Source organism: Fervidobacterium sp. 2310opik-2 (assembly GCF_011057735.1).
GTDB classification, from domain to species: Bacteria; Thermotogota; Thermotogae; order Thermotogales; family Fervidobacteriaceae; genus Fervidobacterium; species Fervidobacterium nodosum.
In genome coordinates this window covers 115,343-160,795 of record NZ_LNGG01000001.1, presented here as the reverse complement: position 1 = coordinate 160,795, position 45,453 = coordinate 115,343, and the positions used below count along the sequence as shown (strand labels likewise).

Below are 45,453 nucleotides of genomic sequence, written 5' to 3'. Positions count from 1 at the left end.
ATGATTATCTTTTATAATTGTTTTTGCCATCGAATCAAGTGTCTCCAAAAAGTTGTATCCTGTTCCATACAATTTGAGGAAGGTTTACTATCTTGTGATTAGTTTTATTTGCTCGGCGTTGCTCCATACATTTTCGCAAAGTCTATTCCTATCAATTCTTTCATCATTAGTTGGACTTCTTGCCACAGTTTTTCTATACAAATCAGAATTCTCAAAAGTGTTTTCAGTTAGCGTTGATTTAATCAAGGGAATAATTCATAAAATATGATATTTTAATTTATTTTCACTTGTCACAGCTGTAGACAAAAATTCGACTATAGTCACATGGTCACAAAGTAATTTGCAAGGCTTTATAATCCTAAAAGCATGAATTTATGAGAAAAATCCTATCCCGATGGGGAAATTGGGATAGGATTTTTCATAAGATTATTTAAGATATCTGTGATATCTGTGATATCTGTGATATCTGTTCTTCTTTTTCTTCTTGCCTTAATTTTTGTATTAATCTACCTATGATTTGTTTCCAATCACCGACGATGGCAAGGTCGGCTATTTTCATTATTGGGGCTTCCGGGTCTTTGTTTATGGCTATTATGTATTCGCTTTCTTGCATTCCAGCAAGGTGCTGGATTGCTCCAGAGATACCAACTGCGATGTACAGTTTTGGTCTTACCACTTTCCCTGTTTGACCTACTTGTCTGTCTTTTTCTATCCAGCCGTTGTCCACAGCTGCTCTTGAGCCTGCCACTTCTCCGCCAAGTAAATCTGCTAGTTCTTTCAACTGTTCAAATCCTTCTTTGGAGCCTATCCCTCGGCCGCCCGCGACGATTATCTTTGCTTCGGTTATGTCCCTTCCTTTTCTAACTTTCTTAACAATTTCCTCGATTGTTATTTTGAATTCTTTACCTTCTAAATTTGGGATAAATTCTATAATTTCCCCTTTTCTGTTTACATCTGCGTTTTTGAGTGGAAATACACCTGGTCGCACTGTCGCCATTTGCGGTCTGTTGTTTGGGCAGATTATTGTTGCCATTAAATTGCCACCGAATGCGGGTCTTGTCATGAGGAGTAATTTTGTTTCTTTGTCTATTTCAAGTTGTGTGCAATCCGCCGTTAAGCCTGTTTTTAACCTTGCCGCAAGGCTTGGTCCGATTTCTCTGCCAAGTTGCGTTGCACCAAGTAGGAGTATTTCTGGTTTTTCTTTTTCGATGATTTGGTAAAGTGCTTCCGTGTATTTTTCAACTGTGTAATTTTTGAGTTCTTTGTGTCTTACAAGGATAACTCTATCGGCTCCGTGTTGGATAAGTATCGGAGCTAAGTGGGATATGTCAACTCCAGGAATAACCGCTGTGACTTGCGTTTCTAAATCTTGTGCAAGTTCACGCGCCTTACCAAGTAACTCAAGACCGACTTTGTGAAGTTCGCCATCTTCCTGCTGGCAAAGAACCATTATCATTATACTCACCTCTCAAACGTTTCGTATTTTACTAATTTTTTATTTTCCAAGCACGGGTATAGCTTCGATGATTTTTTGAACGGCTTCGTCTATGTCTCCTTGGAAGAGTACACCTTCGCCTTTTGGTCCTTTTGTAAAAGTTTTTCTTACTTTTGTAGGTGAACCTACAAGCCCAACTTCGTTTTTGTCGAATTTTAAAACGCTGTTATTTAGTATTTTTATCTCTTTAGAATACGCTTCAAAGATGTAAGGTACTCTCATGTACCTTGGTTTGTTGATGTCTTTTGAACAGGTTATAACGCATGGGAGAGGAGTTGATAGGATTTCTATTCTGTCATCGAGTTCCCTTTTAACTATTACTCTATCTTCTTTTATCTCAACACCAATTGCGTAAGCTATTACGGGAATGCCCAAGTGCTGAGCGATTTCTATTCCCACTTGCGCTGTGTCACCGTCTATGGCTTGTCTGCCTGTGAGTATTAGGTTAAAACCGATAAGCTGAGCAGCTCTCGCAAGTATCATACTTGTAACCCATGTATCCGCTCCAGCGTACAGTGGGTCGGTTATGAGTATCGCTTCATCGGCGCCCATTGCATAACTTTCCCTGAGTATGGCTTCAGCCATAGGTGGCCCCATGGTTATGACCGTTACTTTCGCACCAAATTTGTCCTTTAATCTCAACGCTTCTTCTAACGCGTTTTTGTCCTCTGGGTTCATAATCGACCTGACACCGTCTCTGATGAGTGTACCCTTAACTGGGTCAACTTTAACTTCCGTTGTATCGGGTACTTGCTTTGCGAATACGATTATTCTCATGCTCATATTTTAGCCTCCCTGTACAATTGTACAATTAGCTTACAATTAACTTATTTGATGTACTGCGCGGCAATGACCATTTTCTGCACTTCGTTTGTTCCTTCGTATATCTGCGTTATCTTCGCGTCTCTCATCATTCGTTCGACTGGATAATCTCTTGTGTAACCGTAACCGCCGAATATTTGGACAGCTTGGGTTGTTACTTCCATCGCAACATCTGAGGCGTATTTCTTTGCCATAGCCGCGTCAGCACTTGTGAGTATCCCTTTGTCTTTTTTTATCGCCGCGTCGTAAACTAATAATTTTGCTGCGCGTGTTTTTGTTATCATATCGGCTATATACCATTGGATTCCTTGGAATGAACCAATGGATTTTCCAAATTGTTTTCTTTCTTTAACGTATCTAAGCACTTCATCTATTGCGCCTTCGGCAATGCCAAGTGCTTGCGCGCCAACGCCTATTCTTCCACCATCTAACGTTTGAAGAGCGATCTTAAATCCCATACCTTCGCTACCAAGCAAGTTTTCCTTGGGGACTTTGCAATCTTCGAATATTAACTCTGTTGTCGATGAACCTCTTATTCCCATCTTCTTTTCAGGCTTGCCTATCTTGAAACCTTCAAAGGATTTCTCAACGATAAACGCACTGATGCCTTTTGTGCCCTTCGATTTATCTGTCATAGCAAAGACGATGAAGACATCTGCAACACCGCCGTTGGTTATAAATATCTTGGAGCCGTTGAGGATGTAGTAATCGCCAACAAGTTTCGCGGTTGTCTGTTGATTACCCGCATCACTGCCTGCATTTGGTTCTGTAAGCGCGAAGGCACCAATCATTTCACCTTTCAACAGTGGTCTCAAATATTTTTCTTTTTGCTGTTGCGTGCCGAAATTAAAGATAGGCCAGCAGCAAAGCGAAGTGTGAGCTGAGAGGATTATCGATGTAGTCGCACAAACTTTTGCTAATTCCTCAACGGCTATAATGTACGTTAAATAATCGCCACCCGCTCCTCCAATTTCTTTGGGGAAAGGTATGCCCATCATACCTATTTCCGCCATTTTTTTGACTGTTTCCATTGGAAAGTATTCTTCTTCATCCACTTTCTGAGCTAACGGTTTAACCTCTTTTTCCGCGAATTCTCTGAATAATTCTCTCGCAAGTAGTTGCTCTTTCGTGAGTAAGTAATCCATATAATCCCTCCTGTCGGGTGTGTATTTTGATTTCATATAATCTGAATAATTATTCATTACAAACATTTGGGAATATTCTTTTATATTCTGTGAATATTTTCACATTTTCAATTATATTTTATACCTTTTTCCGATTGTCTATGTTATATCGTGAATAATATCACGTTAAATTTTCGTAAAATAAATGATTTTAGTTTCGGAATTTTGTAAGACTCTGTAAGGCTGTAAAATTTCGCGTTTTAGGGTATAATTTATTTGATTGACAAATTTATGAATGCAAAGGAGTGATTTTGTTGAGTTATCCAATTTATCCAACTTATCCAACGCCTTACTGGGCCTTCGAGAGTGTTGTGTACGAAATTTTTCCAGATAGATTCGCTATTGGTAAAGGAAAGAGCATTAAAGATAAAGCTCATTTATACAAAGATGGCATTTTAAAAGATTGGGATGAACCACCTGTAAGTACTGGTGATGGGAGGCAGAATAGGTGGTTTTACGGTGGAGATTTGTGGGGAATTGCGGAGAAAGTTGGTTATTTAAAAGAGTTGGGTATTAATGCAGTTTATTTAACTCCCATATTTAAATCTCCATCTAATCACAAGTACGACGCTGTTGATTATTTTAAAGTCGACAGTCAATTCGGTGGGATGAACGCGCTTAAAAGTTTGTTGAAGAGTTTGAAAAGTAATAATATAAGGCTAATTTTGGATGGTGTTTTCAACCATGTGAGTTCTCAGCACCCGTGGTTTTTGAAAGCGAAAAGGTGGATGAGAGATTACGTAAGTAGGTTTTCTATATACGAAGATGGACATAGGGGATGGTGGGGAATCAGGTCTTTACCGGAATTTCACCTTGAGGAAAATGTGGTGCGTGAATATATCGCAAGTGTTGTGGAGCATTATTTAAAGATTGGGATAGATGGTTGGAGGCTTGATTGTGGCCAGGATCTTGGACCTGCCAATAACGCTTTTATATCATCGGTTGTGAAATCTGTTTCCGTTGATAAGTACGTTGTTAGTGAGCTTTGGACTTATCCAGATAGGTGGGACATGATCGATGGGATTATGAATTACAATCTCAGAGAGGTTGTGTTTAGTTATTTAAATGGTGAATTAAAAGAACCGGGGAATGCGCTGGAAGGGGTTTTCAAAAGCACAAGAAATATATACGGATGTTGGAATATGCTAGATAGCCACGATACGGAAAGACTTGCAAATTCGATACCAGATAAAGCTTTAAGAAAATTAGCTATCGTCTTGCAATTTACGTTCCCAGGTGTGCCAGTTGTTTATTATGGCACGGAGATAGGTTTAGATGGGGGCAAGGATCCGGAGTGTCGAAAAACGATGGTATGGGATAGGAGTAAATGGGATTTAGATATGTTTGAGTTTTACAAAAAGTTAATAGCGCTCAGAAAGAGTGAAATCGCGTTTAAAGTTGGAAGTTTCGAAGTGCTTAACAATGAGCCTTTGGTGTTTTTAAGGAAGGCACCATACGTGCTGGATGATGTAATCGTTGCGGTCAATCCAGGTGAAGAAAGAAAGGTCGCAGTTTCGGTAAAGGATGGTAGGTTGCTTGACAGGACTGTCTTTGTTGATTTATTCACCCAAGAGCAATTTAAACTCACAAGCGGTGTTCTGAGATTTGAGATAGCCGAAAAGTCTTTTAGGATTTTGAAGCCTTTGAATGAAATCGTTAAAGGGTACAATCAGTACAAAAGAATATATTAATATATTAAATCAAATAATTAAACAATCAAAGCACGCCAGTAGACTTGTGGCGTGCTTTGATTTTTTTAGTTTTTTGTTATCTCAAATTTTTAAACTTTCCAAAGCTTTCAATGCGGCGGTGTTCAAGAAATTCCATGGTTTGTTGAAGTATGGTTGGAAGAAGAAATCGGAGAACGCAAGGTCTGTTATGGTCATTTTGTTTTGTATCGCCAAAGAAAGTGTGTTTGCACTCTCGGTGACATCCGCTCTCGACATGATTTGTCCACCAACGATTTGGCCATTGTCGGTTCGATAGACGATTTTTATGTAGACTGGCTCGTACTCTGGCATGAATTCGGGTCTGTTATTTTCGATAGTGAAGATACTTTTAACAGCGATGCCTTTTTCTTTTGCCCAATTTTCAGTGAGTCCTGTTGCTGCGACGTTGTAGGAATAGACTTTTACACCGGATGTACCTTGCGTTCCTTTGTATTCTATCTTGTTTTCAAATAGATTGTATGCTATTATCGTTCCCATTCTCACAGCGTTTGTCGCAAGTGGGATGTATTCGTATGTGCCCGATGGGCTAAACCATACAGCTGTGCTATCGCCCGCTGCGAAGACGTCTGGATTGGAAGTGTGCAAATATCTATCAACTATTATTGCGCCGTTTGGTAGCATATCGATTTTTCCTTTTAGCAAATCCGTGTTAGGTCTGAAGCCAACGGCTAGGATTACCATATCCGTTTCGTAGGTGCCTTTGTCTGTGATTACTCTTTTGACCTTTCCGTTTTCGCCTTCGAATGCGGTAACTTTCTCACCAGTGACAACGTTTATTCCGTGTTCTTTCATTTCTTTCTCAAGTATTTGTGTAAATTCGCTATCGAGGTACTTTGCAAGTATTCTATCGGCTATATCGATTATCGTTACTTCTTTTCCATTTTCTTTAAATGCTTCGGCGAGTTCAACACCGATGTATCCCGCACCTACTATAGTTATCTTCTTTGCGTTTTTTGAATAGTTCACGATATCTTTCGCGTGATAAAAGTTCTTTGAGAGTTTTATTCCCTCAAGCTCAACACCTGGAATGTTTGGAATAATGGGCCAAGAACCGGATGTGACAACAAGTTTGTCGAAGGATTCTTTGAAGGTCTCCCCAGTCTCAAGATTTTTCACCAAAAGATATTTTTCACTTAAATCGACATCCACGACTTCATGTCTCATTTTCATATCTGCACCAAGTTCGGCTAACGTTTTGGGCGAGGAATAGAAAAGTTTCATTGGGTCTTTGACAACACCACCAACATGGAGGGCTATACCACACGACAGGAATGATACTGTGTCATTTCTCTCAAAGACAGATATATCAACATTCTCTCCGTAAAGTTTCTTCGCCGTGGTGATAAACGCAGTCCCTGCGTGTGTACAACCTATAACTGCCACTTTGACTTTATTTGTGTTTTGCATATATACTTACCTCCATTCTCAAGTTTTTTAACTTTTTAGCTCTCCTGAAAGTTATTTTTTTCACTTTTACTTACACTATTATTATACTAAGTATAAACTAATTTGTCAAGAGAGAAATTTAAAATTAAAAAATTAAAGTGCCCTTTCTGTTTTAAGAAAGGGCACTTGTTTTTTGAGATTGATTTTTTGCTTTTGAAATTTATAATGATATTTCGTAGACTTTTGAGTATTTTTCTTTGATGTAGTTCATGAATGGTTCAACACTTGGAGGATTGCCAGTCACCAATGTCATTAGTTCTTCTGGTTCGTAAATTCTTCCTTTTGAGTATATTTTTTCAGTTAGCCATTGTTTTATTGGCTCGAAGTTGCCTTCTTCTAAGAGTTTTTCGAATTCTATTTCTTCTCTCAATCTTTGGTATATCTGCGCGGCGTATATGTTGCCAAGTGAGTATGTTGGGAAGTAACCAAATGAACCACCGTACCAATGTGGGTCTTGCATGCAACCTATTGTGTTTGATTCTACTTTTAAGCCTATGTATTTTTCGAATAGTTCGTTCCAGATGTCTGGTAGATCTTTTACTTGGAGTTGACCGTTTATTAACGCGCGTTCTATTTCGAATCTCAAGATTATGTGCAAGTTGTAAGTGATTTCATCAGCTTCCGTTCTGATGTATGACCTTTTAACTTCGTTAACCCAGCGCCAGATGTCTTCAACGGTGTGTTCTTTGAGTTCTGGAAGGATATCGATTATTCCATTTTTGTATATGCCTTTCCAAAATGCAAGGCTACGTCCAAGGACGTTTTCCCAAAATCTCGATTGGCTTTCGTCAAAACCGTACGAGGCACTTGAACCTATCGGTAAACTGTAAAATTCTTCTGGGATAGAGAGCGCGTAAAGCGCATGACCGAATTCATGTATTGTTGAGTAAATTGAATCTTTCACATCGTCTTCTATATACCTTGTCGTAATTCTCACATCGTTTAAACCTATCGGATTGGTAAATGGGTGAGCGGATACATCAAGTCGTCCTTTGTTTAAATCGTATTTTAAATATTTTATAAGTTCCTCGCTGAATTTTTTCTGTTTTTCTACGGCAATTTTTGGGTTCACCAACGGTGGATTTTTCCCTTCTTTTTCTATCTTCTCCAGTGTTTGTATAGTGAATTCTCTCAATGGTGTGAATATCTTCTCTATTTTCTTTGCTTTCATACCGGGTTCGAATTGGTCTAGAAGTGCGTCGTATGGTTCGTCCTCATAGCCGAGTATGTCTGCGATTTTTCTGTTCAATTCAACTAATTTTTCAAGGTTAGCTTTGACTTTTGAAAAATCACCCGTTGGTTTTGCGTATTGCCACTCTTGTTCGGATATCGTCGCTGTTCTCATCGTTTCCTCGAATAACTCCGGTGGGATTTTTTTGTATTTTTCGTAATCTTTTTTACCAACTTTTATTATAGCTCTGTCTATGTCATTTTCAGGGTTTGCCTCGTTTAGCATTTTTCCAAGAACATCGTCGATGGACATTTTGAAAGCATATGAGCTAATCTCGGATATGACCTGCGCTCTGTAAGGTCCTGCGTGTGGTGGCATGTACGTTTGCATGTCCCAGTACAATAACGAAGATGCGCTTGAGTATTTCGCGATTTTTCGATAGTAATTCTTAAGTTCTTCCATAACTATATCCCCCTTTTTTGTTCTTCAAATGATGAATTCCGTTATATTATCGTTTAACCTGTATTGTAAAGCCTCGCTGATGCATTGTATATCTATTAGTTCTTTACCGTTTAGATCTGCGATTGTTTGGCTAACTTTTAGGATTTTGTCTATAGCTCTGCCGGAGAGTTTGTATTTTTGCGCGTACGCTTTGAGTAAGCTTTCGGCATCATCTGAGAGCCTGACATATTTTTCTATCATTTTGTGTGTCATCTTTGCGTTTAATTTTATTCTCTCATCTTTGTACCTTCGTTTTTGTATTTCCCTTGCTTTTATTACCCGTTCTCTGATGTCTTTACTTTTTTCTCCTTCGTCTTTGCTTCTCATTTCGTCAAAGCTGACTCTTGGGACTTGGATTTGTATGTCTATTCTGTCTAAGATGGGACCTGATATGTTTTTCCAGTATCGTTTTATCTCATGCGGTGAACATTTGCAGGCGATTTCTTTGTCACCGTAATATCCACAAGGGCACGGGTTCATCGCAGCGATAAGTTGAAAACTCGCAGGAAATTCGTGGTTGCCCTTTACACGCGATACTGTGACTATCCCGTCTTCAAGTGGTTCCCTGAGCGCTTCAAGGACATCTCTTCTGAATTCGGGAAGTTCATCTAAGAATAGTACCCCGTTGTGTGCCAACGTTATTTCACCAGGCTTTACATTTGTCCCACCACCGATAATAGCCGCTGTGCTCGATGTGTGGTGTGGGCTTCTAAAAGGTCTTTTGGTGATTAAAGATGAATTGAGTAAACCTACCGCGCTGTATATTTTGGAAGTTTCTATTATTTCTTTTTCATCCATCGGCGGGAGTATCGTTGGAAATCTTCGAGCGAACATCGTTTTGCCTGTTCCAGGAGGTCCAACCATGAGTAAATTGTGGCCTCCCGCCGCGGCAACTTCAAATGCCCTTTTCGCTAAAATGTGACCTTTTATATCCGAAAAGTCTTCTTCAATTTGATGTTCTATATGTGTTATTATTTCATTTTTAGTTTGGTAAGGTTCGTATTTACCATCTTTTAAGTTAGTAACAATTTGAGAAAGTGAAGAGGCTAATATGAAGTTTGATTTTGTAGCTGAAGCTTCATGGAGGTTTTCTTGGGGGATGATAAAGATTGTGTTTTTGTCTTGAAATTCAAGGAGTATCGGTAGTACGCCACGTACCTTCCTAACTGCGCCATCTAAACCGAGTTCGCCTATTATTATTCCATCGAATTTAGGAATTGTTCCGGATGCACCTAATATGCCTAGTGCTATCGCTAAATCTAAGAATGTGCCTTCTTTTTTCACATCGCCTGGTGCGAGGTTTATCGTTATCATTCCATTAGGAAGGGATATATTTGAATTTTTCAGTGCGCTTATTATCCTTTGCTTACTTTCTTTCACCGCTACATCCGGCAATCCAACAATGTTTATATCCCTTTTCACTGCCCTCGTGTTTATGTCAACTTCAACCGTAACTAATAGTGGTGTTATCCCCACTATAACCGCGGATTTAGTGCTATAGAACAAACCCTATCCCCCCTGGATACATTTATTTATAATTTATTTGATACAATCTCCCATGTGCGATGAGCTATTCGTGCTGTTATCCCCCAGATTATGTAATCTTCCCATTTGTAAAACATAACTTCGTAAGTTCCGCGTTTCCACGGATAGTTCCGACCACCTGGTATAAGTTCGTACGGGAAATCTTCATTTGGAGATAGTATAACGTCTACATTTGCTGTTTTGTAAGGCTTTGAAAAGTGTTCGATAGGCACCAAAAATGTCTCTAAAACTTCAAAGTTATTTATTTTTAGTTTGGAAATATCCACCTCGACAGCATAGGAAAAGATGACGCTGTTAAATGGTGTGACTATTGGTTCTATGTCGAATAATTTTCTTACAACATCAACGCCTATTTCTTCACGCAGTTCCCTAACAGCCGCTTCGTATGGCATTTCTCCTTCTTCTATTTTTCCACCGGGAAATGATATTTCAAGTGGTTGAGCTATGTACTGTGACCTAACTTCAAATATGAGTTGATTTTTGTAAATGGGAACGCATACAGCATAGTAATTGAATTGGCCTAAGAGTTTCATTAAGATATCACCTAAATTCACCAAATTAACTATTACTTATTACTTAACAGCCGAGTTCCAATTGAGCGGATTCGCGTACAAGCTGTTCCATAAACCTGATGGGTTATCTTTGACGTAGTAACATCTAACTTCATTGCCAAAGACGTACAAATAGTTGTTACTTAACGAAACGTACTTTCCTCCCGGTATTGTGTCTGTAAAGACGATTTTTTTCGTATCCCTGCCGATAACGTACAATTTTTTACTGGAACTTATCGCATATATGTATTCTTTACCAAGGACAGCATCAACGATAACATCATTCACTGTTATGAATATGGATTTGCCTTTAATTATCTGTGTAGAATTTTCAAGTGGTACAAAACTGAAGGTAATACCTAATTCATCGATAAGTGTAAATCCAAGCTCATGAGAAGTGTAGTAATTTTCATATGCTATAGGAAGGTTCTTTACTTTCCCGATAAATCCTAAAGTTGATTTGTCTCGCCAGAGATTTCCAAGGGCGTCCACAACAAATATTTTCCCTGCCAAAGATATGGATGGTGGAATAATCGGATAAGAGGATGTTTTATAATTACTTGTTATCTTCGCACTTTTTACGTCATCTTTGATGATGTAAACAGTACCGTTGTCAGTAACAACGTATAGATTGTAACCATCCCAAGCGGGACCTTGTGAGATATCGCTATCTAATTTCAATTTCCAATTTAATGTGCCCCTATCGTTAAGTGCATAAACTGTATCGTCCCATGAAACAGCGTAAATGTTGTTGCCAATGGTGATATGACCCAGAATGACAAATCCTGTTCTGTAAGTCCATTCTATCTTACCGTTGGATATTTTAATAACCGAGCCTTTTAATGTTGGAATGTATAGTTCGTCAACTTTAACAGCGGGTTTCCCAGAAATTTCGTCGTTTAACATTACCTTCCAAATCAGATCAAATAGCTTTGGAGTTTTAGGGGTTTCTTTTGCTTCAGTTGGTTTGACAACGTTTTCTTCTTCCTGTTGTGGTTTTGCTTGAGCTTCAGAAGCAGTTTGCGGCGTTTTTTGTTCCTCTTGCTCTTTAGTTTGAGCAGTTGAAATTGTTGGAGTTGTTTCTTTCGTTTCACTTTGCGCAGTTGTTGGGAAAGCTGCTAAAGATTTAACTGATATTTTTAAATCTTTTTGGAACATATTAGATGTTATCATGAGATTTCCAGAGTATAGATTCTCACCATCTGAGAATAGTGGACCTCTGTATGAGAATGTTGTACTTAACCTTGAAGCTCCTTTGTATATGTAGATTTTTGTTCCATCACTAAACGCGTGGTACTCAAAAAAGTACGCGTAATCTCTGTAAGCAGGGTAAATACGCTCAAATTTTAGGTACTGAGGATTGCTTATGTTAAACAACATCGTCTGACTTCCAAACGCGGCAAGGTAATTTCCGCTAACTTTAAAGTCTTTGAAAGACCCACTCATCGACCAAACAACTTTGCCTTGGTAATAACAAACAATCTGTCCTTTATCAAGACCAATGATGTATCCATCTTTAACGTATATGTTTTTTAAATTGGAGGGAACTGTATCGATAGCTAAAGCATTACCATTTTCGATTTTGTACAATTTCGATGATGATACAACGTAATTCGTGCCTACTTTCTGCGCACCTTTAATATCTATTTTTGTGCGTCCGTCGAGTGTATAAATGCCATCTTGAAGAATGTAATACACATTCTTCCCATCGAAAAGAATGTCAGCATAGCTACCACTTTTGAGCTGATTGCCCGCTTCGTCAAATATTCCATTCGAAGTAAGAACCAACGCTCCTGAGAATAATAAGCTGTAAAGACTTAGAAAAATGGAAGTGAGAAAAAGCCAGATTTTTATTTTCTTCATTATTCTCTTCCCCCTATGTGATTTATTTAATCAAAATTTATTGGGATTTAATGTTTGAAACTTGTAAAATCAGAAATTTCAGGTACATCGTTTCAAGGATGTTGTAAACCTGAGGATGGTCTATTGGTTGACCACCTCGGTAGAGCAATCTGAGTATTACCTTCGCGTCTATACCCGCGTCAACGATAATATCTTCGAATTCTTTTTGGGAAACTACTTGCGTACAAGAAGCAGTTGCGAGTATACCATTGTTTTTGAGAATTTTCATGCTTCGGTAATTTATCTCTTTGTATCCTTTAAACGCAGCATCTCTGCTCGAAGCACTCTTGGCAAACGATGGTGGGTCAAGTACAACTATATCATATAGATGCGCATTTTCGAATTCTTCTTTTAGAAAATCAAAGGCGTTTGCAACTATAAATGTGCAATTTTGGAAGTTATTCAATTTCGCAATTTCTTTTGCTACGTCTATGGCCCTTTCTGAATAATCAACGAATGTGACATGTTTTGCCCCACCCTTTAGCAAGTGCATTCCGAAATTACCGGTGTATGAGAAACAATCTAAACATTCTTTGCCTTCGGCAAATTCCATGAGCTTTTTAGCGTTTTCCCTCTGGTCCAAAAACGCACCTGTTTTTTGACCTTTTGTATCTGCTAAGAATTTTAACCCATTGATTTCAAATGGTATCAACTCTGGTCCGTTGCCGTATATCCATTCCGTTTTTTCTTCCAATCCCTCTTTTTTTACGGCGCTTCCTTCCGTTCTCTCAAATATGCCTTTCGGATTGAAAGTTTCTAAAAGCACATCGATTATATGATTTTTGAGTTTGTTTATACCAAGTGTATTGAATTGTACCGAAAGATAATCTCCAAATTTATCTACGATTAATCCAGGTAATCCATCCGCTTCGCCAAACACAACCCTGTATGCGTCTTCTTTGACGATATTGTATCTATTTTTAAGTGCATCATTAATCCGTGATTTGATGAATTCTTTGCTTATTTCTATCGGCTTTCTTGATAGTATTCGCACGGTGATTTTGGAGTTTGTGTTTATATATCCAACACCGAGAAATTGATTTGCAAAAGTAAAGATGTGCACTATATCACCATTTTCAAAATCGCCTTCTATTTTTTCTATCTCGTTGTCGTATATCCATGGATGACCATTAAGAATCCTTCTTTTTATATCTTTTTTTAACATTACCTTCGCATGTTGCATCTAATCACTCCCTATTTGTATTATCAGTTACCATTATAACACAAAACAATGGATTTTTTAAGTTTTTGACGATGATTATTGTTCTTTTATAATAACAAATAAATTTGGAATTTTGTCGCAAGGATGGTGGAGAAGTATAATTTAATTGTTAGAAATTCGTACAAATATTTTTTCAATTTATTTTCGGGGAGGGGGATTAATGCAAAGTGGTCGCATCACTCAGCATCCTATTATAAGTATCACAGAACCTGAAAGTCAAAAGCACATCACATTCTACTTCGAGGGTCAACCTATCTGCGCATTTCCAGACGATACCATCGCAAGCGCGCTTATCGCAAATGGTATTGATATATTCGGCTTCACGGAACACAAAAATCCCCGTGGGTTTTTCTGCGCAATTGGTAAGTGTTCTGCCTGCCTTGTTGAGGTGAACGGTATCCCAAATGTAAGAGCGTGTATAACCCCCGTAAGTGAAGGAATACATGTAAGAAGGCAAGTTGGAAGGGGGAAACCTGTATGGTAAAATCTCCAAAAAAGTTGAAAGCGATAATAGTCGGTGCAGGACCTGCAGGTCTAACCGGAGCGATAGCTATTGCAGAGAGTATTGGTAGTGGTGAAGGAATATTAATCGTCGATGAAGGTATTGAGGCAGGTGGTCAACTTCCAAAACAGACGCACAAATTCTTCGGACACGAGGGATTTTTCGCTTCAGTAAGGGGATTTGAAATTGGAAAAAGGCTTGTAAATAAAGTAAATCAATTGGGTGTGCAAATCAAACTCCAGACGACGGTAACGGGTATATACGAAAATGGAATTGTCTTATACGATAGAGTGAATAACATCGTTGAGCATTACCAAGCCGATTATATACTTCTTGCCACAGGCGCAACGGAGAAATTTTTAGCCTTTAAAAACAACACATTACCCGGTGTTTACGGCGCGGGCGCCGTTCAAACGTTGATGAATCAATACAAAGTCCTCCCTGGAAGTTCATTCCTTATCGTTGGTGCGGGTAACATAGGGCTTATAGTCGCATATCAGTTAATCCAAGCTGGAGCAAAGGTAAAGGCTATCGTTGAGGCCTCGTCAAAAGTTGGCGGATATATGGTTCATGCAAATAAAGTAAAGAGGCTCGGTGTACCGATTTATCTCAATCATACAATCTTAGAAGCCATTGGACATGATAGAGTTGAAGGAGCTGTTATCGCACAAGTAAATGAAAAATTCCAACCGATACCTGGTACCGAAAAGGAATTCGTTGTCGATGCTATATGCTTGGCTGTTGGGTTACAGCCAAATATTGAACTTGCGGCGCAAACAGGCGCAAAGATTGTCTATATGCCAGAATTAGGTGGGTATGTTCCTTTGAGAGATGAAAATATGAAAACAACAGTCGATAATGTGTACATCGCCGGTGATTTGTCGAGTATAGAGGAAGCAACTACAGCGATGATAGAAGGATACATCGCCGGTTACAATATCGCGCAAAAACTCTCAGGAAAAGATTTATCAGAGAAAATTAATCAAATGAAATCTGAATTAGCCGAATTCAGAAAAGGACCTTTCTCGGCAAAAGTCAGAAGTGGGCTTGAGAAGTTCAATATTCACTTCCCAGCTGGAGGTTACAGGGAAAAAGTGCAGGAAAGTTTTGGACCTAAGGGCAAATTGAGAGCAATTATAGAATGCCCACAAGCAATACCTTGTAATCCTTGTGAGACTTCGTGCCCAAGTGGTGCTATAAACGTTGGGGGGAATATAAATGGTATACCTGAGATAGATTACGAAAAATGTACTGGGTGTGGCGTTTGTGTTATGAAATGCCCAGGTTTGGCAATCTTTTTGGTCCAGGAAAAAGAAGATTATTCGATAGTTGGTATACCTTACGAATTACTACCAATCCCTGAAAAAGGACAAGAAGTTGAATTGTTGGATAGAGATGGCAAAGTTGTTGGAAGAGGACAAATCGAGAATGTGATCTTAAATAAACGAGATAAAACACACGTTGTGTTTTTAAAAGTACCAACAGGTATGGAAAATGTTGTTAGGAGTTTTACGTTACCAAAAGAAGATAAAGAGTACGTATGCAGATGCGAGGAAATAACAAAAGAAGATATAGAAAGGGTAATTGACTTAGGAATTACAGATTACGAAGAGTTAAGAAGGGTTCTGAGGATAGGTATGGGACCTTGCGGTGGTAAAACGTGCCGCGCGCTTACACTCCAAATACTCTCGCAAAAAACAGGACGCGCCATTTCTGATATAGAATTGGGGATGTTTAGACCTCCGGTAATACCTACACCTTTTGAGGCTATCGTTAAATACCACGAAAAAAAGGGAGTGGAATGCGATGAGTAATATAATAAACGTCAATAGTAATAATAATAATCAATACAACGTTTGTATAATCGGTGGAGGAATAACGGGCACAGCGTTAGCGTATTTCTTGTGTAAATTGGGTGAAAGGTCTGTTGCTGTCTTTGAAAAATCATACCTATCATCTGGTTCAACGGGAAGATGCGCTGGTGGAATTAGACAGCAATGGTCTACAAGACCCAATGTTAGACTCGCGATGAGGAGTGTTAAACTATTTGAAAGATTTAAAGAAGATGTTGGAATGGATATCGAATACTTCCAAGGTGGATACCTTGTGCTATCCTACGATGAAGAAGAAGCTGCCCAATTTGAGAAAAATGTCCAGATGCAAAGAGAAGAAGGATTAAACGTAGAAATCTTATCTCCAAGGCAAGTTAAGGAAAGATATCCTTACATTAACACAGATGGTCTTTTGATGGCAACGTTCTGCCAAACGGATGGGCATGCCAATCCTCATAAAGCTGTTATCGGATACGCGCAAGCGGTAAGACGTATGGGTGGGCATATATACACTCACACGGAAGTCAAGGGAATCGATGTTCAGGCAGGTAAAGTAATAGGTGTAGAGACCTCAAATGGATACTTTAAATGTAATGTTGTTGTCAATGCCGCTGGTCCGTGGTCGAGGGAGACTTCCGAAATGGTAGGTGTTGATCTTCCAACTGAGAGTTACAGACACCAAATAATTGTAACGGAAGCTCTTGAAAATTTCTTCCCCATGATGGCAATAAGCTTCTCTGGTAATTTCTACATGAGACAAACCCAACACGGTCAATTCGTCCTTGGTCAAGGTGACAAAGACGAAAAACCGGGAATAAATTACAACGTAACGTTCAGATTTGAAGAAGAGCTCATCTCAAAAATGGTTAGGACATTCCCGTTTTTGAAAAATGTCAGGATGATGAGACATTGGAGTGGTATGTACAACATGTCACCTGACGCTCAACCTATCATTGGACAGAGCGATAAAGTTAAGGGATATTACTATGCCGTTGGGTACTCAGGACATGGTTTCATGGTCGCACCAGCTGTCGGAGAAGCTCTAGCGGAATTGATTCTCTTTGGAAAGTCACTACATACTGACATAAGCTACTTGGATGTGAAAAGATTTGAAAATATGACTGTGGAAAAAGAAAAGAATGTGGTATAATTTTTGTGAATTGTATTTACAGATAGTTAATTCAATGGGATAATTCAGGGGGAATGCTCTTGAAAAAGATATTGATAGTTGACGATAGCAAATTTTGGAGGTTTGTGTTGGAGAATATTTTCAAAAGTCATGGCTATGAAGTTATCGTAACGGAAGATGCGACAAAGGCTATAGAAATTGCTTTGAAAGAATATCCTGATGTTATCATAAGCGATTACAATATGCCTGGTATTTCTGGTTTGCAGCTTTGCCTTTACTTAAGGTCAATCCCTGCATTTGAAAATGCAGGGATTGCTGTCTTAACAGGTTCAGATGATGTCATAAACCAATTTTGGGCGGAGCATAGTGGGGCAAATAAATTTATATCAAAATTACTCACGAAAGACGAACTCGAAAGAGTTTTGTTGGAATTTGTCAATGGTGATTTTCGAGCAAATAAAAATGAGAAGAGTATGGTTGTAAATAATATATACGATGTGCTCGAGCAAAAGATGAGAAAAGAGATACTAAACAGGGAAGTTTTGTCGTTAATTCAATTTGCACGCGATGAATACTTTGTAATAAAAGAATTAAAAGAGTTTTTGAAAAATTTTTCTTCTTTTGACTCTATCGCTTTTTTACTTATCTCACCAGTTGCCGGTCGTGTGTATAACTTCGGTTTTAATCTGCAAAGGGAATTTTTGAAAAATTACCTTGTTAGGATTTTGGAAAAACCGACAGAACCAGCTAATTGGAATTATGTTGGTGAATTCGGCGCCGAAATCTTCGTAAAGGAAGAAATTACGCACTTCGTTATGAAATACGGCGAAAATGAGTTGGGAATAATCGCCGCATCGAATGTTTCTGACAGAAGAAATTTGTCAAAGGTGATTTACGATGCAAACGAAAGCGTCTCACTTTTGTTTAATACTCTTAATACGTTCACAGAATTTAAAGTTGCCTCAACCGTTGATGGTTTGACAGGTCTTTTCAACAAGAAAGAGTTATTGAGATTTTTGGAAGAGACACACAATTTGTCCAAGTATAACAAAAAGCCTTATTACGTTGCGATGTTTGATTTAGATAATTTCAAAAAAATAAACGACACATACGGACATTTAGTTGGGGATGAGGTACTTAAAATTTTAGGAAAAATATTGAAAGAGGCTGTTGGAGATAAAGGTATAGCTGGAAGATACGGAGGAGAAGAGTTCACGTTGATTTTAACTAAAATCGGAAGAGACGAAGTTGTGAATTTTATTGAAGAAATATTGCAGAAAGTAAGGACCGCCGAGTTTCCACACAGAAAATGCACGGTCTCATGTGGTGTTGTAAGTTCTGAAAACTATCAATCACCTACTGAGGTACTGAAAGCAGCAGACGAACTTTTGTACATCGCTAAGAAATCTGGGAAGGATAGAGCGATGCATATGTTTTTACCAACGGATAAAGAAATAAAAGAGATAATAGGTATTACCCAAGCAGAACATCAAGCGCAGACATAATAAAAAATCCGAAGATTAAAAAGTACGTTGCCAACCGTTCATTGCCTCTAACGTGTGTTTCAGGTATAACTTCATCACTTACAACGAATATCATTGCCCCTGCGGCAAACGCAAGCATGTAAGGTAATAACCCCTTACTGATTAATATCAATCCAGCTCCAAATACACCGCCGATTATTTCAACAACCCCCGTTAGAAACGTTACCCAAAGGGACGTCTTTACAGAGTATCCAGCGTTCATAAGCGAAATCATTGTCGCAGTTCCTTCAGGGATGTTCTGAGCGCCTATCGCCACCGCTACTCCCAAAGCCTGCGGCGTAAATCCACTTATTCCAACCGCCATTCCTTCAGGAAAATTATGTATAGTTATCGCTATCACAAATAGCCATATCTTCGCAAGCCGTTTTGCACTGATTCCTTCATGCCCTTTCAAAAAGTGTTCGTGCGGTGAGAATTTATCCATCAAATCTATGGTAACAGCACCGAGTATAAAACCTATCAAAAACCTTAATACTCCACCGGATTCGAGAGACGGCATAACAAGACTAAAGGCGCTGGCTGCGAGCATAATTCCCGCAGCCATGCCAAGCATAGCATCTATGAGCTTTTCACCTAAGTGTTTGTGTATTAGCAACATCGGAATTGCACCGAAAACCGTCGCAAGACCTGCTAAAGTACTGTACAAAATCCCTTTCTCAAAACCGTTCAATACCTTCCCCCCCAAATTCTAAACTTAACCTTTTAATCCACAAGAAATTATACCATAATTATACATTCGATGAAACTGTTGAAGTATTTGGCAAGTTTGATGGCACGTATGCCTCTTCGGGAGCTTTTAAAAGAAATATCAACACAACAATCATAGATATTACATTAATCGCCAAGAAAAACCAAAATGGGTCTATTTTATCTATTAGAAATCCATAGAGTGCGGAAGAGATAGGCACTGTTCCCATCGCAATCGTGTTAAGCACGGAAAAGACTCTCGACCTTAGTTCAGACGGTGTAAGAATTTGCAAATTAGCGTTAATAGGTACATTTATTATGATGTTGAACAATCCAACAAGGAAAAAGCCAACTCCAAATAACATGTACAATAATGACTTTGAAAATCCAAAATATGGCATGATTAATATGGAAAGAGCGATTAAAACCACACCCTGGGCGATAAGCCCTAACCAAATCATCTGCTTTGAACTCGATTTTCTAAAAATTGATACTAATAGGATATTTCCCAACAGTGCACCAACTGTAGCGAAAACCTCTAATGTACCAAATTGCGTCGATGAAAATCCGATTTTTACCCTCATTATGTATGGCAATACAACGCTCAGCAAAGGACTGGTTAAAAAATTTATAACTATCGCAAATGTAAACAAAAACTTCAATCCCTTGTTCTGCACAACAAATCTTACGCCTTCGCCAAGTTCTTTAAAAAATTCTAATTTTTCACTCTTCGATAGTTGGAATTTGTAAATTATAAAAAGTTCGCTGATACCTGAAAGTATGTACAATACAGCTGTCATGAATATAACGTTTTTGAATCCATACACACCGTAAAGTACACCACCTAATATCGGGCCTATAATATTAGAAACCGCTCCAGCCATAGAGTTGAGTGAAGTGGCTGTTTTCATGTTCTCTTTTCTTACAACATCACCAAACATAGCCGCGGTTGGTCCATCAAACAAACCATCCATAACCGACAAGAGAGCTCTAAAAAGAAGTAAATTTACTATACTTAATTTATTCATCAACGCAAGCCAACCCATGAAAATAAGTAATAATCCGCGGAGCTCATCAAGACCAACCATTATCCATTTTCGATTTATTCTGTCGCCTAAGACCCCGCCTATTGGGTTTGTAATGAGCCTTGGCAATATTCCAAGCATACTGAAAATACCCATTATCGTTCCAGAACCTGTCAAATCCAAAACATATAACGGCATAGCAATCATCAACGCAGAAGCACCTATAAGCGATTCAAACCTTCCGCTGATTATTAACGCCAAGTTCCGCTTCTCGTGTTTGTAAATGCTCTCTGAAACCATTCCTATCCCTCCTTCCCATATTTTGTTTATCAACCAAAAATATTTTATCAAATTCAAAATTTTTTGTCAATACATAAAAAATTTTTTGGTGATAAAATATACTTCGATATACGAATTAATTTATGGTATAATTCTTTATGCGATAATTTTTTAAAATGGAGGGGTTATCATGGATACTAACGTTATGAATGAACTGATTGAGCTTTGCTCAGTGCCTGGTGTGTCAGGAAGAGAGGAGAAGGTTAGGGAAAAAATTATTTATATGCTTGAGAAGAATAATTTTGGAGAGAAACAAAAGAGTTTGCCAGATTTGTCGGTAAACAAAATAGGGAATTTGATTGGCAAAGTTCCAAGTAGAAATAATCCGGAAAGTTCAAAGAATGTGATTGTAATGGCGCATATGGATGAGATTGGTTTTTACATAACAAGTTTGAGAGATGATGGAAAGCTTGAAGTGAGAAATGTCGGAGGAATCATCGAAGATGCTATTCAAGGCTCGTTTGTTGAAGTTGTTACTTGTAATGGCATTGTAGATGGTGTTATAGGCACGGTACCACCACATTTGAAATCTGATGGTGTCGTTTTTGAAAAGGTTGTCGATGTCGGTGCTCGTTCTAAACAAGAATTGATAGATGTGGGTGTATCGGTTATGGATTATGCGGTCTTTAAAAAGCATTTTTCTATACTTAATAAAGAATTTTTGGCTATGAGAAGCTTGGATGATAGGTTTGGTTGTTACACTCTAATTGAAACGTGTAAAGATATATCTCCGAATTCAAATGTCGTTTTTTCATGGACTGTGCAAGAAGAGGTCGGGCTTAGAGGTGCGAAAGCTTTGCTTAACCACTTTGCAACTTTTGAAAGTGTTGATTTTGACTTAGCCATAGCTGTTGATTCTTTCGCATGTTGTAGTAAGCAGAATAAACATATCGAGTTAGGAAAAGGGCCTGTGATTAGAGCATACGATAACAGTTCGATTTCCGATCCAGATGTGGTGAAGTTCATATTAAAACTAGCTGAGAGAGAAGGGATTCCGGTTCAATTAGGCGCAACAGGTGGCGGAAATGATGCAAGTGTCTTTGTTGAATACGGTGTGCCAATGGTTGCGCTAAGCGTGCCAATTCGATATCTGCACTCACAAGTTGAGATGCTTAATATCAAAGATTTACTTAATTTAATTAAGTTGCTAAGATTGTTCTTGGAGAGATTTTGATTTCGTATTTTAATGCGCTGGTGGAGGTGCTTATCGAAGATGTGGATGTTAGCTCTTTTATTTTTTGGAGGATTAGCTGCCGGGATTATCAATGTGCTCGCAGGTGGTGGTTCTTTTCTCACGTTGCCGTTGTTGAGTCTCTATGGTCTTGCGCCAAGTGTCGCAAATGCAACAAACAGGATAGGGATACTTCTTCAAAATATTTCCGCCACTGGGAGTTTTGTAAAAAATAAGGTTCTTGAGCCAAAAAGGGCTGGATTTTTAGCTATTCCAACGATTCTAGGTGGAATTGTTGGGACTTCTATTGTGTTGAAATTGCCGGAGAATATAATAAAGATAAGTGTAGGTATTATATTTTTGGTGATGTCGTATTTTGTTTTGTTCTCACCAAAAGTTTGGGAAGAAGGTAAGAAAGATGTAAAGGAAAATAAGTTCTTAAGTTTTATCGTATTTTTCTTGATAGGTTTGTACGGCGGATACATCCAAGCAGGAGTAGGTTTTTTTCTTATATACGCGCTTACGATGGTTGAAGGATACAATATTAAGTCCGCTAACGCTATGAAGATATTTCTGACTTTGCTCTTCACAATTTTCTCTTTGTTACTCTTTTCAGCAGGTAAAAAGGTGGAGTTTGTTCCAGGTATAGTTATGGGTTTGGGCTCATTCGTGGGAGGTTACGTTGGTTCTTATCTCAATATGAAGGTTAATAAAAAGATTATTAGAATAATCGTCGCCGTTATGATGATAATTTCTGCGATAAGTTACTTAGTTAAATAATTTTCTATAATATTGTAAGATAAAAAACAGCCCTGGGTTATCAAATTACCAGGGCTGTTGTTCTAATGTTTTTCTTATTTCTTCCATTTTTTTCTTTATTTTTTCAGCTTGTTTGTAATTTTCTCTCTTTAGCGCTTTCTTAAGTCTGTGGTTTAATAATGCAAGTTTTCTGTTTTTTATATCAACCGCTATGTTTTTGTAAGAAGATGGTTCTTGTTTAAAAAGGTTTAGCTGTATTGTGCTTGGTAAAACGGAATATATATCTTCTATAGATTTTTCAAAGTTGAAATTTTTAACAGGGCTTTCTTGGACTAATTTAATATGATTTGTAAGCACTCTCACACCTGTTTTTACGTATTTCTCACTTTCGTATTTCATTATTTCCACAAAGCAACTTTCACAGTAGCTGACTTTTTTTACTGTACCGTCTATGTACACACTTTGTATGATTTTCGCTGGTTTTCCACATCTAATACAATTTTCGTAGTTTTCGTCTTTAAATTTTTTCAATTTTCCACCTTCCCTGTGCGTTTTGTATGTTTTTTGTTATTTTCCAATGCTAATCTCAATAGAGTTATATCTATTCATTGCTTTATCTATGCCGTTTTCAACTATGTACTCTATCGCTTCTGTGCATAAGTTTATTATTTTATCGAGCACTTCAAATTCTTCTTTAGTAAAATTTGAAAGTACGTAATCTGCAGCGTCGATATTCTCAGGTTTTGGACCTATGCCCACTCTTATTCTTGGGAAATCTTGACCTATGAATGAGATTATCGATTTTATCCCGTTGTGTCCACCTGCACTACCATTTTTTCTTATCCTTATCTTTCCAAGCGGTAGATCTAAGTCATCGTACACTACTATTATATCATCATGTGGAAGATATTTAAATACCTCTCCACTCAAGTTCATGTACGTCATGGGCTTGATTAATTTTATCTTTTCACCGGATATGTTTATATCGCTGTAAAGGTAATTTGGTCCCTTTTTCCAAGAATTGCTTAATCTATCAAGCACCATGAAACCTACGTTGTGACGTGTATTCGAGTATTTTTCGCCAGGATTTCCCAATCCTATTATAATCAATTATATCACCTTCCTAAAAATTTGGAATATGAGTAAGAAAAATCCCCCACGCAGGGGGATTTTGTGAATTTAACTCTTTGTAAATTTGAAGATTATTTTTCTTCCTCTTCTTTCTTACCTTTCTTTATAACTTCTGGTTCGTTACCCGTTTCTGCTGTTGTAGCTTCTTCTACTTCAAGGCCTCTTGGAACTACAACTGTGATGAGAACATCTTCATCATCCATATCTATTTCTACACCTTCTGGAAGAACAACGTCTTTAACTCTAAGTGTCTCACCAAGCTCAAGATTTGTTACATCGATTTTAATCACTTCAGGGACTCTGTCAGGTAATGCTTTGACTGGTACTTCGTGGTGGATAATTTCCATTATACCGCCTTTTTCAACACCTATTGCCTTTCCAACGATTTCTATAGGTACATTGATTCTCATCTTGTGGTGAGCTTCTGGTACGTAAAAATCAACGTGTTTTACTTCATCTGTTACTTTGTCGTACTGTACCATTTTAATGAATGCAAGGTGTTTAAGAACTTCTTTGTCGTTTTCATCTTTTACAACGAGAGTGAGAGGTGTTGATTCTGTAATGTGTTTAAAAAGCTTTAAAAAGTCTGTTCTGTTTAAAACAAGGCTGAGTGGTTTTTCTAAACCGGGACCGTAAGCTACCGCAGGAATAGCTCCAGTCGCTCTGAGTCTTCTTACCGCTCTTTTGTTACCTACAATAGACCTAAGTTGAGCACTTACTACGTGTTCCATATCGCTTCCTCCTTTTTATCTATTTTTGAGATTTTTATTTTATCTTTTTTTATTATTTTTATTTAAATAATATACTTACCGAAAGGTTCTTTCTAACTCTTATTATAGCCTCACCAAGTAGTGGTGCAACTGAAACTACTTTGAATTTTTGTGGTAGGCTCTGATGATATATTGTATCACTAATATAAATCTTTTCAATACTTGAATTCTCAATTCTTTCAGGAGCACCAGAAGATAGTACAGGATGCGTTATACAAGCAACGACCCTCTTAGCTCCCGCGTTTTTAACAGCGTTTGCTCCTTCCACTAAAGAACGCGCGGTATCAACTATGTCGTCAACTATTATCGCTGTTTTACCTTTTACGTCACCGATTATATTCAATATCTCTGCAACGTTGTCCTTTGGTCTTCTTTTATCTAATATGGCTAGCGGTAAGCCAACTTTTTCCGCTATCTGTCTTGCTCTCTTAACTCCTCCAACGTCCGGTGATACTATGACGGCATCGTCGTTTAAAAGGCCATCTTTTTTCAATTCTTCAAGGAATACTGGGAAACTCCAAAGATTGTCAACTGGTATATCAAAGAAGCCTTGTACTTGTTCCGCGTGTAAATCAACTGTCATAACCCTTGTGGCACCAGCAACGGTGAGAAGGTTCGCAACAAGCTTAGCTGTAATCGGGTCTCTTCCTTTTGCTTTTCTGTCTTGTCTTGCGTATCCATAATAAGGGATAACAACGGCAACGCTATTAGCTGAAGCACGTTTTAAGGCATCTATCATAATTAATAGTTCCATTAAATTTTCGTTTACAGGTGGGCATGTGGGTTGAATCAAAAACACGTCGTGACCTCTAACGGTTTCTTCTATTCTGACGTTTATCTCACCATCCGCAAACCTTCCAACGGTAATATCGCCGAGTCTCATTCCAATATAGCTTGCAACTTTTTCTGCAAGAACTCTATTTGCATTACCTGTGAATATTTTCATTTCATTCCTTGTGATCTGCATTTTTCAATTCCTCCCTTTTTTTCTTTGCCCAACCTTCTTTTATTATTTGCCTTGCCCTGCCAAGTGCTAGCGCATCGTCTGGAACATCTTCCGTAATCACTGAACCAGCTCCAGTAATTGCTCCTTTACCTATATTAACTGGGGCAACAAGTGATGAATTACTTCCAATGAATGCACCATCACCTATATATGTTGGATACTTTTTGTATCCATCGTAATTGCATGTGATTGTTCCGGCACCTACGTTAACATCTTCTCCAATTGTCGCGTCACCAAGATATGTTAAATGCTGAGCTTTGGAGTTTTTACCAACTGTCGTTTTTTTCGTCTCAACGAAGTTCCCTATCTTCACTTTCTCTTTCAATACTGTACCTTCCCTCAGTCTTGAGAATGGGCCAACCGATACTTTGTTTTCGATAACTGATTTTTCAACCTCAGAGCGAATCACTTTCACTTCGTTACCTATGTTAGAATCAACTATGTGCGAGTAAGGACCTACCTCACAATCCTCACCTATTTTAGTATAACCTTCTATTATTGTAAATGGATAAATTATTGTGTCCATACCAATTTCTACGTCTGGACCTATGAATGTAGAATTTGGGTCGACTATAGTTACACCTGAAAGCATGAGTTTCTCAAGTATACGTTGCTTCGCTATCGTTTCAAGCTGAGCTAATTGTATTCTATCGTTTACACCGGAAACTTCAACGATATCTTCAAGGATAACCGTTGAGGAGCGTTCCGCCATTCCAACAAGGTCTGTTAAGTAGTATTCACCTTGCGCGTTGTTATTGCTTAATTTATCAAGATTCTCAAGAACAAACTTACCAGAAAAGATATAAATGCCACTATTCACTTCTTTGATTTTCTTTTCTTCTTCTGTCGCGTCTTTATCCTCAACGATTCGTACTTTACCGTTCTCTCTTATGATTCTTCCATAACCTGCAGGATTATCCGTCACAAATGTCAATACTGTTACTTGGTTTTTCTGCTCTTCGTGTTCTTTTTTTAGTTTATTTATAGTCTCTTTACTGAGCAGAGGAACATCTCCGTACAGAACGAGCAAATCTTCATTTTCCGAGATAAAATCCCTTGCGCACATAACCGCATGTCCAGTGCCAAGTTGTGGTTCTTGGAGGTATGTTTTTACATCCTCTGGCAAATAGCTTTTTACTATATCTGCCTTATGTCCCACAACCACACCAACTTCACCGAACGCCTTTCCAAGGTCAACAACCCAATTTATCATAGGTTTTCCAAGGATTTTGTGGACAACTTTGGGATACTTCGATTTCATGCGTTTCCCAAGTCCTGCAGCAAGAATTAGAACTTTCATGTGCCCCGCCTCCACTCAAATTTTATTTTTATTTTTCTATTTTCTTTTGTATTGTGTATTCTCTAATTAGAACTGGAATAAGAATAAGTCCGATTAGCATTCCTATTTTACCGTATTTGACAGAGGCAATCAAACTTATTCCTATTCCAGTTAATATGAACATTGGTATTAGTGAATACCATTCTTTTATGATATCGTACAATATTACAAAAAACGAACCGATGATGAGAAAATTTAATCCTTCTAAACTGTAAGGCCTAAATTTTCCTAAGAGAGATATCGCACTTATAAGCACTAAGTTTAAGCCTGCGAAGGTTTCTGCCTTTAAGTTTTTTCTGATAAGGAAATAAATTCCTAACGCTATCAAAGAAAAGTAAATGTAATTACTGGTGAGGTAAAAAGATAGTATGGAAGCTACAATGGACATTATCAATGTGAACATTTCACAACCTCCTAACGATTAAGATAGTGAAAGTAAAAAATGGAGAGAAAGAAGAATACGGGGCGCAAAAGCGCCCCGTGGTAAATTTTAAAATTAGCTTCTGTATTTAATGCTTGCTTGAGCTGCTGCAAGTCTTGCAACAGGAATTCTGTATGGTGATGCGCTGACGTAATCAAGTTTTGTTTGGGCAAAGAACATTATGGATTTTGGATCTCCACCGTGTTCACCACAAACTCCACATTTGAGATTTGCTTTGACTGATTTACCTTTTTCTGTTGCTGATTTAACGAGTTGGCCTACACCTTCTGTATCAACGTGTTTGAATGGATCGTCTTCAAGTATACCTTTTGCAAGGTATTCTGGTAAGAACTTACCAACGTCATCACGGCTGAATCCGAATGTCATCTGTGTAAGGTCGTTTGTACCAAAGCTGAAGAAGTCTGCTTCTTGAGCAATTTGGTCAGCTGTAACTGCCGCTCTTGGAACTTCTATCATTGTACCGACAAGATATTTGAGGTCTACTCCATGTTCTTTGATGAGTTTGTCTGCTGTTTCAATAACAACTTTCTTTATATATTTCAACTCGTTAACGTGACCTACAAGAGGTATCATTATTTCAGGAACAACTTCAATGCCTTCTTCTTTCTTAAGCTCAATTGCTGCGAGTATTATAGCTTTTGTTTGCATGACAGCGATTTCTGGGTATGTGATGACAAGTCTTACACCCCTGTGGCCAAGCATTGGGTTAAGTTCATGGAGTTGTTCAACAACTTTTTTGAGTTCTTCTACCGTTATTCCTATTTGTTGTGCAACTTCCGCCATTTGTTCTTCTTCATGTGGCAAGAATTCGTGGAGTGGTGGGTCAATAAGTCTTATTGTGACTGGGTATCCTTTCATTTCTCTGAATAGACCTTTGAAGTCTTCTTTTTGGAGTGGGAGAAGTTCAGCAAGTGCTGCTTCCCTTTCTTCAACTGTTCTTGCAACAATCATTCTTCTAACTTTTGGTATTCTGTCTTTTTCGAAGAACATGTGTTCGGTTCTACACAGACCGATACCTTCCGCTCCGAATTCTCTTGCAACTTTTGCGTCTCTTGGAACGTCTGCGTTTGCTCTGACACCGAGTTTTCTGAATTCGTCTGCCCAGGCAAGGAGTTCAGCAACTGGTCCTTCGAGTCCTCTTGGTTTAACTGTTGTAACTTTTCCGAGGAATACTTCACCTGTTGTACCATCTATAGATATCCATTCTCCTTCTTTTACAACAACATCTCCAACTTTGAGGTATCCTGCTTCTTCGTCAACAAATATACTCTCTGCACCAACTACGGCTGGTTTACCAAGACCTCTCGCAACAACTGCTGCGTGTGATGTCATACCACCGCGTGCTGTGAGTATACCTTCCGCTGCGTTCATACCACCAACGTCTTCTGGGCTTGTCTCTGGTCTGACAAGTAATACCTTTTCGCCGGTTTCAGCAGCTGCTTCCGCTTTATGAGCGTCAAAGTAAACTTTACCTGTTGCAGCACCTGGTGATGCTGGAAGACCTTTTGCAATAACTTTTGCGTTCTTTCTTTCATTTTCATCAAATTTCGGGTGGAGAACTCTTTCAATATCAGCTGGTTGTACTCTTAAAACAGCCGTCTTCTTGTCGATAAGCCCTTCGTGAACCATATCAACAGCGATTCTTATAGCTGCTTGACTTGTTCTCTTTGCGTTTCTTGTTTGGAGTATGTAGAGTTTTCCTTTTTCTACTGTAAATTCGATATCTTGCATATCTTTGAAGTATGCTTCAAGTCTATCCATTATCTGAATCAATTCTTCGTAAGCGCCTGGAAGCATTTCTTTCATCTTTTCAAGTGGATATGGTGTTCTTATACCAGCAACGACGTCTTCACCTTGTGCGTTTGGTAAGAATTCACCGTAGTGTACTTTTTCACCTGTGTTTGGATCTCTTGTGAAGCAGACACCTGTACCGCTGTCGTCACCCATGTTACCAAAGACCATCGCAACGATGTTGACTGCTGTACCGAGTAATTCTCCTTCTTTGATTCCATGAATTTCTCTGTACTTAATTGCCCTATCGCTCATCCATGACCAAATAACAGCTTCGATAGCTGCCCAGAGTTGTTTGTAAACATCTTGTGGAAATTCTTTTCCATGTTTTTTGTAAATTTCTTTGTATATTTCTACAAGTTTCTTAAGGTCTTCAGCGTCAAGTTCTGTGTCAAGTTTTACGCCTTTTTTGGCTTTCATTTCAGAAAGAGCGTTTTCAAAATCTGCGTGTGGAATGCCGAGAGCTGTGTCACCAAACATTTGCAAGAATCTTCTGTATGAATCGTACGCAAATCTTTCGTTGTTTGTCATTTCAACAAGACCTTTAACTGTTTCATCGTTCAAACCAAGGTTGAGGATTGTGTCCATCATACCAGGCATGGAAATCGCGGCACCTGATCTGACGGAAACAAGCAATGGTTTTTTAGGATCGCCAAATCCCTTTCCTGTTACTTCTTCGAGTTTTTTCATAGCTGTTTCAACTTCTTGTTTAAGTGTTTCTGGGTATGTTCTGTTGTTGTCGTAATAGTATTTACAAACTTCTGTAGAAATAGTAAAGCCTGGCGGGACTGGTACTCCTGCGTTTGTCATTTCGGCAAGGTTTGCACCCTTACCACCGAGAATATCTTTCATCTGGGCGGTACCTTCCGCTTTTCCGTTAGCAAAGAAATAAACCCACTTCTTGCTCATCTTAGCACCTCCATCTTATCAAAAATATAGGAATTTTCGCAATTAAAACCAAATTTCAAGTCAAATAAAACAAATAATTACTAATTACCCTTATTAATTGTACCATACTTTTTTATACTCTCTAATACTTTTAGTGATACATATTTTTTTCTTTTTTGTTAATTAATGTGAAGACACATAGGTGGTAAAATATACCTAAGGTGTGAAAAGGTGGTGGAAAGTATGCAGATATTTTTGAAAAGTTTACTGTTAAGTTTGACTTTTTACGTCGCATCTTTATTTATTACAACAGAGTTGACATTGGAAAATATCAAAAGTGATGTTGCTTATGTCGAAAGTAATGGTATAAAAGTTGCTTATAGGGAAGTAGGAAAGGAAAATATTCAAAATGGCACGATCGTTTTCTTACATGGTTTTTCTGGTTCTTCTGTCGATTGGTTTGAGATTGTTAAGGTGTGTTCAAAAAAATACCATTGCGTGAGTATCGATATCCCACCGTTTGGATTATCGGAGAAATCATATAATTTCGATTATTCAGATGTTAACATTCTCCACACAATTTTAGATATTTTAAATAAATTAAATTTAGAGAAGTTCACGCTGGTTGGTCATTCTATGGGAGGATATTTATCAATACTAATAGCAAACGAAATTCCAGAGAGGATAAATAAATTGGTGCTTTTTGACGCCGCGTATAATGTACTAAATTTAACAGACTTGGAAAGAATTAACCCACTGAATGATGGACAATTATTCGATACCAAACTATTATCAACACTTTTGAACATCGGTTTAAAGATATACCCCCTTGTAAAATTGGTTTATTACAACGCACTTGGGGAAAACGCGATGATTTCAACGGAACATTTTGATAAATTATTTTCACAAAATTTCTTTTTACCTGGCGATGTTCTTGTTAAGTTTTCTATAGATAAAGTAAACAAACCAGTAAATTTAAATATTGACTTTCGAAGATTTAATTTTCCTGTGTTGATAATCTACGGTGAGAATGATACGATTACACCACCTGCGATAGGAAGGTTTTTAAACGAACAAATCGAAAATTCAAAGTTTGTTTTAATTCCAAACGAAGGACATATGCCTCTTGCGAACAAAATAGCCATAGAGGTGTTTATGAATTTTATCGAAAAAAATTAAAAAAACAAAAAATTTGTCGGAGGATTTCCCCCGACATTGATATTAATGAGTTCCCCATTAGATTCAGAGAGGATTTCGTATCACATTTCCATTCCGCCATCTATCACTATAACTTGACCGTTTATGTACGTTCCATCAGTTACAAGGAATCTAACAAGTTTTGCCACTTCTTCAGGTTTACCAAATCGGCGCATAGATATTTTTTCAAGCGCTGCTTTTTTAATTTCTTCCGGAAGTTTTTCGGTCATAGGTGTTTCGATAAACCCAGGGGCTATCGCGTTGACTCTGACATTCTTCCTTCCAAATTCTTTCGCCAAAGATTTCGTAAGTCCAACAAGCCCTGCTTTTGAAGCGGAGTAATTCACTTGCCCGATGTTTCCTTCGAGCCCAACAACGGACGAAACGTTTATTATCACACCTTCGTTCTTGACGATCTCTCTAATGCACGCTTTAACCATGTTGAATGCACCTGTAAGGTTTGTGTTTATAACTGCATCCCAATCTTCATAGCTCATTCGATAAACCAGGTTATCCTTTGTGATACCTGCGTTGTTTATAAGTATATCTATTCTTCCATACTTTCCAATTACATCTTTAACAGCTTCTTCAACAGCTTGACGATTTGTGATATCCAAAACGTACTCTATCCCTTCGTTAGAAGGTACATAGTTAAACCCAATAACTGTGCAGCCTTCCTCCGTTAATTCCTTTGTTATAGCTCTTCCTATCCCACCAGAAGCCCCCGTTACAATCGCAACTTTCCCTTCAAGCTTCTTCATTTTATTTTCCCTCCATTATTTTTTCTAATTTCTTAGAAGCGTACAATGCAAGTATCATCTTTACAAAATCGATACCTATAAATGGTAATACGCCAACTAAAAACGCTTTTGAAAAGTTTTTTATAAACAAACCAAGTACAGACCAACCAAGTAAGTAAACAACTGCCAAACCTGTTATACCAGCTAAGAAATAATTTATCTTTCTCAAATAGCTAATTAAAAATGCCGCTATGGGGAAAGCCCATAGGTAACCTGCCGTTGGTCCAACGAGGTGTTGAAAACCAGCGGAAAAATTCGCGAAAACAGGTATGCCTATAACCCCAAGGGCAAGGTACAATACCATCGCCGTCAACGCATCCATTGGATTAAGGAAAAAGCCTGCAAGAAATACAAATAGCATCTGCAAAGTAACTGGTACTGTTCCCAAAGGAATAGAAATCTGTGCCCCAACTGCCGTTAATACTGCGAAGACTGGTATCAAGACAATTCTTAAGACTCGGTCTTTTTTCATTTTTCGTAAACCTCCTCTGTAGTTATTAAAGATGAGAAGTGTTTTGTATTAATTTTAGCTTTTTTTAGCATAGAACTCAAGACGTTTTTTGGACCGACTTCTATGAATTCATCGACACCAAGTTCAAGCATTCTGTCGATAGATTGTTTCCAATAAACTGGGCCACTTATCTGTTCAAGCAAATAATGCTTTATCTTGTCTGGGTCTGTTAGTTCTTTTGCTATGCTGTTCATGATTATAGGATATTTCGGTGTTTTGAATTTGATATTTTCAACTTCTTTTGTCATTTTCTCTCTTGCTTCATCTAAAAATGGTGTGTGGAACGGACCGGAAACTTTTAATTCAATTGCCCTGTAACCTTTTTCGGTGAGGTTAGCGACAAATGATTTTATACTATCAGCTTTTCCACTTACAACATTCTGTTCTGCTGAATTGTAATTTGCTATGTAAAGTCCATCGTATTGTTTTACGAATTCTTCGAGCAATTCGATAGGCACCCCCATAACCGCTGCCATGCTACCTTCGCCGGGTTTCATCGTTTGAGAGATGTATTCTCCTCTTTTTCTAACTAGATATATGCCTGTCTCAAAGTCGTACACTCCAGCAGCCGCAAGAGCGGTGTACTCACCTAGACTGTGCCCTGCAACGTAATCTGGTTCCAAACCTTTTTTTGTTGTTTCAACATATGCTACGTAACTTGCCAAGAATATCGCAGGTTGAGCATTCTCAGTAATCTTTAGTATCTCTTCGTCTCCATCCATTATCTCTGTTATGTCAAAACCTAAAACTTCTATCGCTTTTTGAGCGTAATATTCCCAAGATACGTATTTCGAAAATTCACTTGCCATTCCACTGTATTGAGACCCTTGACCAGGAAATAAGAATGCCTTTAACATATTTATCTCCCTCCTATTTACACTTACTTACTGTAAGTCAATTCCAAATCGTTGTAAATCTCCATTCTTACGTTATTCAACTTTTCCAGAGTTTGTGTGAATTCTTTCATTATGTCTTGTATAACCTCGTCAACGTGCTTAATTTCGTTAATTAATCCAACGCACTGACCGGCCATGAATGAACCTTCGTCTATATTACCATCAACAACCGCTTTACGTAAACTACCGACAAGAACTTCCTCTGCTTCCTGGAGATTTTTAACCTCCAATTCTCTTACTTTCTTTGCAAATCTCGTTTCGATTACTCTTGCAGGATGACCTAAAGTTGCACCAGTTACAACGGTATCTCTGATACCGGATTTTACAATTAATTTTTTGAAGTTTTCATGTGTATCAGCTTCGTAAGTAGCTATAAATCTTGTACCCATTTGGATACCTTCCGCACCTAAAGCGAACATGGCTGCCATAGCCTTCCCGTCCGCTATTCCACCTGCTGCGATAACAGGGATACCTACGCTTCTGCATACTGCGTTAACAAGGACAAGTGTTGTTACCTCACCTATATGCCCTCCAGATTCCATACCTTCGGCTATGACCGCATCTGCGCCTATTCGCTCCATCATCTTCGCCATATTGTCCGAAGCAACTACCGGTATCACTTTCGTACCGATTTCTTTTAACTTAGCAATGTATTTTGAAGGATTACCCGCACCGAACGTTACAACTGGTACGCGTTCTTGAATTACTAAATCCACAAGCTCATCCGCATAAGGTGACACTAGTATTATATTTACACCGAATGGCTTATCTGTGAGTTGTCGAATTTCATCAATCGCCTTTTTCAAATGCTCACCCTTCATCGCACCAGAACCGATGATGCCAAGTCCACCCGCGTTTGAAACAGCTGCGGCAAGTTTTGGTGTACCTGCCCAAGACATTCCTCCCATTATTATCGGGTACTTTATACCTAAAAGCTCACAAACTCTGTTTTTCATTTTTCTTCACCCTCTTTTGAACCAACCATCAATTTAGCTTTTGCAACTAATTGATTATCAACGTACGCTTTAGCATCGATTATTGCTATTGGGCCTTTCTTTTCGATAAGTTTTACGTTGTAAATAAGCTCACATTCCGGTCTTACCTCTTTCTTAAACCTTGCTTCATCGATACCTAAAAACAATGGAACAACTTTTCCTGTGTTGGTTCTTAATAACATTATTCCAGAAGCTTGAGCTAAACCTTCGATTATGTAAACGCCAGGGTATATAGGGTAATCTGGAAAATGGCCTTTTAAAACTGGCTCGTCTTTCTTTACGTACTTTTTAGCAACAACGTAATCTTCGCCTATTTCCAACACCTCGTCGACAAGAAGGATAGGTTCTCTGTGTGGTAAGATTTTCATTATCTCTTCCTTATTCATATTTTCCCACCACCAAAGAAGCGTTGTGTCCACCAAACCCGAATGAGTTCTTTACAAAATTCCTTATATTCGCTTGGACTGTCTGTCTTGGAATGTTGAAATAATCTGGTCCATCTAATTCTTCAAGATTTGGCATGCCATGGACAAAACCACCGTTCATTTGAATTATAGCACCGATTAATTCAGTCGCACCGGCTGCGCCTAACAAATGCCCCATAAGAGTTTTTGTGGAGTTAACGTAAATTCTCTTCACATGTTCACCAAATACATTTTCTATAGCCTTTAATTCAACTTCATCACCTGCTGGCGTACTTGTGGCATGACAGTTCACGAAGTCTATATCTTTCGGCTCTAATCCCGCATCTTCCAGCGCCATTTTCATAGCTTTACTTGAACCACGCGCTTCTGGATCTGGCGCGCTGAAATGGTGAGCATCATCGTTCATGGCGTAACCTTTAATTTCCGCAATTATCTTCGCTCCACGTGCCTTTGCAAAATCCTCCGATTCCAAGATAACCACACCAGCTCCTTCACCCATTACGAAACCATCTCGAGCTTTGTCAAATGGTCTTGATGCTTTTTTAGGCTCATCGTTTCGTGTTGAAAGCGCTCTCATCGATGCGAAACCTGCAATTGGAAGTTCCGCAATTGTAGCTTCTGAACCACCAGCTATGATAACGTCTGCGTAGCCATGTCTGATCAACATAGCACCTAACGCAATCGAATGAATAGAAGTTGCGCAAGCACTTACCGGCGCGAAATTGGGACCTTTCAATCCAAATTCCATGGCTATAACTCCACTCGCCATGTTGATAAGTATCATTGGTATAAGGAATGGGCTTACTCTATCAGGGCCTTTTTCTCTAAGCACTTCATTTTGTTCAGCTAGTGTTATAAATCCACCCATTCCAGAAGATACAAGAACACCTACTCTCTCTTCAATATCTTCAAAATTCAAACCGCTCATCTCTACAGCTTGCTTTGCTGCGGCAAGTGCAAATTGTGAATATCTGTCAAGTCTTTTAACCAATTTCTTTTCTATGTAATCTTCTGGTTTGAAATCTCTAACCTCCGCGGCAATTCGGACCGGTAGTTTTGAGGCATCAAAAGACGAAATCTTATCAATACCGATGACAAGCTCTCTTAAACTTTTTTCAAATTCATCGACGCTTTTTCCAATAGGAGAGATAACCCCCATTCCTGTTATAACTACTCTTCTTTTTTTTTCCATCATTCTAAGTGCACCCCCTTACCTATGACAATGCCAAAAGCTTCAGGGCCTACGTGAGCCGCTATAGCTGAACCGATGTTGGTAACACCAATAAGTCCTTTTCTATATGGTCCAATAAGCTTTTCGAAATATGTTTTCATATTATCTATTGTATAAGCACCTATTACTGTATAATCATCGATTATTTTCTGTGATTCAATGAATTTATTAACAATATTTTGAATAGTTAATATAGCGCTGTCCATAGACCTCACAGTACCTAAAGCACTAACTTCTCCATCGCTATCGGTTGTCAAAATAGGCTTCAAATTTAAAACTCTACCAATCAAAGCTTTGGCTTTACCTATGCGCCCACCTTTGTAGAGATACTCAAGGGTGGGAACAAAAAACGCTAACAATGATTCTCTTTCAAACCTATCCATATCCGTTTGGGTTAATTTTCCCGTATTTTTGACTTGCTCCATCGCTCTGAGAATAACATAGCCTTGTTTAATGCAGGCTGTCTTAGAATCAAGAACGTGAACGTTTTTTAGATTCATCGATGTTGCTATGTTTTTGACCAAATCGTATGTGTTACTCAATTTGGATGAGATTGTTATTATAAATACCTCTTCACTTTCTTCTGCAGATTCTCTAATTGTTTTTTCTATAATTTCTGGCTTTGGTAATGAAGTAGTTGGTATATACCCTTGAAGTTCTAAGTTGTAAAGCTCTTGGGAACTGATACTAACCTTATCTTCGTATTCCTTTTCGTTTACAAAAACCCTTAGTGGAAGTATCTTAATATCATACGGTAATTTTAGATTCCTTGGCAAATCAAAGCCTGAATCGGTTATAAACGTGTACATACATTTCACCTCCCAATTTTCAAAAAAATTATACCCCACTCAACAATTTTAGTCAATGCTAATTTTTATAAAATTATATAAACTTAGTTGTTGACAATAAAATATTTTTATGATAAATTAACTATTAGAAGTTTTTTTGACATTTTACCGATATTTAAAAACATATTAAAAGAAAAGAGTGATTTGGTGTGAAAGGGGAGGCTGAAATTATGGAACAAAGAGTATGTGAAATCATTGCAGAGCAACTTGGCATCGATGTTAACGATGTAAAGCCTGAAAAAAGCCTTATGGAAGATCTTGGAGCCGATTCCTTAGACATCGTTGATCTTGTTATGGCATTCGAAGATGAGTTTGGTGTAAAGATAAGTGACCAAGACCTTTCAAAAATTAAAACTGTACAAGATGTTATCGAAGCTATAAAGTTAAGGGCATAATTGCACATAGTAAAACTAACCCCCAACAGAATGTTCTGTTGGGGGTTAGTTTTTATATTGTTTTCTGTCAAATTATGGTATAATTAATGTAAACACGAATTTAATGAGTATGATGAGAAGTTTTCTTAGAGGTGATTGTATGATAATTCTAGGACATAGAGGAATCCCTGCTTTAATAAAAGAAAACACGTTAGAATCATTACTAAAGGCTATAGAACTTGGCGCTGATGGTATTGAAACTGATGTGAGATTAACAAAAGATGGGACACCTGTACTGATTCACGATGATAATCTTTCGAATTTTTGCGGTGAAGATATCAAAATTAAAGAACTTACCATAAGTGAACTTAAAGAATTTAGATACGATGGAATGACAATACCAACACTCGAAGAATTCTTACTTTCAGTACCTCACAACAAATGCCTGAATTTAGAAATTAAAGAATACGAAGCTGGAGAAATTACAGTTGAACTTGGCAAAAGATACGAAGGAAATGTTATTTATAGTTCATTTAATCATGATTTGATAACAGAGCTGAAAAATAAGTATACCGATTACAAATTTGGGTATTTGTTCGGTGAAGAGCACATGGGAATGAACATTGAAGAAATCACAGATTTATTCAAACACAATACTTACAGCGCGCATTTGCCAATCAAAGGTTACCTTTCGAAACCAGAACTTTTTAATAAACTTCTTCCTATGCTCAGAGAAATGTGTATAAAAATCGTGTTTTGGACTGTGAACTCAAAAGATGAGATTGCTAAGATAAGTGAATACGTAGATTACTTAATAACAGACGATATAAGAATTTTTAAATAAAAAAAGACAGGTTGGGGGGATATGATGACTCGATTTTTAATTACAATAATATTGATTTTTACAATTGCTATCTTCTGGTTTGTCAATTCTTCAAAATATGTCGGATATATTTACAACCCAAGAACAGCTTCCAGAGATTTTTTAGCCTCTGGATATAGCAATCTTAATCTTCTTGCTTTCGATAGCGAGAGTAATTTGGAAAAGACATTTAGAATGCTAGAAGAGAAAGGTATAAAAATTATTATTGGCCCACCAACATCCGCAGAAGGTGAGATGATTTTACCGTACTTGAAAAAATACAATAGTGTTGCACTTTCGGCAACGATTTCTTCAACTAAGCTTTTGAATAGTGGTTACATTTATTCTTTCACGGTATCAAACAAGTTCATGTTAGAAAAGTTAAGGCAACTTCTCGATTTTTTAGACTCAAAAAAGGTGCTTTTGGTTTCAGATCCATCCAACAGACAATATAGCGACGAGTTTAAAGGTATTTTTTCAACATTTGAAGGCATGGATCTTTACTATTATAATATAAATTCTCTAAAAAGTATCAACGCTACAGATTTTGATACCGTTGTTATGACAATTTTTCCAAAAGACGCCGCGGAAGTTGTTAAAGAAATGAAAAAAGAAAATCCTTCTCTTAAATTTGTTGGTATGGATAGTGTCATGGCAGAAGAGTTTGTAAATTTTGGAGGGCAGGCAGTAGAAGGTGTTTACATAATTTATTCCATGGGAGATTTTGAAAATCCAGAATATGAGCTTATCAGGGAAATTGCTGATTTTTTGTCAAATCACAAATTTCTTTCTGTAGATCAATTTAAAAGATTTTTGAAGACAAATATAATTGAAACATCCAAAGGTAGGTATCATTACAAAAATGAAAGTATAGACAGAGAAGTAAAAATTTTCATGGTAAAGAATGGAAAGTTTGTTCCTGTTCAAGTCTTTTAAAAAATAATTAAAAAGGATGATTAAGTTATGAGAATGGAAAAACTTGTATTAATTTTCGCAACAATATTTTGCTTTTTGTTTGTTTTTGTTTACTCTTACAACGTTAATCTATCAAATAAAATTAAAAGAATGGAAAAAATAATAAAAGCTTACGAATTGTACACTTCTGAGAGCAAAGAGTTCGCAAATTACGTTAAAGAAAATAACTTGAAGGAGCTTGAACCACTTCTGTCAAAGTATATGCTCAACGATATTCGCTTAAAAATAGATAAAGCCAAACAATTTTACAGAGAAGGTAATTACTCAGATGCGTCAGCTTTGTTAAGAGAGATAAAAGATACAGAAAATCCTTGGATGGATGAAATATACTTTTACTTAGGGATGTCACTGTATAAACTAGGTGAAATAGAGAGCTCAAAATTGTTCTTATCCACTTTTATGGATAATTTCCAATACTCAATATACCGCAAGGAAGCTCTTTTATTGCTTAAAGAATTATCAAACGATGAGATAAAAAAACAAATCGATAAAGTTTTGAGTAGTATGAAAGGATTATAAATATAATAAACTTGAATGCACACAGAGATATACGGAGGTATTTTGATGTTGAAAGACGTACAAAGTGAAAGAGATAACAGAAATATCTATTTAAAAAGAGTGGGTGTAAAAGATTTGAGATATCCTATCGCTGTCTTAGATAGAGCAAATGTTACTCAGCACACAATAGCTACACTAAGTATGTTTGTTGATTTGCCAAAAGACTATCGTGGCACTCACATGAGTAGATTTATTGAAGTTTTAAATGAGTACCACTTGGAGATAAACCCAAAAAGAATAAAGGAGATTCTCAAAAGTTTAAAGGAAGTTTTAAACGCAAAAAGGTCTGTTATAGAAATAACTTTCCCATTTTTTCTTTTGAAAAAAGCACCTGTGACAGGTAGTGAAAGTTATTTGGAGTACATATGTTCGTTTGAAGCAGAGATGAACGATGAACATCTTGACTTTTCAACTACTGTTACAGCGCCAATCCATACACTGTGTCCATGCTCTAAAGAAATCAGTGAGTATGGGGCACACAATCAGAGGGCAAAATGTAGTGTAACATTTAAGAGCAAAGAAATGGTATGGATAGAAGATATAATAGAAATTATCGAAGAGAGCGCAAGTGCCCCGATATTCACCCTGCTTAAGAGGGCTGATGAAAAATATGTAACTGAACATGCGTATGACAATCCAAAATTTGTTGAAGATGTCGCAAGAGATGTGGCACTGAGATTGAAAAAATATGATAAAATAGAATGGTACAAAGTAGAAGTGGAGAGTTTTGAGTCTATTCACGCACATAACGCTTACGCTTGTTTGACAAGCGATGAGATAGAAGAAATGTAGCAAACATACTAAACTTTGATAAGTGAAATATTTGGGGTGATTATAATTATGAATATAAGTGAAAGTGGAACAAGAAAAATACTAACATACCTTGGTTTTGCAGCTAAATCTGGTAAGCTCGTATATGGTAAAGATATGATAAGGGAGTATATAACCGATCCAAAAATTCAAAATAAGTTGATTATAATCGCAACAGATGCTGGACCAAGGGTAAAAAAGGATCTAAAGATACGCTGTGAAATAAACAACGTAAAATACTTCGAAATTTTCGAAAAATCTACTTTATCAAAAGCTACAGGTATGAAAGAAGTTTCCGCGTTAGGAATAACCGATGAAAATTTATCAAAAGCTATCGTTGATGTTCTAAGGGGGGAGCAGAATGTCAGAGGAAAAGATACTAACGGTCGCTGAATATTCGCTTATTGATTTCGTTCAATTAGTGAATAAAATATTTCAAGATTACGTTTTGCCTATAAATTGGAATGTATTGAGTTTCAAAATGGACGCTCGGGAAAATTCAATATCTTTTCCTGACTCTTTTGTCTTCGTGAAAAACAATGAGCCTGTTGGTTTTATCCTAATCTCAATTAGAGGAAAAAGGGCACGTATAGACGCGATGGGTGTTGTTGAAAATGAACGTGGTAAAGGATTAGCAGAAAGGATATTAAAACATGCATTTCATCATTTAAAACTCAAAAATATTGAGAACATTAACCTTGAAGTTGCAGCATCGGATGAACGCGCCGTAAGGTTTTATGATAAGAACGGCTTTAGAAAAGTTAGAGAACTTCACACATTTGTTTTAGAAAATCCACAACCTGAGAATTTACACTACTCATCTTTTACAAGCGATAGCAAATATGTATATTCAGTTGCCCTAAACAACGAACTCCAAATACATAGAAAAGTGAATTGGCAAAGAGAACCTATTTCCTTACTATTAGCTGATGGAAGATATAACTATACACGATTGCACATAGGAAATACAGAAGGTTACGTCGTTTGGGGCAAAAATGAAGACAATTCAGTATTTATAGTTGATTTAGCTGCGAAATCAGAAAATTTGTCAAATTGGGAACTTATTTGTAATTGCGCGATAGATTACTTATCTAAACAAATTAATCCAAGCATAATAAGTGTTGTTTCTGTAGCTGAAGATGACTATCTTCACACTACCCTGTTAAAAAACGATTTTAGAATAGTCTTCACTCAATATGAAATGTTCAGAAAATTATAAAAAGTAATAGGTAATAACATAAAATCAACGAGCTACAACATTAAACACAGCAAAGTAATGTAAAAAGCTTCCAACCAGAACAAACAAATGCCATACCATATGTCCAAATTTCAATCTTCTCCAAACGTAAAATATTGTACCAAGTGTATATGATACCCCACCAAGCACTAACAACCATAGTGTTATATTTGAAATTGCCGAAATTAAAGGTTTGAATTCGAATACTATCATCCAACCAAGAAATATATAAATAAGCGTTGAGAGTATCAAAAACCTTTTCACAAAGAATACTTTTAAGAAAATACCTATAGCAGTAAGTGACCACACTATAGCAAACATGGTCCATCCAATTTTTCCATTAAGAGAAACTAAAGTAAAAGGCGTATACGTTCCAGCTATCAAAAGATATATTGACGAGTGATCGAGTATCTCAAATATTTGCTTGGCTTTCTTGTGCTGTATAGAATGGTATAAAGTTGATGAAAGATACATTATCATAAGAGATACACCGTAAATAACCGCCGAAAAAATTTTAAATGCGTCATGTGTAAAAGCCGAAAAAATAATAAGTACAACCAATCCAGCTATTCCAAACAAAGCCCCAACACCATGAGTTATGGAATTCGCTATTTCCTCACCAATAGTATATTTTTCGTTGTTATCAAAATCTCTCATCAATACACCCCTTTGCCATTCAATTTTTCAATATTCAATAAAAATACCTTCGATATGGCTTCAACGCAATTTTAGAGTTAATGTTTGTATTGTACCACATCGGAGGTATTTTTACAAATTTATTTTTTATTTAATCAAAAGCATACTTTTAAAGTATCCATGGGAAAAATTTGTGAAGGAAGAATAAACCTATTAATACGAAACCTAATGTCCTATGAAATACAATCCACTTCTTACCTATTTTATTTTTCATAAGGAAACCTATAAATGAAAACAATATTCCAAACCAAAGTAACCATCCTGTATGGAGCGTTATCTTACCAAGCGCTAACATACCATGAATAAAACCTATAACTAACAATGAAACTCCAGTATATATGTGGGCCTTTCCCAAGATCTTCATTAATTTCATCAAAAAAAACCGGCTTTTTAGTCAAATATTTGTATATTCTTCTAACCACAAACAAGGATATCTGCACAAAGAGCAAAACAGCGCTTATCACACCAAGGACTCTAAACAATTCTACGTTCATTTTTAAAACACCCTTTCGCTTATTTTATAGTATACCCAACAATTAACCATTCTTTTCTTGGAGTTTCTGAGTAAACTTTACCTGCTTGAACGTTTTGTGGGTTTTTCGATATATCATAAACTTTATTGCCAACAATTACAAAAGGTTTCGCGTTCTTACCATCGAATTTTGAAATCGTGCTTTCATCAAATCCCAAAATACCTATTTTATAAATTTTTTTCAAAAGATCCACGTGACCTTGCAACGATAATATTTCACTCGTCAAATCAACTCCCATATCGTGTCCGTAATGCTCTCCACCGGAAAATTTTCTAGAATACGTTGCATCGTAAACTATTCCATAAACGGAAACATAAATCTTCTTATTCACTTTTCCATCAAATTTTGCAAGTTGATCAGGTGTAAATACAAGAACACCGTACGATGGAAAACTCTTAATTTTTGAGATACCGTGTGGAGAAAGTTTCAATATATCGTACGTCAAATCTTGCCCTGCGGTGTGCTGATTTTTGTGGTTACCGTTCGCCCAGGATTTTGAAGAAGATAAATCGTATACAATACCATTCACACTAACCATGGTTGGCGCATTCTTACCATTCATCTTTGAAAGCTCGTCGTATGTTACTCCAAGCAACCCTACTATCTTATCTTTCGTTAATAGTTTGCTATCAACTTCTGAAAGTTTCAAATGCTTTTTAAGATTTGTGTTTCCAAGATTGTACACAACTCCCTCAACGGAAAACCAACCAGGTGTCTTTTCTAAAGTTGTTGTTGAAATAATCTGGTACTCTCCAGAGAACTTATCAATCTGAAAAATACTATCAAGATAGCCTGCGTAAACAGAGACACTTAAGGCAAAAATAAAGAAAATAAATACCGTTAAAAACTTTTTAAACATATCATCAGCCTCCTTTGTATTTAGTCTTAACTAATTATATCATATTTCAATCCATTAAGCAATATACGATATTATACAACATTATGAGGAATTCTGAAAAACAAAGATTTGAAAAGTAATATTAAAATAATTTCAAAAATAAACATAAATTAGGATTTTTTGACTTTTTTGTATTTGAAACAATTTTGATAGAATCTAAGAGAAGTTTTTCGGTTACGTTACCGGTAACGATAATTGTTAAAACATAAACCACACTTTTAAAAAGGGAGGGATTTCAGATGAAACGTTTTGTTTTTGTTGTGTTGTTGTTAGTTGTTCTTTCGTTGACGTTCGCTAAGGAAAAGATTGTTGTCAACAGTTACATGAGCGATCCTGCACCGAGAAAAACATTCGCTGAGCTTGTGAAAATGTTTGAGGAAAAATATCCGGATTACGAAGTTGTCGTTAACACATTTGCCCATGAAGATTTTAAAACGCTTCTCAGGACATGGCTTACAGCACCAGAAGGTCCAGATGTTGTCACATGGTTTGCTGGAGAACGTATGAGATACTTTGCGGAAAAAGGTTTAATAGCTCCTGTAACAGATGTTTTCGCGGGTAAGAAGTTCACAGATTTCTTCCCGGGCTCTTTTGAAAGTACTTGTTCTTACAAGGGCAAAGTTTATTTTGTGCCACAAAGTTGGTATTGGTGGGGTGTTTATTACAGAAAGTCAGTATTCCAAAAATACGGTATTAAGGAACCAAAAACATGGGATGAATTCTTGAAAGTGTGTGATACGCTTAAGAAAAATGGGATAATCCCAATTACGATTGGTACAAAGTTCCCATGGACTGCCGCTGGTTGGTTCGATATCCTGAATTTAAGAATTAATGGTCTAGATTTCCATATCAAATTGACAAATGGTGAAGTTCCATATACAGACGCAAGAGTTCTAAAGATTTTCAACTACTGGAAACAATTAATTGACAGAGGATACTTATTACCAAATCATACATCATATGAATGGCAAGAGGCTGCTCAGTTCTTATTCCGTGGTGAAGCTGGAATGTACTACATGGGACAATTCATAAAAGACGTCGCACCAGAGTCAGTTAAAGCTGACCTTGATTTCTTCAGGTTCCCAATTATAGATCCAAAGGTTCCTCTTTATGAAGAAACTCCTATCGACGGTTTCATGATGCCGGCCAACGCAAAGAACAAGAAAGGCGCTATTGAATTCCTCAGATTCATAGCTTCCGAAGAAGCGCAAAGGAAATTTGCAACGGACCTTGGAAGACTTGCCGCACATGTTAAAGTCACACCACCTGATGAACACGCAAAGAAAGGTTTCAATATGATACTCCAAACAGCTGGTGTTGCCCAATTCTACGATAGAGACACTAACCCAGAGATGGCGGAAGTGGGTATGAACGCTATGATACAATTCCTTACAAGACCAAGTGACATCACAAAGATCCTCCAAAACTTGGAAAATTCAAGAAAGAAGATTTACGGTGTGAAATAATTAAATTTATTACCTGAACCCGGGGCAACCCGGGTTCAATTTGAATTTTGAATTGTGAATCAGACTTATAACATTTAATCTTTGCTGGAGGCTGGAGGTATGTCAATGAATAAATTTAAGAAAAAATGGTGGATACCTTACGCTTTTTTAGCTTTGCCGATTACTTTTTACATTATTTGGGTTATCATTCCAATTTTCCAAACTTTTACATATAGCT

Annotated in this window: 45 protein-coding genes (1 of these 45 running past the window's edge); 17 read left to right on the top strand and 28 right to left on the bottom strand. The window is 37.4% G+C overall.

Going from position 1 to position 45,453, the window contains the following annotated elements; all coding sequences use genetic code 11:
* Nucleotides 1-430: 430 nt before the first annotated feature.
* From AS161_RS00835 to AS161_RS00825, 3 genes are read right to left on the bottom strand one after another with little or no spacing between them, the layout of a single operon-like run.
* Nucleotides 431-1,456, bottom strand: a complete 1,026-nt coding sequence (locus AS161_RS00835) for an electron transfer flavoprotein subunit alpha/FixB family protein (protein WP_164541426.1) — start codon at nucleotides 1,454-1,456, stop codon at nucleotides 431-433.
* A gap of 39 nt (nucleotides 1,457-1,495) precedes the next feature.
* Nucleotides 1,496-2,272 carry an electron transfer flavoprotein subunit beta/FixA family protein gene (locus AS161_RS00830; protein ID WP_164541439.1) on the bottom strand — a complete coding sequence of 259 codons (777 nt, stop codon included), beginning with the start codon at nucleotides 2,270-2,272 and terminating at the stop codon, nucleotides 1,496-1,498.
* A gap of 50 nt (nucleotides 2,273-2,322) precedes the next feature.
* Nucleotides 2,323-3,462: an acyl-CoA dehydrogenase gene (locus AS161_RS00825; protein WP_164541425.1), complete on the bottom strand. Its 1,140-nt coding sequence runs from the start codon at nucleotides 3,460-3,462 to the stop codon at nucleotides 2,323-2,325.
* Nucleotides 3,463-3,752: 290 nt separating this feature from the next.
* On the opposite strand from AS161_RS00825, the gene aglB reads away from it, so the two are divergent.
* Nucleotides 3,753-5,192 (top strand): cyclomaltodextrinase, encoded by a 1,440-nt coding sequence (aglB, locus tag AS161_RS00820; RefSeq protein WP_206518737.1) that lies wholly within the window; start codon nucleotides 3,753-3,755, stop codon nucleotides 5,190-5,192.
* A gap of 81 nt (nucleotides 5,193-5,273) precedes the next feature.
* Here the strand turns inward: aglB and AS161_RS00815 are convergent, their stop codons facing one another.
* From AS161_RS00815 to AS161_RS00790, 6 genes are all read right to left on the bottom strand, one after another.
* Nucleotides 5,274-6,638: an FAD-dependent oxidoreductase gene (locus tag AS161_RS00815; RefSeq protein ID WP_164541424.1), complete on the bottom strand. Its 1,365-nt coding sequence runs from the start codon at nucleotides 6,636-6,638 to the stop codon at nucleotides 5,274-5,276.
* A gap of 199 nt (nucleotides 6,639-6,837) precedes the next feature.
* Nucleotides 6,838-8,310: a carboxypeptidase M32 gene (locus AS161_RS00810; RefSeq protein ID WP_164541423.1), complete on the bottom strand. Its 1,473-nt coding sequence runs from the start codon at nucleotides 8,308-8,310 to the stop codon at nucleotides 6,838-6,840.
* Between the two features lie 24 nt (nucleotides 8,311-8,334).
* Nucleotides 8,335-9,855: a YifB family Mg chelatase-like AAA ATPase gene (locus AS161_RS00805; RefSeq protein WP_011993765.1), complete on the bottom strand. Its 1,521-nt coding sequence runs from the start codon at nucleotides 9,853-9,855 to the stop codon at nucleotides 8,335-8,337.
* A 26-nt stretch (nucleotides 9,856-9,881) separates the two neighbouring features.
* The gene (locus AS161_RS00800; RefSeq protein ID WP_164541422.1) at nucleotides 9,882-10,427 is read right to left on the bottom strand and encodes an NUDIX domain-containing protein; all 546 of its coding nucleotides are present in this window, start codon (nucleotides 10,425-10,427) and stop codon (nucleotides 9,882-9,884) included.
* Between the two features lie 39 nt (nucleotides 10,428-10,466).
* Entirely contained in the window at nucleotides 10,467-12,308 is a 1,842-nt protein-coding gene (locus AS161_RS00795; RefSeq protein ID WP_164541421.1) for a PQQ-binding-like beta-propeller repeat protein, read from the bottom strand.
* A gap of 37 nt (nucleotides 12,309-12,345) precedes the next feature.
* Entirely contained in the window at nucleotides 12,346-13,530 is a 1,185-nt protein-coding gene (locus tag AS161_RS00790) for a class I SAM-dependent rRNA methyltransferase (protein WP_164541420.1), read from the bottom strand.
* Nucleotides 13,531-13,729: 199 nt separating this feature from the next.
* On the opposite strand from AS161_RS00790, the gene AS161_RS00785 reads away from it, so the two are divergent.
* Genes AS161_RS00785 through AS161_RS00770 form a run of 4 tightly spaced genes read left to right on the top strand, consistent with a single transcriptional unit; the run spans nucleotide 13,730 to nucleotide 18,537 of the window.
* Nucleotides 13,730-14,053: a (2Fe-2S)-binding protein gene (locus AS161_RS00785; RefSeq protein ID WP_164541419.1), complete on the top strand. Its 324-nt coding sequence runs from the start codon at nucleotides 13,730-13,732 to the stop codon at nucleotides 14,051-14,053.
* Nucleotides 14,047-15,885, top strand: coding sequence for an FAD-dependent oxidoreductase (locus AS161_RS00780; RefSeq protein ID WP_164541418.1), 1,839 nt, complete (start codon nucleotides 14,047-14,049; stop codon nucleotides 15,883-15,885). Before AS161_RS00785 ends, AS161_RS00780 begins: the two co-directional genes overlap by 7 nt.
* Nucleotides 15,878-17,053, top strand: coding sequence for an FAD-binding oxidoreductase (locus tag AS161_RS00775; RefSeq protein ID WP_164541417.1), 1,176 nt, complete (start codon nucleotides 15,878-15,880; stop codon nucleotides 17,051-17,053). Before AS161_RS00780 ends, AS161_RS00775 begins: the two co-directional genes overlap by 8 nt.
* A gap of 53 nt (nucleotides 17,054-17,106) precedes the next feature.
* Nucleotides 17,107-18,537, top strand: a complete 1,431-nt coding sequence (locus AS161_RS00770; protein ID WP_241241293.1) for a diguanylate cyclase — start codon at nucleotides 17,107-17,109, stop codon at nucleotides 18,535-18,537.
* Here AS161_RS00770 and AS161_RS00765 read toward each other — a convergent pair.
* A complete protein-coding gene (locus AS161_RS00765) occupies nucleotides 18,506-19,246 on the bottom strand; it encodes a ZIP family metal transporter (RefSeq protein WP_164541415.1) in 741 nt (246 codons plus the stop codon). The two genes, AS161_RS00770 and AS161_RS00765, sit on opposite strands and share 32 nt — an antisense overlap.
* A 58-nt stretch (nucleotides 19,247-19,304) precedes the next feature.
* Entirely contained in the window at nucleotides 19,305-20,588 is a 1,284-nt protein-coding gene (locus AS161_RS00760) for an MFS transporter (protein ID WP_164541414.1), read from the bottom strand.
* A gap of 169 nt (nucleotides 20,589-20,757) precedes the next feature.
* On the opposite strand from AS161_RS00760, the gene AS161_RS00755 reads away from it, so the two are divergent.
* Together AS161_RS00755 and AS161_RS00750 are read left to right on the top strand one after the other, a co-directional pair.
* Nucleotides 20,758-21,801: a M20/M25/M40 family metallo-hydrolase gene (locus AS161_RS00755; protein ID WP_164541413.1), complete on the top strand. Its 1,044-nt coding sequence runs from the start codon at nucleotides 20,758-20,760 to the stop codon at nucleotides 21,799-21,801.
* Between the two features lie 39 nt (nucleotides 21,802-21,840).
* On the top strand, nucleotides 21,841-22,578 hold the full coding sequence (locus AS161_RS00750; protein ID WP_164541412.1) for a sulfite exporter TauE/SafE family protein: 738 nt from the start codon (nucleotides 21,841-21,843) through the stop codon (nucleotides 22,576-22,578).
* A gap of 45 nt (nucleotides 22,579-22,623) precedes the next feature.
* Here AS161_RS00750 and AS161_RS00745 read toward each other — a convergent pair whose 3' ends face one another.
* The 7 genes from AS161_RS00745 to ppdK all read right to left on the bottom strand — a co-directional run bounded on the left by AS161_RS00745 (nucleotide 22,624) and on the right by ppdK (nucleotide 29,945).
* Nucleotides 22,624-23,088, bottom strand: coding sequence for a hypothetical protein (locus AS161_RS00745; protein WP_164541411.1), 465 nt, complete (start codon nucleotides 23,086-23,088; stop codon nucleotides 22,624-22,626).
* 36 nt (nucleotides 23,089-23,124) lie between these two features.
* Nucleotides 23,125-23,667 carry an aminoacyl-tRNA hydrolase gene (pth, locus tag AS161_RS00740; RefSeq protein WP_164541410.1) on the bottom strand — a complete coding sequence of 181 codons (543 nt, stop codon included), beginning with the start codon at nucleotides 23,665-23,667 and terminating at the stop codon, nucleotides 23,125-23,127.
* 92 nt (nucleotides 23,668-23,759) lie between these two features.
* Complete coding sequence (locus AS161_RS00735) at nucleotides 23,760-24,419, bottom strand: 50S ribosomal protein L25 (RefSeq protein WP_164541409.1); 660 nt, start codon at nucleotides 24,417-24,419, stop codon at nucleotides 23,760-23,762.
* Between the two features lie 58 nt (nucleotides 24,420-24,477).
* Entirely contained in the window at nucleotides 24,478-25,425 is a 948-nt protein-coding gene (locus AS161_RS00730; protein ID WP_164541408.1) for a ribose-phosphate pyrophosphokinase, read from the bottom strand.
* Nucleotides 25,406-26,764: a bifunctional UDP-N-acetylglucosamine diphosphorylase/glucosamine-1-phosphate N-acetyltransferase GlmU gene (gene glmU, locus AS161_RS00725; RefSeq protein ID WP_164541407.1), complete on the bottom strand. Its 1,359-nt coding sequence runs from the start codon at nucleotides 26,762-26,764 to the stop codon at nucleotides 25,406-25,408. Before glmU ends, AS161_RS00730 begins: the two co-directional genes overlap by 20 nt.
* Before the next feature lie 28 nt (nucleotides 26,765-26,792).
* Nucleotides 26,793-27,206 (bottom strand): hypothetical protein, encoded by a 414-nt coding sequence (locus tag AS161_RS00720; protein ID WP_011993780.1) that lies wholly within the window; start codon nucleotides 27,204-27,206, stop codon nucleotides 26,793-26,795.
* A gap of 93 nt (nucleotides 27,207-27,299) precedes the next feature.
* Nucleotides 27,300-29,945 carry a pyruvate, phosphate dikinase gene (gene ppdK / locus AS161_RS00715; RefSeq protein WP_164541406.1) on the bottom strand — a complete coding sequence of 882 codons (2,646 nt, stop codon included), beginning with the start codon at nucleotides 29,943-29,945 and terminating at the stop codon, nucleotides 27,300-27,302.
* A 222-nt stretch (nucleotides 29,946-30,167) separates the two neighbouring features.
* On the opposite strand from ppdK, the gene AS161_RS00710 reads away from it, so the two are divergent.
* A complete protein-coding gene (locus AS161_RS00710) occupies nucleotides 30,168-31,103 on the top strand; it encodes an alpha/beta hydrolase (RefSeq protein WP_164541405.1) in 936 nt (311 codons plus the stop codon).
* Nucleotides 31,104-31,183: 80 nt separating this feature from the next.
* On the opposite strand, the gene fabG is transcribed toward AS161_RS00710, so the two are convergent.
* The 7 genes from fabG to AS161_RS00675 are packed head-to-tail and all read right to left on the bottom strand — an operon-like array spanning nucleotide 31,184 to nucleotide 36,788.
* On the bottom strand, nucleotides 31,184-31,882 hold the full coding sequence (gene fabG / locus AS161_RS00705; protein WP_011993783.1) for a 3-oxoacyl-ACP reductase FabG: 699 nt from the start codon (nucleotides 31,880-31,882) through the stop codon (nucleotides 31,184-31,186).
* A gap of 1 nt (nucleotide 31,883) precedes the next feature.
* Nucleotides 31,884-32,393: a biotin transporter BioY gene (locus AS161_RS00700; RefSeq protein ID WP_164541404.1), complete on the bottom strand. Its 510-nt coding sequence runs from the start codon at nucleotides 32,391-32,393 to the stop codon at nucleotides 31,884-31,886.
* Complete coding sequence (fabD, locus tag AS161_RS00695; protein ID WP_164541403.1) at nucleotides 32,390-33,289, bottom strand: ACP S-malonyltransferase; 900 nt, start codon at nucleotides 33,287-33,289, stop codon at nucleotides 32,390-32,392. The genes AS161_RS00700 and fabD overlap by 4 nt, the downstream gene beginning before the upstream one ends.
* 23 nt (nucleotides 33,290-33,312) lie before the next feature.
* Nucleotides 33,313-34,284 (bottom strand): enoyl-[acyl-carrier-protein] reductase FabK, encoded by a 972-nt coding sequence (fabK, locus tag AS161_RS00690; protein WP_164541402.1) that lies wholly within the window; start codon nucleotides 34,282-34,284, stop codon nucleotides 33,313-33,315.
* Nucleotides 34,281-34,709 (bottom strand): 3-hydroxyacyl-ACP dehydratase FabZ, encoded by a 429-nt coding sequence (fabZ, locus tag AS161_RS00685; RefSeq protein WP_164541401.1) that lies wholly within the window; start codon nucleotides 34,707-34,709, stop codon nucleotides 34,281-34,283. Before fabZ ends, fabK begins: the two co-directional genes overlap by 4 nt.
* Nucleotides 34,702-35,940 (bottom strand): beta-ketoacyl-ACP synthase II, encoded by a 1,239-nt coding sequence (fabF, locus tag AS161_RS00680; protein WP_164541437.1) that lies wholly within the window; start codon nucleotides 35,938-35,940, stop codon nucleotides 34,702-34,704. Before fabF ends, fabZ begins: the two co-directional genes overlap by 8 nt.
* Nucleotides 35,940-36,788 (bottom strand): DegV family protein, encoded by an 849-nt coding sequence (locus AS161_RS00675; protein WP_164541400.1) that lies wholly within the window; start codon nucleotides 36,786-36,788, stop codon nucleotides 35,940-35,942. Before AS161_RS00675 ends, fabF begins: the two co-directional genes overlap by 1 nt.
* Nucleotides 36,789-36,997: 209 nt before the next feature.
* On the opposite strand from AS161_RS00675, the gene acpP reads away from it, so the two are divergent.
* The 7 genes from acpP (at nucleotide 36,998) to AS161_RS00640 (ending at nucleotide 41,625) form a co-directional block, all read left to right on the top strand.
* Complete coding sequence (gene acpP, locus AS161_RS00670) at nucleotides 36,998-37,222, top strand: acyl carrier protein (RefSeq protein WP_011993790.1); 225 nt, start codon at nucleotides 36,998-37,000, stop codon at nucleotides 37,220-37,222.
* A 139-nt stretch (nucleotides 37,223-37,361) separates the two neighbouring features.
* On the top strand, nucleotides 37,362-38,045 hold the full coding sequence (locus AS161_RS00665) for a glycerophosphodiester phosphodiesterase family protein (protein ID WP_164541399.1): 684 nt from the start codon (nucleotides 37,362-37,364) through the stop codon (nucleotides 38,043-38,045).
* A 24-nt stretch (nucleotides 38,046-38,069) separates the two neighbouring features.
* On the top strand, nucleotides 38,070-38,999 hold the full coding sequence (locus AS161_RS00660; protein WP_164541398.1) for an amino acid ABC transporter substrate-binding protein: 930 nt from the start codon (nucleotides 38,070-38,072) through the stop codon (nucleotides 38,997-38,999).
* A 27-nt stretch (nucleotides 39,000-39,026) separates the two neighbouring features.
* Entirely contained in the window at nucleotides 39,027-39,557 is a 531-nt protein-coding gene (locus tag AS161_RS00655) for a hypothetical protein (RefSeq protein WP_011993793.1), read from the top strand.
* A gap of 45 nt (nucleotides 39,558-39,602) precedes the next feature.
* A complete protein-coding gene (folE2, locus tag AS161_RS00650) occupies nucleotides 39,603-40,388 on the top strand; it encodes a GTP cyclohydrolase FolE2 (RefSeq protein WP_346774406.1) in 786 nt (261 codons plus the stop codon).
* A 48-nt stretch (nucleotides 40,389-40,436) separates the two neighbouring features.
* Nucleotides 40,437-40,799 carry a ribosomal L7Ae/L30e/S12e/Gadd45 family protein gene (locus AS161_RS00645; RefSeq protein ID WP_164541397.1) on the top strand — a complete coding sequence of 121 codons (363 nt, stop codon included), beginning with the start codon at nucleotides 40,437-40,439 and terminating at the stop codon, nucleotides 40,797-40,799.
* Nucleotides 40,768-41,625 (top strand): GNAT family N-acetyltransferase, encoded by an 858-nt coding sequence (locus tag AS161_RS00640; RefSeq protein ID WP_164541396.1) that lies wholly within the window; start codon nucleotides 40,768-40,770, stop codon nucleotides 41,623-41,625. Before AS161_RS00645 ends, AS161_RS00640 begins: the two co-directional genes overlap by 32 nt.
* Nucleotides 41,626-41,649: 24 nt before the next feature.
* Here the strand turns inward: AS161_RS00640 and AS161_RS00635 are convergent, their stop codons facing one another.
* The 3 genes from AS161_RS00635 to AS161_RS00625 all read right to left on the bottom strand — a co-directional run bounded on the left by AS161_RS00635 (nucleotide 41,650) and on the right by AS161_RS00625 (nucleotide 43,731).
* A complete protein-coding gene (locus tag AS161_RS00635; protein WP_164541395.1) occupies nucleotides 41,650-42,300 on the bottom strand; it encodes a hemolysin III family protein in 651 nt (216 codons plus the stop codon).
* Between the two features lie 317 nt (nucleotides 42,301-42,617).
* Nucleotides 42,618-42,833: a hypothetical protein gene (locus AS161_RS00630; protein WP_164541394.1), complete on the bottom strand. Its 216-nt coding sequence runs from the start codon at nucleotides 42,831-42,833 to the stop codon at nucleotides 42,618-42,620.
* Between the two features lie 19 nt (nucleotides 42,834-42,852).
* Nucleotides 42,853-43,731, bottom strand: a complete 879-nt coding sequence (locus tag AS161_RS00625) for a cytochrome b5 domain-containing protein (RefSeq protein WP_164541393.1) — start codon at nucleotides 43,729-43,731, stop codon at nucleotides 42,853-42,855.
* A gap of 278 nt (nucleotides 43,732-44,009) precedes the next feature.
* Here AS161_RS00625 and AS161_RS00620 point away from each other — a divergent pair, with 278 nt between their 5' ends.
* Both AS161_RS00620 and AS161_RS00615 read left to right on the top strand, forming a co-directional pair.
* Complete coding sequence (locus AS161_RS00620) at nucleotides 44,010-45,236, top strand: ABC transporter substrate-binding protein (RefSeq protein ID WP_164541392.1); 1,227 nt, start codon at nucleotides 44,010-44,012, stop codon at nucleotides 45,234-45,236.
* A 105-nt stretch (nucleotides 45,237-45,341) separates the two neighbouring features.
* A protein-coding gene (locus tag AS161_RS00615) for a sugar ABC transporter permease (RefSeq protein ID WP_164541435.1) crosses the window boundary here: on the top strand, nucleotides 45,342-45,453 show its 5' end (the start). 773 nt of this gene lie beyond the right edge of the window; only the first 112 of its 885 coding nucleotides appear in the window; it begins with the start codon at nucleotides 45,342-45,344; its stop codon lies beyond the right edge, outside the window.

Bases quoted from the DNA above. Each gene is read 5' to 3' on its own strand.
- AS161_RS00810 (WP_164541423.1), bottom strand. From the start codon at position 8,310: ATGGAAGAACTTAAGAATTACTATCGAAAAATCGCGAAATACTCAAGC.
- AS161_RS00815 (WP_164541424.1), bottom strand. From the start codon at position 6,638: ATGCAAAACACAAATAAAGTCAAAGTGGCAGTTATAGGTTGTACACAC.
- AS161_RS00750 (WP_164541412.1), top strand. From the start codon at position 21,841: ATGTGGATGTTAGCTCTTTTATTTTTTGGAGGATTAGCTGCCGGGATT.
- AS161_RS00660 (WP_164541398.1), top strand. From the start codon at position 38,070: ATGACTCGATTTTTAATTACAATAATATTGATTTTTACAATTGCTATC.
- AS161_RS00770 (WP_241241293.1), top strand. From the start codon at position 17,107: ATGCTCTTGAAAAAGATATTGATAGTTGACGATAGCAAATTTTGGAGG.
- ppdK (WP_164541406.1), bottom strand. From the start codon at position 29,945: ATGAGCAAGAAGTGGGTTTATTTCTTTGCTAACGGAAAAGCGGAAGGT.
- AS161_RS00835 (WP_164541426.1), bottom strand. From the start codon at position 1,456: ATGATAATGGTTCTTTGCCAGCAGGAAGATGGCGAACTTCACAAAGTC.
- AS161_RS00635 (WP_164541395.1), bottom strand. From the start codon at position 42,300: ATGAGAGATTTTGATAACAACGAAAAATATACTATTGGTGAGGAAATA.
- AS161_RS00790 (WP_164541420.1), bottom strand. From the start codon at position 13,530: ATGCAACATGCGAAGGTAATGTTAAAAAAAGATATAAAAAGAAGGATT.
- AS161_RS00785 (WP_164541419.1), top strand. From the start codon at position 13,730: ATGCAAAGTGGTCGCATCACTCAGCATCCTATTATAAGTATCACAGAA.
- AS161_RS00710 (WP_164541405.1), top strand. From the start codon at position 30,168: ATGCAGATATTTTTGAAAAGTTTACTGTTAAGTTTGACTTTTTACGTC.
- acpP (WP_011993790.1), top strand. From the start codon at position 36,998: ATGGAACAAAGAGTATGTGAAATCATTGCAGAGCAACTTGGCATCGAT.
- fabK (WP_164541402.1), bottom strand. From the start codon at position 34,284: ATGAAAAACAGAGTTTGTGAGCTTTTAGGTATAAAGTACCCGATAATA.
- AS161_RS00830 (WP_164541439.1), bottom strand. From the start codon at position 2,272: ATGAGAATAATCGTATTCGCAAAGCAAGTACCCGATACAACGGAAGTT.
- fabD (WP_164541403.1), bottom strand. From the start codon at position 33,289: ATGTTAAAGGCATTCTTATTTCCTGGTCAAGGGTCTCAATACAGTGGA.
- AS161_RS00760 (WP_164541414.1), bottom strand. From the start codon at position 20,588: ATGGTTTCAGAGAGCATTTACAAACACGAGAAGCGGAACTTGGCGTTA.
- AS161_RS00630 (WP_164541394.1), bottom strand. From the start codon at position 42,833: ATGAACGTAGAATTGTTTAGAGTCCTTGGTGTGATAAGCGCTGTTTTG.
- AS161_RS00700 (WP_164541404.1), bottom strand. From the start codon at position 32,393: ATGAAAAAAGACCGAGTCTTAAGAATTGTCTTGATACCAGTCTTCGCA.
- AS161_RS00755 (WP_164541413.1), top strand. From the start codon at position 20,758: ATGGATACTAACGTTATGAATGAACTGATTGAGCTTTGCTCAGTGCCT.
- AS161_RS00795 (WP_164541421.1), bottom strand. From the start codon at position 12,308: ATGAAGAAAATAAAAATCTGGCTTTTTCTCACTTCCATTTTTCTAAGT.
- AS161_RS00825 (WP_164541425.1), bottom strand. From the start codon at position 3,462: ATGGATTACTTACTCACGAAAGAGCAACTACTTGCGAGAGAATTATTC.
- AS161_RS00780 (WP_164541418.1), top strand. From the start codon at position 14,047: ATGGTAAAATCTCCAAAAAAGTTGAAAGCGATAATAGTCGGTGCAGGA.
- AS161_RS00735 (WP_164541409.1), bottom strand. From the start codon at position 24,419: ATGGAACACGTAGTAAGTGCTCAACTTAGGTCTATTGTAGGTAACAAA.
- AS161_RS00720 (WP_011993780.1), bottom strand. From the start codon at position 27,206: ATGTTCACATTGATAATGTCCATTGTAGCTTCCATACTATCTTTTTAC.
- AS161_RS00625 (WP_164541393.1), bottom strand. From the start codon at position 43,731: ATGTTTAAAAAGTTTTTAACGGTATTTATTTTCTTTATTTTTGCCTTA.
- AS161_RS00620 (WP_164541392.1), top strand. From the start codon at position 44,010: ATGAAACGTTTTGTTTTTGTTGTGTTGTTGTTAGTTGTTCTTTCGTTG.
- fabZ (WP_164541401.1), bottom strand. From the start codon at position 34,709: ATGAATAAGGAAGAGATAATGAAAATCTTACCACACAGAGAACCTATC.
- folE2 (WP_346774406.1), top strand. From the start codon at position 39,603: ATGTTGAAAGACGTACAAAGTGAAAGAGATAACAGAAATATCTATTTA.
- AS161_RS00775 (WP_164541417.1), top strand. From the start codon at position 15,878: ATGAGTAATATAATAAACGTCAATAGTAATAATAATAATCAATACAAC.
- fabF (WP_164541437.1), bottom strand. From the start codon at position 35,940: ATGGAAAAAAAAAGAAGAGTAGTTATAACAGGAATGGGGGTTATCTCT.
- AS161_RS00730 (WP_164541408.1), bottom strand. From the start codon at position 25,425: ATGCAGATCACAAGGAATGAAATGAAAATATTCACAGGTAATGCAAAT.
- fabG (WP_011993783.1), bottom strand. From the start codon at position 31,882: ATGAAGAAGCTTGAAGGGAAAGTTGCGATTGTAACGGGGGCTTCTGGT.
- AS161_RS00800 (WP_164541422.1), bottom strand. From the start codon at position 10,427: ATGAAACTCTTAGGCCAATTCAATTACTATGCTGTATGCGTTCCCATT.
- glmU (WP_164541407.1), bottom strand. From the start codon at position 26,764: ATGAAAGTTCTAATTCTTGCTGCAGGACTTGGGAAACGCATGAAATCG.
- AS161_RS00655 (WP_011993793.1), top strand. From the start codon at position 39,027: ATGAGAATGGAAAAACTTGTATTAATTTTCGCAACAATATTTTGCTTT.
- AS161_RS00665 (WP_164541399.1), top strand. From the start codon at position 37,362: ATGATAATTCTAGGACATAGAGGAATCCCTGCTTTAATAAAAGAAAAC.
- AS161_RS00675 (WP_164541400.1), bottom strand. From the start codon at position 36,788: ATGTACACGTTTATAACCGATTCAGGCTTTGATTTGCCAAGGAATCTA.
- AS161_RS00640 (WP_164541396.1), top strand. From the start codon at position 40,768: ATGTCAGAGGAAAAGATACTAACGGTCGCTGAATATTCGCTTATTGAT.
- AS161_RS00645 (WP_164541397.1), top strand. From the start codon at position 40,437: ATGAATATAAGTGAAAGTGGAACAAGAAAAATACTAACATACCTTGGT.